The organism is Pseudomonas sp. GQ91 (genome assembly GCF_059758795.1).
The window spans coordinates 57,672-115,342 of sequence record NZ_JCAXED010000014.1 but is presented as its reverse complement, the minus strand read 5'-3'; the positions used below and the strand labels follow the sequence as shown (position 1 = coordinate 115,342).

At 56.6% G+C, this 57,671-nt stretch carries 46 protein-coding genes and 1 other RNA gene (2 of these 47 cut by a window edge); 29 read left to right on the top strand and 18 right to left on the bottom strand.

Translation table 11 applies throughout. The annotated features are described in order from the left end of the window. From AC6CIA_RS20665 to AC6CIA_RS20635, 7 genes are all read left to right on the top strand, one after another. On the top strand, window positions 1–962 hold the 3' portion of the coding sequence (locus AC6CIA_RS20665; protein WP_498314674.1) for an HlyD family secretion protein. Its footprint begins 211 nt before the window's first position; only the last 962 of its 1,173 coding nucleotides appear in the window; its start codon lies beyond the left edge, outside the window; its stop codon occupies window positions 960–962. After that, window positions 955–2,499, top strand: coding sequence for an MDR family MFS transporter (locus AC6CIA_RS20660; RefSeq protein WP_339531034.1), 1,545 nt, complete (start codon window positions 955–957; stop codon window positions 2,497–2,499). The genes AC6CIA_RS20665 and AC6CIA_RS20660 overlap by 8 nt, the downstream gene beginning before the upstream one ends. A 462-nt stretch (window positions 2,500–2,961) precedes the next feature. Then, on the top strand, window positions 2,962–3,738 hold the full coding sequence (locus tag AC6CIA_RS20655) for a DUF3050 domain-containing protein (protein WP_498314672.1): 777 nt from the start codon (window positions 2,962–2,964) through the stop codon (window positions 3,736–3,738). Next, window positions 3,735–4,082 (top strand): DUF4437 domain-containing protein, encoded by a 348-nt coding sequence (locus AC6CIA_RS20650; protein ID WP_339531031.1) that lies wholly within the window; start codon window positions 3,735–3,737, stop codon window positions 4,080–4,082. The genes AC6CIA_RS20655 and AC6CIA_RS20650 overlap by 4 nt, the downstream gene beginning before the upstream one ends. A 25-nt stretch (window positions 4,083–4,107) precedes the next feature. Further along, complete coding sequence (locus AC6CIA_RS20645) at window positions 4,108–5,037, top strand: diiron oxygenase (RefSeq protein WP_498314670.1); 930 nt, start codon at window positions 4,108–4,110, stop codon at window positions 5,035–5,037. A 12-nt stretch (window positions 5,038–5,049) separates the two neighbouring features. Further along, complete coding sequence (locus AC6CIA_RS20640; protein ID WP_498314669.1) at window positions 5,050–8,523, top strand: amino acid adenylation domain-containing protein; 3,474 nt, start codon at window positions 5,050–5,052, stop codon at window positions 8,521–8,523. A 19-nt stretch (window positions 8,524–8,542) separates the two neighbouring features. Then, on the top strand, window positions 8,543–9,010 hold the full coding sequence (locus tag AC6CIA_RS20635; protein WP_498314667.1) for an SRPBCC family protein: 468 nt from the start codon (window positions 8,543–8,545) through the stop codon (window positions 9,008–9,010). Window positions 9,011–10,008: 998 nt separating this feature from the next. Here AC6CIA_RS20635 and AC6CIA_RS20630 read toward each other — a convergent pair. Further along, window positions 10,009–11,694 (bottom strand): YfjI family protein, encoded by a 1,686-nt coding sequence (locus AC6CIA_RS20630; protein ID WP_498314666.1) that lies wholly within the window; start codon window positions 11,692–11,694, stop codon window positions 10,009–10,011. Between the two features lie 193 nt (window positions 11,695–11,887). On the opposite strand from AC6CIA_RS20630, the gene AC6CIA_RS20625 reads away from it, so the two are divergent. The 8 genes from AC6CIA_RS20625 (at window position 11,888) to AC6CIA_RS20590 (ending at window position 25,376) form a co-directional block, all read left to right on the top strand. Next, window positions 11,888–12,118: a helix-turn-helix transcriptional regulator gene (locus tag AC6CIA_RS20625; RefSeq protein ID WP_498314664.1), complete on the top strand. Its 231-nt coding sequence runs from the start codon at window positions 11,888–11,890 to the stop codon at window positions 12,116–12,118. 371 nt (window positions 12,119–12,489) lie between these two features. Beyond that, window positions 12,490–13,185 (top strand): inovirus Gp2 family protein, encoded by a 696-nt coding sequence (locus AC6CIA_RS20620; RefSeq protein ID WP_498314662.1) that lies wholly within the window; start codon window positions 12,490–12,492, stop codon window positions 13,183–13,185. A gap of 222 nt (window positions 13,186–13,407) precedes the next feature. Next, entirely contained in the window at window positions 13,408–13,617 is a 210-nt protein-coding gene (locus tag AC6CIA_RS20615; RefSeq protein WP_498314660.1) for a hypothetical protein, read from the top strand. Next, the gene (locus AC6CIA_RS20610) at window positions 13,604–16,903 is read left to right on the top strand and encodes a helicase-related protein (protein ID WP_498314658.1); all 3,300 of its coding nucleotides are present in this window, start codon (window positions 13,604–13,606) and stop codon (window positions 16,901–16,903) included. The genes AC6CIA_RS20615 and AC6CIA_RS20610 overlap by 14 nt, the downstream gene beginning before the upstream one ends. Next, window positions 16,900–17,601 carry a DUF4391 domain-containing protein gene (locus AC6CIA_RS20605; protein ID WP_498314657.1) on the top strand — a complete coding sequence of 234 codons (702 nt, stop codon included), beginning with the start codon at window positions 16,900–16,902 and terminating at the stop codon, window positions 17,599–17,601. Before AC6CIA_RS20610 ends, AC6CIA_RS20605 begins: the two co-directional genes overlap by 4 nt. Continuing rightward, on the top strand, window positions 17,598–20,291 hold the full coding sequence (locus AC6CIA_RS20600) for an ATP-binding domain-containing protein (RefSeq protein WP_498314655.1): 2,694 nt from the start codon (window positions 17,598–17,600) through the stop codon (window positions 20,289–20,291). The genes AC6CIA_RS20605 and AC6CIA_RS20600 overlap by 4 nt, the downstream gene beginning before the upstream one ends. Before the next feature lie 83 nt (window positions 20,292–20,374). After that, complete coding sequence (locus AC6CIA_RS20595) at window positions 20,375–22,318, top strand: site-specific DNA-methyltransferase (protein ID WP_498314653.1); 1,944 nt, start codon at window positions 20,375–20,377, stop codon at window positions 22,316–22,318. Window positions 22,319–22,328: 10 nt separating this feature from the next. Continuing rightward, complete coding sequence (locus AC6CIA_RS20590) at window positions 22,329–25,376, top strand: type III restriction-modification system endonuclease (RefSeq protein WP_498314651.1); 3,048 nt, start codon at window positions 22,329–22,331, stop codon at window positions 25,374–25,376. Between the two features lie 6 nt (window positions 25,377–25,382). Here the strand turns inward: AC6CIA_RS20590 and AC6CIA_RS20585 are convergent, their stop codons facing one another. The 3 genes from AC6CIA_RS20585 to AC6CIA_RS20575 all read right to left on the bottom strand — a co-directional run bounded on the left by AC6CIA_RS20585 (window position 25,383) and on the right by AC6CIA_RS20575 (window position 26,969). Beyond that, window positions 25,383–25,658 carry a hypothetical protein gene (locus AC6CIA_RS20585; RefSeq protein ID WP_498314650.1) on the bottom strand — a complete coding sequence of 92 codons (276 nt, stop codon included), beginning with the start codon at window positions 25,656–25,658 and terminating at the stop codon, window positions 25,383–25,385. 40 nt (window positions 25,659–25,698) lie between these two features. Further along, window positions 25,699–26,490, bottom strand: a complete 792-nt coding sequence (locus tag AC6CIA_RS20580; protein WP_135292222.1) for a hypothetical protein — start codon at window positions 26,488–26,490, stop codon at window positions 25,699–25,701. Window positions 26,491–26,615: 125 nt separating this feature from the next. Further along, window positions 26,616–26,969 (bottom strand): hypothetical protein, encoded by a 354-nt coding sequence (locus tag AC6CIA_RS20575; RefSeq protein WP_130211520.1) that lies wholly within the window; start codon window positions 26,967–26,969, stop codon window positions 26,616–26,618. A gap of 138 nt (window positions 26,970–27,107) precedes the next feature. Between AC6CIA_RS20575 and AC6CIA_RS20570 the strand changes: the two genes are divergently transcribed. Further along, a complete protein-coding gene (locus AC6CIA_RS20570; protein ID WP_498314647.1) occupies window positions 27,108–27,455 on the top strand; it encodes a helix-turn-helix domain-containing protein in 348 nt (115 codons plus the stop codon). 9 nt (window positions 27,456–27,464) lie between these two features. Here AC6CIA_RS20570 and AC6CIA_RS20565 read toward each other — a convergent pair whose 3' ends face one another. The 6 genes from AC6CIA_RS20565 to AC6CIA_RS20540 all read right to left on the bottom strand — a co-directional run bounded on the left by AC6CIA_RS20565 (window position 27,465) and on the right by AC6CIA_RS20540 (window position 31,579). Then, the gene (locus AC6CIA_RS20565; RefSeq protein ID WP_498314645.1) at window positions 27,465–27,788 is read right to left on the bottom strand and encodes a hypothetical protein; all 324 of its coding nucleotides are present in this window, start codon (window positions 27,786–27,788) and stop codon (window positions 27,465–27,467) included. A gap of 66 nt (window positions 27,789–27,854) precedes the next feature. Continuing rightward, entirely contained in the window at window positions 27,855–28,067 is a 213-nt protein-coding gene (locus AC6CIA_RS20560; protein WP_498314644.1) for a hypothetical protein, read from the bottom strand. Between the two features lie 57 nt (window positions 28,068–28,124). After that, complete coding sequence (locus AC6CIA_RS20555) at window positions 28,125–29,021, bottom strand: recombination directionality factor (RefSeq protein ID WP_498314642.1); 897 nt, start codon at window positions 29,019–29,021, stop codon at window positions 28,125–28,127. A gap of 88 nt (window positions 29,022–29,109) precedes the next feature. Further along, the gene (locus AC6CIA_RS20550) at window positions 29,110–30,114 is read right to left on the bottom strand and encodes a YqaJ viral recombinase family nuclease (protein ID WP_498314640.1); all 1,005 of its coding nucleotides are present in this window, start codon (window positions 30,112–30,114) and stop codon (window positions 29,110–29,112) included. A gap of 73 nt (window positions 30,115–30,187) precedes the next feature. Next, window positions 30,188–31,156, bottom strand: a complete 969-nt coding sequence (locus tag AC6CIA_RS20545) for a DUF932 domain-containing protein (RefSeq protein WP_498314639.1) — start codon at window positions 31,154–31,156, stop codon at window positions 30,188–30,190. A 93-nt stretch (window positions 31,157–31,249) separates the two neighbouring features. Further along, a complete protein-coding gene (locus AC6CIA_RS20540; RefSeq protein WP_498314637.1) occupies window positions 31,250–31,579 on the bottom strand; it encodes a hypothetical protein in 330 nt (109 codons plus the stop codon). Between the two features lie 284 nt (window positions 31,580–31,863). Between AC6CIA_RS20540 and AC6CIA_RS20535 the strand changes: the two genes are divergently transcribed. From AC6CIA_RS20535 to AC6CIA_RS20525, 3 genes are read left to right on the top strand one after another with little or no spacing between them, the layout of a single operon-like run. Continuing rightward, window positions 31,864–33,855 carry an ABC-three component system protein gene (locus tag AC6CIA_RS20535; RefSeq protein ID WP_498314635.1) on the top strand — a complete coding sequence of 664 codons (1,992 nt, stop codon included), beginning with the start codon at window positions 31,864–31,866 and terminating at the stop codon, window positions 33,853–33,855. A 2-nt stretch (window positions 33,856–33,857) separates the two neighbouring features. Beyond that, the gene (locus tag AC6CIA_RS20530) at window positions 33,858–34,445 is read left to right on the top strand and encodes an ABC-three component system middle component 1 (RefSeq protein ID WP_498314633.1); all 588 of its coding nucleotides are present in this window, start codon (window positions 33,858–33,860) and stop codon (window positions 34,443–34,445) included. After that, a complete protein-coding gene (locus AC6CIA_RS20525; protein ID WP_498314631.1) occupies window positions 34,442–37,435 on the top strand; it encodes an AAA family ATPase in 2,994 nt (997 codons plus the stop codon). The genes AC6CIA_RS20530 and AC6CIA_RS20525 overlap by 4 nt, the downstream gene beginning before the upstream one ends. Before the next feature lie 106 nt (window positions 37,436–37,541). Here the strand turns inward: AC6CIA_RS20525 and AC6CIA_RS20520 are convergent, their stop codons facing one another. The 5 genes from AC6CIA_RS20520 to AC6CIA_RS20500 all read right to left on the bottom strand — a co-directional run bounded on the left by AC6CIA_RS20520 (window position 37,542) and on the right by AC6CIA_RS20500 (window position 44,546). Then, entirely contained in the window at window positions 37,542–38,798 is a 1,257-nt protein-coding gene (locus AC6CIA_RS20520) for an integrase domain-containing protein (RefSeq protein ID WP_498314629.1), read from the bottom strand. A gap of 183 nt (window positions 38,799–38,981) precedes the next feature. Then, window positions 38,982–39,375, bottom strand: a transfer-messenger RNA (tmRNA) gene (gene ssrA / locus AC6CIA_RS20515). A gap of 101 nt (window positions 39,376–39,476) precedes the next feature. Further along, the gene (locus AC6CIA_RS20510; protein ID WP_498314627.1) at window positions 39,477–39,761 is read right to left on the bottom strand and encodes a PA2433 domain-containing protein; all 285 of its coding nucleotides are present in this window, start codon (window positions 39,759–39,761) and stop codon (window positions 39,477–39,479) included. Window positions 39,762–39,898: 137 nt separating this feature from the next. Next, window positions 39,899–42,709, bottom strand: a complete 2,811-nt coding sequence (locus AC6CIA_RS20505) for an FAD-binding and (Fe-S)-binding domain-containing protein (RefSeq protein ID WP_498314625.1) — start codon at window positions 42,707–42,709, stop codon at window positions 39,899–39,901. Between the two features lie 142 nt (window positions 42,710–42,851). Further along, window positions 42,852–44,546, bottom strand: a complete 1,695-nt coding sequence (locus tag AC6CIA_RS20500) for a lactate permease LctP family transporter (protein WP_498314623.1) — start codon at window positions 44,544–44,546, stop codon at window positions 42,852–42,854. A 261-nt stretch (window positions 44,547–44,807) separates the two neighbouring features. Here AC6CIA_RS20500 and AC6CIA_RS20495 point away from each other — a divergent pair, with 261 nt between their 5' ends. Then, window positions 44,808–45,575: an FCD domain-containing protein gene (locus tag AC6CIA_RS20495; RefSeq protein ID WP_498314621.1), complete on the top strand. Its 768-nt coding sequence runs from the start codon at window positions 44,808–44,810 to the stop codon at window positions 45,573–45,575. Window positions 45,576–45,631: 56 nt separating this feature from the next. Here the strand turns inward: AC6CIA_RS20495 and smpB are convergent, their stop codons facing one another. Then, complete coding sequence (smpB, locus tag AC6CIA_RS20490; protein ID WP_084379062.1) at window positions 45,632–46,114, bottom strand: SsrA-binding protein SmpB; 483 nt, start codon at window positions 46,112–46,114, stop codon at window positions 45,632–45,634. A 168-nt stretch (window positions 46,115–46,282) separates the two neighbouring features. Here smpB and AC6CIA_RS20485 point away from each other — a divergent pair, with 168 nt between their 5' ends. Then, entirely contained in the window at window positions 46,283–46,717 is a 435-nt protein-coding gene (locus AC6CIA_RS20485) for a type II toxin-antitoxin system RatA family toxin (RefSeq protein ID WP_498314620.1), read from the top strand. After that, the gene (locus tag AC6CIA_RS20480) at window positions 46,710–47,024 is read left to right on the top strand and encodes an RnfH family protein (protein WP_498314619.1); all 315 of its coding nucleotides are present in this window, start codon (window positions 46,710–46,712) and stop codon (window positions 47,022–47,024) included. The genes AC6CIA_RS20485 and AC6CIA_RS20480 overlap by 8 nt, the downstream gene beginning before the upstream one ends. A 60-nt stretch (window positions 47,025–47,084) precedes the next feature. On the opposite strand, the gene AC6CIA_RS20475 is transcribed toward AC6CIA_RS20480, so the two are convergent. Continuing rightward, window positions 47,085–47,612 carry an outer membrane protein assembly factor BamE gene (locus tag AC6CIA_RS20475; protein WP_498314618.1) on the bottom strand — a complete coding sequence of 176 codons (528 nt, stop codon included), beginning with the start codon at window positions 47,610–47,612 and terminating at the stop codon, window positions 47,085–47,087. Window positions 47,613–47,710: 98 nt separating this feature from the next. On the opposite strand from AC6CIA_RS20475, the gene fur reads away from it, so the two are divergent. Then, window positions 47,711–48,115 (top strand): ferric iron uptake transcriptional regulator, encoded by a 405-nt coding sequence (gene fur / locus AC6CIA_RS20470; protein WP_003176156.1) that lies wholly within the window; start codon window positions 47,711–47,713, stop codon window positions 48,113–48,115. Window positions 48,116–48,210: 95 nt separating this feature from the next. On the opposite strand, the gene recN is transcribed toward fur, so the two are convergent. Continuing rightward, window positions 48,211–49,884 carry a DNA repair protein RecN gene (gene recN, locus AC6CIA_RS20465; RefSeq protein WP_498314616.1) on the bottom strand — a complete coding sequence of 558 codons (1,674 nt, stop codon included), beginning with the start codon at window positions 49,882–49,884 and terminating at the stop codon, window positions 48,211–48,213. A gap of 254 nt (window positions 49,885–50,138) precedes the next feature. On the opposite strand from recN, the gene grpE reads away from it, so the two are divergent. The 6 genes from grpE to carB form a co-directional block, all read left to right on the top strand. Further along, window positions 50,139–50,699 carry a nucleotide exchange factor GrpE gene (gene grpE, locus AC6CIA_RS20460; protein WP_339530981.1) on the top strand — a complete coding sequence of 187 codons (561 nt, stop codon included), beginning with the start codon at window positions 50,139–50,141 and terminating at the stop codon, window positions 50,697–50,699. Between the two features lie 102 nt (window positions 50,700–50,801). Next, window positions 50,802–52,718 (top strand): molecular chaperone DnaK, encoded by a 1,917-nt coding sequence (dnaK, locus tag AC6CIA_RS20455; RefSeq protein ID WP_498314615.1) that lies wholly within the window; start codon window positions 50,802–50,804, stop codon window positions 52,716–52,718. Window positions 52,719–53,037: 319 nt separating this feature from the next. Further along, window positions 53,038–54,162, top strand: coding sequence for a molecular chaperone DnaJ (gene dnaJ, locus AC6CIA_RS20450; RefSeq protein ID WP_084379069.1), 1,125 nt, complete (start codon window positions 53,038–53,040; stop codon window positions 54,160–54,162). 10 nt (window positions 54,163–54,172) lie between these two features. Beyond that, window positions 54,173–54,979: a 4-hydroxy-tetrahydrodipicolinate reductase gene (dapB, locus tag AC6CIA_RS20445; protein ID WP_498314613.1), complete on the top strand. Its 807-nt coding sequence runs from the start codon at window positions 54,173–54,175 to the stop codon at window positions 54,977–54,979. 259 nt (window positions 54,980–55,238) lie between these two features. After that, the gene (gene carA / locus AC6CIA_RS20440) at window positions 55,239–56,375 is read left to right on the top strand and encodes a glutamine-hydrolyzing carbamoyl-phosphate synthase small subunit (RefSeq protein WP_498314611.1); all 1,137 of its coding nucleotides are present in this window, start codon (window positions 55,239–55,241) and stop codon (window positions 56,373–56,375) included. A gap of 102 nt (window positions 56,376–56,477) precedes the next feature. Further along, on the top strand, window positions 56,478–57,671 hold the 5' end (the start) of the coding sequence (gene carB, locus AC6CIA_RS20435; RefSeq protein WP_498314609.1) for a carbamoyl-phosphate synthase large subunit. 2,028 nt of this gene lie beyond the right edge of the window; only the first 1,194 of its 3,222 coding nucleotides appear in the window; the start codon lies at window positions 56,478–56,480; the stop codon falls past the right edge of the window.

The window sequence follows — 57,671 nt, the reverse complement described above, 5'->3', positions numbered from 1 at the left end:
ACTGGATTCCCATCAGCCCGAAGGTCTCCGGGTATGTGGCCCAAGTGCTGGTGGAGGATGATCAGCCCGTCAAGGCCGGGGATGTGCTGGTGCGCATCGAGGATCGCGACTACCAGGCCCGGCTGGAACAGGCGCGTGCGCAATTGGCGGAAACCCAAGCCGCGGTCGCTGCCCAGCAGGCCAACCTGCAGGTCACCGACAGCCTGATCGCCCAACAAAAGGCCGGCGTTGTCCAGGCTGAGGCACATACTCGCAGCGTGGCTGCCGAGTTGCGCCGCGCCAGCCTCGACCAGCAACGTTACAAAGGCTTGGTCCGCGCACACGCCGCCAGTGCCCAACGTCTGGAAACGGCGGCCGCCAGTTATACCCAGGCCAATGCCGCAGTGGAAATTGCCAAGGCGATGCAGCGCCAGCAGGAAACTCGGTTGACCGTCGCCGTGACCCGGCGCCAGCTGGCCGAAGCCTCGCTGCAACAGCAGATTGCCCGGCGCAGCCAGGCCGAGGCGCAACTGAACCTGGCGACCCATGCGCTGGAGGATACGCTGATCCGCTCGCCCATCGACGGTGTCGTGGGGCAACGCAAAGTGCGTACCCGCCAATACGTTGCGCCGGGCTTGCCGCTGCTGGCGGTGGTGCCCTTGCAGCAGGCCTACGTGGTGGCCAACTACAAGGAAACCCAGTTGCGCGACATGCGTGCCGGCCAGGCGGTGGATATCAGCGTCGACAGCTATTCGGGACGCCAGCTCAAAGGCCACGTGGTGAGCTTCTCTCCGGGTTCGGGGGCGGTGTTCGCGCTGCTGCCTTCGGACAACGCCACCGGCAACTTCACCAAGATCGTGCAGCGCTTTCCGGTGAAGATCATGATTGATCAGCATGATGAGGGCGGGCCCATCCTGCCGGGCATGTCCGTGATCACCACCGTTGACACCCGGCCGGTTACCCAGGGCGCCGCGCATGACTGAAGCGGCTGAAAAGACGGTTTCCTTTCGCGCCTGGGTGGCGGTGATCGGCGGGCTGTTCGGCTGTTTCATGGCCGGCATGAACGTGCATGTGACCAGCGCCGCGCTGCCTGAAATCGAAGGTTCCCTGGGGGCGACCTTCGAGGAAGGCTCGTGGATCTCCACCGCGTACCTGGTTGCGGAAATCGTGATGATCCCGCTGACCGCCTGGCTGGTCCAGGTGTTCTCCCTGCGCCGGGTGATGCTCGTGGGTTCGTTTGTGTTCCTGGTGGCATCGATTGCCTGCTCCTGGGCGCCCAACCTGGAAGTGATGATCATCATCCGGGTGATCCAGGGGGCCGCCGGCGCGGTGCTGATCCCCTTGTCATTCCAGCTGATCATCACCGAGCTGCCTCCCAGCAAAATCGCGATGGGCATGGCCTTGTTCGCCCTGTCCAACAGCGTTGCCCAGGCCGCCGGCCCGTCCATTGGCGGCTGGCTGACCGACGCTTATTCCTGGCGCTGGATTTTCTACCTGCAACTGGCCCCAGGCATTCTCTTGTTGTTGGCGGTGGCGTGGTCCATCGATGCCAAACCCATGCAGTTAAGCCTGCTCAAGCGCGGCGACTGGGGCGGCATCCTGGCCATGATCGTCGGTCTGGGCGGCTTGCAGATCGTACTGGAAGAAGGCGGGCGCAAGGACTGGTTCGGCTCCGACTTCATTGTGTGGATGTCGCTGATCGCTGGCATCGCCCTGGTGTACTTCGTGCTGTCGCAGTTGTATGGCAGCCGTTCCTTTATCAATCTGCGCCTGCTCAAGAGCTACAACTTCGGGGTGGCCAGTGCGGCGATGTTCATTTTCGGCGGGGCTACGTTCGGCCTGGTGTTCCTGGTGCCCAATTACCTTTCCCAGTTGCAGGGGTACAACGCCCGGGAAATCGGGATCAGCCTGATCGCCTACGGCATGGTGCAACTGGTGCTGGCGCCGTTCATGCCGCGTCTGATGAAGTGGCTCAACCCGAAACTGATGGTCGCCAGTGGCTTTTTCATCATGGCCCTGGGGTGCTACCTCGGCGCGCACCTGGATGTGGATAGCGCCGCCAACGTGATCATTCCTTCCACCGTGGTCCGGGGCATTGGGCAGCCGCTGATCATGGTGGCCCTGTCCGTGCTGGCGGTTTCCGGTCTGGCCAAGGATGAAGCCGGTTCCGCCTCCGCCTTGTTCTCCATGCTGCGTAACCTTGGCGGTGCCGTGGGCACTGCCGGCTTGACGCAGATTGTGGCCATGCGCGAGCGCTTTCATTCCGAGCGGGTAGGGGAATCGGTGACGCTGTTTTCCCCGTCATTGCAGGAGCGCCTGCGCGCCAGCATGCAGGGCAGCGAAGATTTCATATTCAACCAACTGTTGCCCGCCCAGCAGCAGGTCCTTGCGGGCCTGATCCATACCGTGCGCCGCGAGGCATACCTGATGGCCTACAGCGATGCATTTTATGTGTCCTGTGTCGCCTTGATCCTGTGTGGCGTGGCGGCCCTGGCATTACGGCAACAGGCAAAAAACTGAACACCACGCGACCCGCAGGCAGTGGGCGGGTCGTTGTTAACCAGCAAGAGGGAACTTGAATGGTAAAAAGGCTAATGGCCGTTTCATAGACTCATTGATTGCTAATTTAGCAACTACATGAAGTTTGTTTGCGCTCGAATCAGGGGCGTAGGCCAACTATTGCCTGACAAAGTTGATGTTATCAACTTTGCTCGGGCTTCTGTTTTTGTGTGTTTTTTAGTTGTGAAATAAATTGTATTGTTTTTCCAGAAAACACTTGCTGGTACCCGTTAACTTCCTCTAAGTTTCGTCTTGCTTCGGCGGCTGACCTCTTGTGCTGACGAAGTACTGTCATGTAACGCAATTGAAATGCACTGCATGCTGGCCGGTAATGGCGAGATAAGCCTGCTCATGCCTGGAAAAAGACAGGCAGGTCTATTTCGAGTGGCCGGGATGTAACTTAAGCCTGATAAGGAGAGCAGCATGGACGATAAAAAGTCGCTATTGAACGCAAAGAAAACGGAACTGGGCAATCATCGGATTTTTGCTGAAATCAATTCCTTGCCAGTCCTGCGCGCCTTTATGGAAACCCATGTATTTGCCGTGTGGGACTTCATGTCCCTGGCCAAGCGCTTGCAACAGGACCTGACTTGTACTCGTCTGCCTTGGCTACCACCGTTGGACCCGGCTGCCGCACACCTGATCAATGAGATCATCCTCGGCGAGGAGTCCGATCAAAACCTGCAAGGTGGTCACTACAGCCATTTCGAACTCTACCTGCATGCCATGCGGGAGGTGGGCGCCAGCACCGACAAGATCGAATACTTTGTCAAATTAATGCGCGAGGGCGTCGACCTGCAAACTGCCCTGACGCGTTGCGAAGCCGGTCTGGCAGCCTCCGCCTTCGTCACCGACACCATCGAAACCGCGATCAACGCGTCCACGCACAGTGTTGCCGCCGCGTTTCTGCATGGCCGTGAAAGCGTCATCCCGGAGATGTTCCAGCGAATCCTCGATGATTGGGAGATCACCGCTGACGACGCGCCAACGTTCCGTTATTACCTGCAGCGCCACATTGAAGTCGACTCGGAAGATCACGGCCCAGCCGCAGAAAGCCTGCTGGCGCGCCTGGTCAATGGCGATGCCCAGCGCCAGGACGAAGTCTACGTGTCGGCCATCGCGGCGGTGCAAAGTCGTTTGGCATTGTGGGACAACCTGCGCGTGGCCATGCGCGAAACGGTCAGTGAGTGCGTGGCATGAACTTCGAAGTCATCGAGGCCGAGCAGGCTCAATGGTTTGAGGTGAGCTCTGAACGGGGCATCACCCTGACCGTCTTCAAGGACACTTTGGACCCTATTACGAAAACCGGTGTTCGTACACGGTTAGTCCGTTTTCACCCAGGGGGCGGTACCCGTGAAATCTACACCCATGATTATCACGAAGAAGTCTATTTGATTGAAGGCGACCAGACAGAACTGGCCAGTAAGGAGCGCCCCGAAAAAACCTACCGCGACGGCAGTTACTTCTTCAGGGCGGCACATACCGAGCACGGACCGTTCAACTCGAAAGACGGTTGTCTGTTGTTTGAAGTGCACTACTACTGATCATCATGAACAAAGGGAAAGATTCATGAGAGCTGAAGAATACCAGTCATTCTCCGAGACGTGGGAGGAGCGTTCGACCATTCGTACGCGACCGAGGCGGCGTTTGGAAGATGACGGAAAGTTGATATTCCCGATCAGTCGTCAACCGCTGGTAATGGGCGCGACGTTTATTCGCGAGTGCGCTCACTTGCAGCATTACGTGCTCGTTCAAAGTTTGTACAAGTTCATTAATGATGTGGTGATTTTTGAAACGGAAATTGTCGACAAGACCGCCAGGAGCATTGCGAAAGATAACTTCGCCATCCGCTTCCCGTTTGCCTGTCGCTATGACGCGATGACCGTGGTCGTCGATGAGGACTATCACGCGCTGGTGGCGATGGACTACATGCAACAGACCATCGAACTGACCGGGATCGAGCCCATCGCCTTGCCGGCGGAAATCGAACTCAGCCGTTCGATTCCCAAGGCATTGGCCATGGCGCCCGAGCACCTCAAGGCGGCTGTCGAGTTGATCTGTGTGGCGATTGCGGAAAACACCCTGACCAATGATGTCGCGGCATTTGCCCGGGACGACTCGGTCAAGGCTTCGGTCAAGGGGTTGATGGCAGACCATCTGGCGGACGAGGGGCGGCACTCGGGCTTCTGGGCCAAATTGACGCGTATTTACTGGAGTACCGCGAGCGAGGAGGACAAGCGTTCGCTGGCCTCGATCATGCCGGTATTCCTGGATGAGTACCTGACCAACGAGATCCAGCAGGGGTTTGATTTCGCGCTGATCGAGCAACTGCCGGTGAGCCCTGGCGTCAAGGCGGCGTTGCGTGAAGAGGTCGAAGGCATGAGTTTTCCGATCACGCCGTCTCACCCACTGGTAGGCAACATCGTCCGATTCTTCAAACACAGCGCCCTGCTCGATGCGCCCTGCATGCAGGAAGCGCTCGCCGATTATCTGCGCTAGAGGACAACTTCAATGAGACATCTTGATATCGTTCTGTGCGGGCGCAGCCAAGCGCTCGCCTGCCTTACGCAAGAGCTGGAGCAGATGGGGCACACCGCCCACCTGTTGACCAGTGATAACGCCATTGATCCTTGCCAATTACCGGCGCCGGACTTGTTGATAGATGACGCCAGCACGGCGCAATCCGCGCATTATCCGGCGTGTCACCGCCTGTCTTTGCGGGCGCGGTCCGACGCTGTCAGCGATGTTTTTGCGCCCGTACAGCTGGAGTGCCTGTGGCGTCCTGGCGAGGGTGACTGGATGCTGCTGGACCGTCGCGAAGTCTGCGCGGCCGCCGGCAATGGTGCCGACCTGGCACGTGAGGCGATCGTGCAAGTGGTGGAGATGGCCAGCGTGCACATCGGGCGTTTCTCGCGCAGCGTCGACTACCTTGAGGTGCCGCGTGAGCCGGTGCCGGCGAGCGACAGGTTGTCGAGCCTGACCCTGCTCGATCGCCTGGCTTGGCTGCATCGGCATAATGCGAGCGTCAACGCCGGGGTACTGGAGGAGGCCAAACGGCCCTTTGTACAACGTCTGGCCGACAGCCTGCTGGCAAACGCCGAGCGCAACGCCCTGAAAGTGCAAGGGCGTGGCATGTCCTACGCGCAACTGCACGCCTATAGCGTGGCGATTCAGGAACGCTTGCAGCCTTTGCTTGGGGCCCCCGCGGGTGGGTTGACGGTCGTCGGTATCTCGCTGCCCAAAGGGACAGCGCTCTACGCGGCCATCCTGGCGGTGATCGGTTGCGGCGCCGTGTACTTGCCTCTGGACCCGAACCATCCTGTCGAACGCCGCGCGGCGATCCTCAAGCATGCCGGCGCCAGCTTGCTGATCCAGGACCCGCAGAAGGACAACCCGGTGCCTGGCCTGGCCACCCTGGACATCAGCCACCTGGATTTCTTCCACCATGGCGCCCAGGGTTACAGCCGGGTAGCCCTGGCCCCGCATCAGAGCCTGCTGCGAGTACCGCTGGCAGGTTCGGCGCCCTGTGTGGCGATCTACACCTCGGGCACCACCGGGCAACCCAAGGGCGTCTTGCTGACGGTCGACAACTTGAGCCACTTCTGCGCGTGGTATGCCCGCTATGTGGAACTGGACCTTAACAGCCGCGCCTTGCAGTTCTCGACCATCAACTTCGATGCGTCCTTGCTGGATATCTTCCCCACGCTGATCCAGGGCGGCGAGTTGATCGTGCCCACCGAAGACCAGCGCCGCGACCCGGTGGCGCTTGCCGAGTTGATCCAGCAAGAGCAGGTCACCCACGCGTTTTTGCCGCCGGCCCTGCTCAGCATCATCCAGCTCGAATCGCTGTACGGCATGCAGCACCTGGTGACGGGCGGGGATGTGTGCGAGCCCCATGTGATCGAGCAACTGGTGGGGCACTGTGCGCTGCACAACATTTACGGCCCCACCGAAACCACGGTGCTCGCCACATGCCGCACCTTCCAGCGCGGGGACAACAACCGCAACCTGGGGGTGCCGATTGCCAACACGTCTATTTACTTGCTGGATGAGCACGGCCAACCGGTAGGCGAAGCTGACAGCGGTGAGATCCACATCGCCGGGCCCGGCGTGGGCGCAGGCTACCTGGACGCCCAGCAAATGACCGCCGAGCGTTACCGCCTGCATGAGTTGCCCGGCGGCCAACGGGTGCGCCTGTACCGTACCGGCGACCTGGCGCGTTGGACGCAGGAAGGCATCCAGATTATCGGGCGCCTGGATAACCAGGTGAAGATTCGCGGGTTTCGGGTCGAGCCGGAAGAAATCGAGCACCTGCTGCAATCCAGCCAGTTGTTCCGTCAATTGGCGGTGGTCATTGATCACCAGCGCCGCATCCTCGCGTTTTTCTCCCAGCCCCAAAACGCTGAGGGGCAAGCGGCCAGCGAACGGCTGCAGGCTTACGCGCTCCAGCATTTGCCCGACTACATGCGCCCCAGCGCCTACTGCCTGCTGGACCGGTTACCGGCCACGGCCAACGGCAAAATCGACCGCAAGGCGTTGAAAGACCTGCCGGTCAACTACAAGACCCAAGGACCGCGCCTGGCACCCCGCAACGCCACCCAGGAGCAGTTGCTGGCGCTGTGGTCCAGGCTGCTGGACATGCCTGGGGCGGACATCTCCGTGGATGACAGCTTCTTTAACCTGGGTGGGCATTCGATCCTGTTGTCGCAAATGCTCATGGGCATTCGCGAGACGTTTGGCAAAGGGGTCTCGATCAACCGGTTTATCGAACTGCCCACCCTGATCAACCTCGCCAACCTGATCGACCAGGACGTCGAGGCCACCGCCACGGTCAGCCCCCAGGCACTGCAAGACGCGTTGATCCGGCCTGAACTGGACGTGTTGCCGATCAGCCGGCTGGGCAACATACACAAGGTCATCGTGACCGGCTCCAACGGTTTTCTGGGCGTGCATATCGTCGAGGCACTGCTGGAACTGGGCAGCACTGAAGTGGCGTGCCTGGTTCGCGAATCGGCGGGGCTGAGCGCCCAGCAACGCTTCGAACAGGCGCTGATCCAGAACCGTCTCGAGCATCTGGACGTGAGCCGGGTAAAGGTGTTGGCGGCGGATATCAGCCAGCCCCGCCTGGGGTTATCCGAGCACGACTATGAGTGGCTGGACCGTGAATACGGCGTGTTGATCTATAACGCGGCCAACGTCAACCACGTGCTCGACTATGAGTCGCTGGTCAAGGATAACGTCACGCCGGTACTGGAATGCCTGCAACTGTGTGAAGGGCGCAGCAAGAAGATTTTCAACTTCATTTCCACCCTGTCTGCCTCGAGCACCGTGGATGAGCACGGACGGGTATTGGAGGAGCCGCCGGCCTTCACGCCGCCGATCTACATTCGCAATGGTTACAACCTTTCCAAGTGGGTGGCTGAGCGCATCTTGTGGAATGCCAGTGAGTCGGGCGTCTGGGTCAACCTCTATCGCCCGGGAAACATCGCGTTCAATACGCGTACCGGCGTGTGCCAGCCGCATCAGAACCGTTTGATGCTGATGCTCAAAGGCTCATTGCAGCTTAAGGAAGTACCGGAGCTGGCGCTCAATTTCGACCTGATGCCGGTGGACTTCCTGGCACGCTTCATTGCGTTTCACGCCAGTCGCCATAACCGCTCCAAGGCGGTGTTCAACCTGCACAACCCGCTGCCGTTGACATGGGCCCACTATCTGGAGGCATTTCGCGCCGCCGGTCACGATTTCCAGATGGTCCCGGTGACGCAATGGCAGCAACGCCTTTCGGCGATCGACAGTGATAACGCGCTGTTTGGCGTGGTCGGCTTTTACCTCAATGGGTTTGAAGAGGACATTGGCGATATCTCGATGATCGAGTACCGCAACGCGCTCTCAGGCATCCAGAGCATGGGCGAAGACTACCCGGCCAAGAACAGTGCGCTGCTGCAAAAAGGCTGCGACTACCTCAAGCAAATCGACTTCATCTGACCAAAAAAGGAGTTTTCTCATGCAACATTTTGAACCCGACACCCTGGTGCGCAACCCAGTGGGCAACCCCGTCGTCGCCAGCGTCACCGTAAATGGAGATGCCCGCAGCGTGTGGAATATCGTCGGCGATTTCGCCGGCTTCGCAAAATTCATCCCTGCGCTGTCCCATATCGAAATGACAGGCGAGGGCGTCCGTTCTGTGCGCAAGAAACTGTTCAAGGACGGCAACGTGGTGATCGAACAACTCAATACCCATGACGACCCAGCCATGACCATGACGTGGTCACTGATCTACACCTCACTGAACATCGGCAACCTCTGGGCAGTGATGCAGGTCGTGGAAAAAGGAGAGAAACAGAGCCAGGCCACCTGGACCATCATTGGCGAACCCTACACCGGCGGCAAGGAAGATATACCGGAATTCGAAGCCTTCCTGCAGGGCTTTGCCGACAGCGCGATGAAAAATGTACAGGAGTTGTTCGTTTGACTTGAAGGCCTGGGGTGACGTAACCAGGGCGGCCTTTCTTGGGGCGCTTTGGTTGCGGTTGGGGTTAACTAGATGCATACCGTACCGCCTGTACCCGTTGGCTTCATTGCGTTGGGGTGGTGATCGGGTATGGGGCATTACAGGAGGGGTTTCGGTATTCCAAAAAATTATCAGTGGATGGTTTGGAGACGGGCTTTGATGGATTCTGCTGGACGCTATCGGATTTTGATGGCGTTGAAAGCCGCGTTTTTTTTGTGCCGGGGTAATCTGAACAGACAATTTAAGTTGTTGATTTCAAATAAAATACCCGGTTTGTTTTTTTATCTGGAATGCCATCTGGAATGCCAATGACATTTGCTTGGTACCTTGGGGCATCTTGATAGGGTGCGATTGCTATACCGCGTCTCTGCTACTTATCAGGCGGCAGCCGAAGTGAAGCGCTGAGGCCGAGCAGGTAAGTCGCCCTCCGAGATTTTGTCATTTTAATTTCTCGGTGACTTGCTGCTGTATTCCTTCCGGTCAGACCGCTGGGGCTGACTGGCCTAGCTAGATAGACCTTGGACTCATAATGCTTCTCTATGACGGTATCAATGACCTTCTGGATCGACCACATTTAGCGTAGCTGCATTTGCATCTTCGTCGTGGGTTAGCGTCGGCATTTCTTCTCACGTAAATATCTTCTTCAGGGCGAGCGGCTTCCGCTGAGGTCGGTGCTTACTCTTACCGCCCTTCGAGTCGGACCCGGTAGTCATTTTTCATAGGGGCGGTCCCTATTTGATGCAAGTGTCTATCTGAAGGTCAGATCCGTTTTCGCCAAGTCTGTCATAATTTACATGTTATAACGTAACCTTTTATTCTGATTTTTTTGATCCCGTGCATAACCGTGACAATCGCGCGCGATTTCTCATTGTTGTGCCGGCTTGCGCATGGAGCTCCCAGTCTGTGTTCTGGTTCTCTGCGCTCAGCGAGGGGGATGTTTTGCAGCTACAGCTTACCCGTTAATCGCGGACTTTGATGAAGTAGCTCGGCTGAGCCCCAAACCCATTCCTTACCTCGGGCTTCCAATACTCATGTTCGCTGAACAGAGGAAGCTCCTTGATCGTGAGCGTTTCGCCGTTCTTCAGTTCGGGCTCTCCTCTTTTGAGCAGGATCGATTCTTGGAACCGGTAGCGGCCTCCTTCCTTGGCGATATGCCCCAGCTTGGTCAGCAGTTCGATGGCTGCCTCCAAACGCTCGGTATTGGCCCGTCCCCTGAGACTACTGGGGCCGTACTGTTTCACCTGGGTTAGTGTGAAAGTGGTTCGTTGCCCGGTCATCAGATCGTCAGGTGGCGCCGATGAGAGGCGCGTGTTGGGTGAGGAGTCGTTTCTGTTCCTGTTTGTAGGTCTGTCTGCGAGAGGGTTTTCTTTGTGGGCGGTTTTCAATAGGTAGTGTGCCAGTTGGTTCGCATCCGTCACGAGCTGCGGCTCGTTGGCCAAGTGCTCGATGAAGTGCTTTGAGCAGTTCTGAGCGAACTTCCAGCAGAACTCCAGGGTAAGGTAGTCGATCTCGGTATCGCTGTCTGAGGTGCGCTCGAACGTATGCAGGATCGCCGCCAGACGACTCGTGTTTTCCAGCAACTTGGAAGCGTGATCCTTAGCGTAGTGGTATAGGCCGTTTTCCTGCATTTGTTGTTCGAGTTGCCGACTGTACTGGTACCAGAGATTTGCGGCCGGCTCCGAGAAACGTAGTACTTGGCGATCAGGCGAAACGGAGGGGGCCAAGCACTCGCGGATGCGGGCATTGAAGGCCTGTAGGCGAGGCAGCTCAGATAGTTTTTGATCGGTACGTTGGCCCGCCATTGAGCGGGGCTTGGCGACCAGGAAGCGGGCGAGAAAGCCCGTGCCGCGAGCCTCCTCCCCGCGCCTGCCCATGAAGCGGGCGATCACGCTCGGTTGTGCCATTAGTGACAAGGTGAGACGGGCATTTTGGAGAATGAAGCCTTCTCTGGAAATGCGATCGACGATAACGCTGCTGCCATCCCAGAGAGTATTGAGTTTGTCGAGCTCACCCAAGGCCTTGCCGCTGAAAATACTGTTCGCTTCGCTAGTCAGCAGGCAACCGCTGGGCGTGTTTTCGTAAAGCATCTGCACAAGGGCCTGCGGGGTGGTGTCTTCATAGAGGAACTTGCCCGAGCGGGCGGGTTGCGGTTCAGCTCTGACATGCTCAGCGACAGTAGTCAGGGCTGTGCGCGTGGCGGCGTCGTCGTCTTGGGCTGCGTATTTGCTGTACATACGCTCCAGGTGTCTCTTGCGCGTGCTCCATAGTTGCTGTTCGACCCGATGCTCCACTAAGGCGACCTCGTTGGCCCGATGCGCTGCATCATTCAGGTCGTTGATCGCCTCGAAAAAATTGTTCTGTGTGGTGGTCTTGCGTTCACCGGAGTCCGCGATGGTCAGCAGCATCAGCGAGGTTGGCACTTGGTGGCCGGTTGGCATTCGGATATCGATACGTTTCTGGCAAGCGGTGGCCATGGCCCCAAAGGCGCACATCATTGCCATTTCTCGGGAAACCTGCAGCTCTCGGGCTGCCTCAGTTACAGCGGCCTCTACCAAGCTGTGCTCGCGGAAACAGGGCCAGCCGTTCTGGTAGGTAATTGGTTCACTGCCAATGGATTCAGATTTGTCATTATATGTATTGATCATTTTTACCCGCTATTTCTGCTAGCAAATAGCGAAAATAGCAGACTATTTAAATTACTTCTTCATTTGATTTTAGCGGGCATGAGGTGCGGCATGTATTTCTCCCAACTCTATTGGGACACGGATTGAATCGCGGCTCTGCGCGGTTTTTTTATACGTCCCCTGCACATCCTCTGAGCCACAGAGGAGCCTGCTCATGCGAATCATCCGTCTGAAAGAAGTCATCGACTCGACAGGTCTTGCCCGGTCGACCATCTACAAATACATCGCGGAAGGCACCTTCCCGAAACCGGTATCTCTGGGCGACCGCTGCGTCGGCTGGGTCGAGAGCGAGGTGCACGATTGGATCTTGGCAAGGATTGAGGAGCGTGATCTGACCGAGAGCTCTGCAGTGCGGTCCTCCGGTCACCTGAGCATGGCCAGTTAGAAACCAGCATAAGCGCCATGACCAGTTATGGCTGGTCATGGCGCTTATGCTGGGTAGGCTGGATTCCCACGTCGGACGCCCCAGAAGGCCGAGCAACACGATGGTTTATTTCCGGAGTAGATAACCTGAAGAACTTCACGGAGTGGCCGTGAAAAAACACCCCGCGATCACGGTGCAGTCGAGAGCATCATTTGCGGCACGAGTATTATGCTTTTACTAGCTTCTCCTACCCATAGGGTTCGCAGGGTTGCTGAGGTATGAGCTGCAAGCACTAACCAGGATATCCAGTCGGAGAGCGTCAGGTAGCCAGTCGAGCGTAAAAAATTACACATGACGAAGATCGGTATGAAACTCAGCCAGGAGTCATGCCCATGCTTCGTCATTCCGTTAACACGAGCCACCACCTGCGTCGTCATCCAAGCAACACCAACCTGCATCTGCAGTACGGGTCTACCTACTGTGGCCTGCCCTTGATGGTGGAAAAGGGGCCGTATGTAGAGGAGTACCTATCCAGTCTCCTGCGCGTGATCCAGCGGTCTTTGACTCAATATCCTAGGGTCATGGCATTCCGGGTGGACCTCCACCTGCCGAGGGGGATAGATCTGTCCGCTAACACCAATAAGATCATCAGCAGGTTTATCGAGTCCTTCTGCGCCAAGATTGACTACCACCGCAGCCAGCTACGTGAGAACAAGCAAGATGCTCGTGGTTGCAAGGTCCGCTACGCCTGGGCGAAGGAGGTCGGACAGAGAGGACGGCCGCACTACCACTTGTTATTTCTGCTCAATCATGATGCCTATCACAGGCCAGGCCGGTTGCAATCTACGAATCGAAATCTCGTGACGCGCCTGCAGGAAGCTTGGGCTAGTGCTTTGCAGCTATCCGTCGATCAGATACGGGGGCTGGTGCATATCACTGACAATGCCACGTATCGAATCTACCGGGACGTCCCCGACGGCAAGATGGATGAGCTGCCTGAGTTGTTTCGGCGGGCCAGCTACATGTGCAAGGAGGCTACGAAGTCTTACGGGAATCGCCAGCGAGGCTTCGAAACAAGCCGGGGATAAGCGCAACTTGGGACGCCCTGATTGACCATGAGATGCCTCAGTTGGTGGCGTGCCCGATTTGAATTTGTTGAGTACCTGCCAAGCTGCGGCTGCTATGTCGATCGCGCTGACCTGGTCTTGAGTTAGTGATGGGAATAGCGGTTTGCTCTGTTCTGGATTTTTGAGTCGCTATTGATGGCAAGGCGCAGTACATTTGCAGCACAAATACTGCTGGACTGAGTCATGAAGCGCCCCAAGGACGAAACCCTGTCCATTCGTACCTCGAGTGACATCAAGCAACTGCTGCGAATTGCAGCGGAAAGAGAGCGGCGCTCCATTGCCTCGATGGTTGAGATATTAGTCCTGAAATATGCTCAGGAACAGGGCCTGCAGGCAGAAGAGCCGTCAGAGGAAGAGACGAAAAAAGGTAAGGGAATCGATGGAGCTCATTGACAATATTACAAGGCTGCTGGGTGATGACCTCAAAGCGACGTTAAAGCCCGGTTCCCGCCTGAATATCGCAGCGTCTTGTTTTTCGATGTACGCATTCGAAGCGCTGAAAGCAGAGCTGGAAAAGATCGACGAGCTGAACTTCATCTTCACCTCGCCGACGTTCGTTGCCAACGAGGTTGCCGACAAGATCCGTAAAGAGCGAAAGGAATTTCACATCCCGAAGCTGGATCGTGAGCGCAGCCTGTACGGTAGCGAGTTCGAGATTCAGTTGCGCAACAAGCTCACGCAGCGAGCGATTGCTAAAGAATGCGCAGAATGGATGCGGCGCAAGGCGACCTTCAAGTCCAACCGCAGCAAGGCCCCGATGCAGCAGTTCGCCTGCGTGCAATCTGCTGAAGCGGACATCTCTTACATGCCATTACATGGCTTTACGGCCGTCGATCTCGGTTACCAGCAAGGCAATGCTGTTTCCAACCTCGTCAACAAAATGGATGAGCCAACCTTCACGGCAACTTACCTAAGCCTGTTCAATCAGATCTGGAGCGACCCGGAAAAACTGGAAGACGTCACCATGCAGATCTGCGATCACATTGCGGCTGTCTACCAGGAGAACTCGCCCGAGAGCGTCTATTTCCTGATGCTTTACAACATCTTCAACGAGTTCCTGGACGACATCGATGAGGACGTTTTACCCAACGACCGTACCGGCTACCAGGACACGCTCATCTGGAAGAAACTCTTCAACTACCAGAAGGATGCGGCCACTGGGATCATCAACAAGCTAGAAACCTATAGCGGCTGTATCCTGGCGGACAGCGTTGGCTTGGGGAAAACCTTCACAGCGCTAGCCGTCGTCAAGTATTACGAACTGCGCAACAAGTCGGTGCTGGTCCTCTGCCCCAAAAAGCTGGCGGACAACTGGCTCAACTACAACCGTAACCTCAAGACCAACATCTTTGCGCGTGACCGATTCAGCTACGACGTGCTGTGTCATACCGATCTCACTCGCACCAGTGGCGAGTCGTTTGGCACTCCGCTCAACCGCATCAACTGGGGTAACTACGACCTCGTCGTCATCGATGAATCGCACAACTTCCGTAACAACGATGCCTTCAAGGATAAGGAGACCCGATACCAAAAGCTGATGAACAAAGTCATCAAGGAGGGGGTGAAAACCAAGGTGCTGATGCTTTCAGCTACCCCAGTGAACAACCGTTTTAATGACCTGCGTAACCAGCTCGCTCTAGCCTACGAAGGTGACTCCGAAAACCTAAGCAAGAAACTGCGTACTGGCAAAACTGTCGAGGAAATTTTCCGTGGTGCGCAGGCCAGTTTTAACGCTTGGTCAAAACTTCCGCCCGAGGAACGCACGGCGCGTGCCATCTTGGACTCGCTCGACTTCGATTTCTTCGAGTTGCTCGACAGCGTCACGATCGCACGCTCGCGCAAACACATTCAGACCTTCTACGACACCACGGATATCGGGCAATTCCCTGAGCGACGCAAGCCTTTGTCGTTTCGTAGCCCACTGGTTGTAGATGCTGAGCAACGAACGGATGTAATGAACTTCAACGAGATTTTCGAGCAGCTGTCTTTGCTCAAGCTCGCCGTATATGCCCCTATCAGTTACATCTTGCCTAGCCGATTGGCGAAGTATGAAGAGATGTACGACACACAGGTTGAAGGCGGTCGAGGCAAGCTGCGTCAGGTAGACCGGGAAAAAAGCCTGGTTGCACTGATGACAACGAATTTGCTGAAGCGCCTTGAAAGCTCTGTTTATGCATTCCGCAGCACACTTAATTCTTTGAAAGAAAACCACCAGCGCGTTCTCGGGCTGATTAAGGAGTTCGAGAGTCGGGGCGGAGTTACAGAAGTCACCAGCCTTACGGACGCCATGGACTCAATTGACGCTGAAGAAGACGGCATCCCTTCGTTTCATGACTTGGAAATCGGCAACACTATTCGGATAAAGCTGGCAGATATGGATCTGCCTTCTTGGGAGCATGAACTCCAGGTTGACTTGGAAATCATCGCCGCTTTACTGGCCTCGATGAGCAAAATCACGCCAGCCGAAGACGCCAAGTTGCAGCACCTGAAATCGCTAGTGCTCGACAAGATTGCCAATCCCATTAATCCAGGCAATAAAAAAGTACTGATTTTCACGGCTTTTGCTGATACGGCCAATTACCTCTATGACAATCTGGCTACTGAGCTGTTCGCCAATCAGAACTTGCATACAGCGAAGGTCACTGGTAGTAGCGCGCCTCAGTCGACGCTAAAAAACACAGCTCAAAAGAAAAGCTACGACTTCCAAGAGCTGCTTACCCTCTTCTCGCCACGATCCAAAGAAAAGGCCATCGTGCTGCCCAACGAACAGGCAGAGATTGACTTGCTGATCGGCACCGACTGCATCTCCGAGGGCCAGAACCTGCAGGACTGCGATTACCTCGTCAACTACGACATCCACTGGAACCCCGTGCGCATCATCCAGCGCTTCGGCCGAGTGGATCGGATTGGATCGCCCAACAGCAGCATCCAACTGGTCAATTACTGGCCCGACATCTCGCTCGACGAGTACATCAACCTCAAGGAGCGTGTCGAGAGCCGGATGATGATTGCCGACGTCACTGCCACGGGTGACGACAATGTGCTCAGCGCCCAAGCCAACGACGTGTCCTACCGCAAGGAGCAGTTGCGCCGCTTACAAGACGAAGTCATCGAACTGGAAGACCTAAAAACGGGCGTTTCGATCACAGATCTCGGGCTCAATGACTTCCGCATGGACTTGCTCAACTACGTCAAATCCAATGGAGAGTTGAGCAACGTACCGAGCGGCATGCACGCCGCTGTGTCAGCCAAACCTGAGCTTGGTCTGCGTCCAGGCGTGATCTTTACACTGCGGAACCGCAACTCGAGCGTCAGCGTTAGCCAACATAATCGTCTGCACCCGTATTACCTCGTCTACATCAGTCGTGAGGGTGAGGTCATTCATGATCACACCGAGGTCAAACGCCTGCTCGATCTGGTGCGCAGTTGCTGCAAGGGCCAAGCGCAGCCCATTCCGGAGGCTTGCAGTCTGTTTAACAAGGAAACTGCTGACGGGCGGCAGATGCAGGTGTATTCCGATCTGCTTGGCAAGACCATTCGTTCGATGATCGAGGTGAAGGAAGAGAAGGATCTGGACAGCTTGTTCAGCGGCGGCAAAACCACTGCGCTGGTCAACACTATTGCCGGACTGGATGACTTCGAACTCATCACCTTCTTGATAATTCAGGAGGCCGGATGAGTCATGTCTCTTCATGGGAGTCGAACGCCGCGTTCATCAGCTACCCGAAGCAGGCCGCTTTTGGCCGTAACCTGCCAAAGAACAAGATCTACGAACACAGTGGAGCCAACACACGGCTGAAAGACTTGTTCGTTGAGCAAGTGGAACAGGTCGTTTGGCAATACAAACTGGCTCCCGAAACAATCAACCTACCCGCTAGACCCAATGTGCCGGAGCTTCAGATCTTCGCCATCCAGCTCAAGACGTCGGAGCTGAGTTTGGATGTGTTGCGCTGCATAGATGGTGCGGTGCAGTTCCCCATCATCTTCGAGCTGAGCTTTGACAGCCGAACGCAAGTAGTCGCCGCGTTCAAGCGCCCGAACGAATCAGACGCGAGCCGTTGGGTGTTGAGCGACTACTATGCGACGGCGTGGTTACCGAGCGATGTGGAGCGCGCCGTCATGCCATTGGCGCTCGACTTGGGTGGCTTGTACGAACAGTTGCTTCACCGCCTGATTCCAACACCTGCGCGCCGGCAAGAAGGCCTTTGTGACTTGGTCGCTCGTGTCGAACAGGTTGCGGCGAAGCAGCGTGAGGTCGAGAAGGTCGCAAGCAAGCTTGCCAAAGAAAAGCAATTCAACCGCAAGGTAGAGATCAACGCGCTCTTGCGACATCTAAGAAACGAACTTGAACAGTTGACCGGTAGGGATAGCGTATGACGCAGAGCCTGAATGACGAATCGAAGAGACACATCGAGCAGGTCGCGGGCGAGGCGTTAGCGCAACTCGAAAGCATTGCCGAAGCCTCCAAGAGCAAGCTTCTTGATGGACGAACACTAGGGTCCGATACCCTGGCAAGCATCAATACGATGACGTCCAGTTCGGCTATCCAAAGACTGGATCAGATCAGCCAGGCGAACCGTGAAAGCTATCGGGTATTGGTGGCAGAGCCCGCCATTGCTCGCGTTGTGGTGGTTGATGAAGAGGGCGAAGAGAAAACCTACTACATCTGCCGCACTACGCCGGTATCGGGCATTCCTAACTTGGCCAGCTACCGGGCTCCTGTTGGACGATTGGCCTCATTGGCGATTGGTGCAGAGTTCACGCTTCCCAATGGAACCGTTGTTGAGGTTCTTGAGCGAGCTCAACTACGGCCAAGTGCACTCGCTGATGGGTGGGACTCTCGTGACACCGTGGTTGAAGCCGAGCATTTCGGGCCTCTCACCATCGAGTCGCTGCGAGCTCTGCTGACTGAGGTTGCCGGGGAAGAGATCACAGAAGATATCCTGGGTCAATTGCTGGCTGAGGAGACCGTCAAGGCCAACATCATCGACGGCGTTCGCCGCAGCGTTATCACCAAGATGGGGTTGCGGGATCAGCCCGTACTCGATCAATACCAGGACGAGATATTCCGTCTTCCTCTCGATAAGCGCCTGCTGATCTTGGGTCCACCCGGTACCGGCAAAACGACGACCCTGATCCGGCGCCTCGGTCAAAAGCTCGACACCGCTTTTCTGGAAGAAGGCGAGCAACGCCTGGTTGAGACAGTTGCTGCAGTGCAAGGCGTTGCGCATTCCAACAGCTGGCTGATGTTCACGCCTACCGAACTGCTCAAGCAGTACCTCAAAGAGGCTTTTGCCCGAGAAGGCGTTCCTGCCTCAGATCTGCGCATTAGAACTTGGCAGGACTATCGGCGCGAGTTGGCCAGAAACGCTTTTGGCGTTCTTAGGACTGCTTCTGGCGGCGGCACCTTCGTTCTGAAAGAGAGCTTGCCTAGCCTTAGCGAAGCTGCGCTCGACCGGCCTATCCAATGGTTTGACGATTTCGATGCATGGCAACGCAGCGTCTACGTCCAGGAGCTGCATGAAGCAGCGGCTCTACTCCATGATGCCAAGGCCCCTGACGTCCAAAGCTTGGGCGCACGCTTGCAAGACATCTTAGCGCGTGCCGGTGATGGCACTCTGGCCACTACATTCGGATCATTGGCCGCAGAGCTCCCCAAGGTGCAGGCGCTTGTCACCAGCCTGAAGGACGCCTCCGACGGCAAGATCAAAGCTGCGCTCAACCTGCAGCTCAACCGCAACCGGGAATTTTTGGATGAGTTAGCTCGTGTCATCGACAGTTTGCAGCAGGCGCAGGCAACTGAGGCCGACGAGCAAGACGATTTCGATGCCGACGAAGAAGAAGACACCACAACATCGCGCACGGGCCGCGCGGCTGCTCTCAATGCCTACATGCAAGCCGTGCGTGCCCAGGCTCGGTCAGCAGCCTCTAAGCGTATGCTGAGCAAGACTTCTCGCAACGGCAAAATCATTGAGTGGCTGGCCGATCGTGTGCTGGCAGAGACCGACCGTGCAGATGTGGGAGCGAGCCTTCTGGTGCAGACTAATGCCCGGCGCTTCGTGAACCCGGTCAAACGCTACCTCGACGGCATTCCCAAACACTACCGTGCGTTCCGGCGTGAACGCCAACATACCAGGAACTGGTATCGCAGCGAGGGCTTCGAGGCCCGCGACATCCATCCGCTCGAACTCGATATTGTACTGCTGGCCATCTTGCGCGCCGCAGGCGACCTGATCAGCCGGCCCAGCGTCCTGCGCGATATTGACAGCCCCGCTTGGTCATCGCTTCAGCCCATTCTGGGGCATTACCGCAACCAAGTATTGGTGGACGAGGCGACTGATTTTTCGCCGATTCAGCTGGCCTGCATGGCAGCACTGACTCACCCTCAACTGCGCTCGTTCTTTGCGTGCGGCGACTTCAACCAGCGCCTGACTACTTGGGGCGCGCGTTCCGCTGACGACTTAAAGTGGGTTTTTGCCGACTTCGACATCAAGGAGATCACAGTCTCTTACCGTCAGAGCAAGCAGCTGAACGACTTGGCCCGTGCCATGATCCGCGCCGTCGCTGGTACCGAGCAAAACGTCAGCTTACCCGCGAATATGAATAGCTCTGGCGTGACGCCTGCCTTGTTGGAGCATGCCGGCGAGACAGCGGTCGTTGTCAGCTGGCTCGCAGATCGCATTCGTGAGATTGAGCGCTTTGTAGGCCAATTGCCTTCCACGGCTATCTTTGTGAATACCGAAAACGACGTGGCCCCGGTGGCGGATGCACTGAATGCCGCCCTGTCCGAGCACAACATTCAGGTCATTGCTTGCCGCGAGGGTCAGGCCGTCGGGCAAGAAAGCAATGTACGTGTGTTCGATATCCAGCACATCAAGGGCCTGGAATTTGAGGCTGTTTTCTTTATTGGCATCGACCAGCTTGCCGAGTTACATCCTGCGCTCTTCGACAAATACTTGTACGTGGGCACCACTCGTGCGGCCACTTATCTGGGCGTGACCTGTGAGGGCACCTTGCCATCGGCTATCGAGAGTCTGCGGGTGCACTTTTGCCAGGACTGGCAATAGACGACTGAATTTATCAAAGCGAACTTGAACAATTGAGGCGCTGAGCTTCTTTTACGGAAGCACGGCTGCTAGAGGAAAAGAACATGGAAAAACTGAAAATGCACTCACCCAATCTCACGCAGGACAACGTGGCCCGTATTCGCGAGTTGTTCCCAAATTGTGTTACCGAAACCAAGGGTGAGGACGGCAATGTGAAGTTGGCGGTGGACTTTGACCAACTCCGACAGGAGCTTGCTGAGTCGATTGTCGAAGGGCCTCAGGAACGTTACCACTTGAACTGGCCAGGAAAGCGTGAGGCGCTGTTGGCCGCAAATGCGCCGATTGCCAAAACGCTGCGGCCTTGCCGCGAGGAAAGCGTGGAGTTCGATGCCACCAAGAACATCTTCATTGAAGGTGACAACCTTGATGCATTAAGGCTGTTGCAGGAGAACTACCTCGGCAAGGTAAAGATGATCTACATCGACCCGCCGTACAATACGGGTAATGATTTTATCTACGAAGATGACTTTGCTGAAGAGGCTTACGATTACCTGCGCCGCTCTAATCAAAAGGATGAAGAAGGCAATAGACTGGTAGCCAACACGGCAGCCAATGGCCGATTCCATTCCGATTGGTTAACCATGATGTACTCCCGAATTCGTCTTGCGAACCGGTTGCTTACTGACGATGGTGTCCTTTTTGTGAGTATTGACGACAACGAATCTCACAACCTGATTTCGATTTGCTCAGAGATATTTGGATCTGAAAATTTTGTTGCGCAATTCGCTGTGCAGTTGAATCCAAGAGGAAGGCATCTTGATCGCTTCGTTGCCAAAACGCATGAGGCAATTCTCGTATTTGTCAAAGATGGTCTGAACGCCGCATCGATTCAAGGCCTCGAAAAAGAAGGGCGAATGGTTGAGGAATACAACAAGAAAGATGACAAAGGCCCTTATCGACTACTTGGGTTGCGAAATCGAAACCAAGCGTTCAACCCAACAACGCGTCCAAAACTCTATTATCCGCTGTATGTCGATAACACAACAGGCGCAGTTTCCCTCGTTAGGGATGACGCCCATCAAGCTGAGGTCTGGCCTGACGCGCCTAACGGAGTAAAAACATGCTGGACATGGGGTAAAGAAAAGGTCGGGAAAGAGGGTGCTCTTCTTTGCGCAGAGCGGACTGGTGACGAATGGCGCATTTACAGAAAAGATTACTTGCACAGCGATGACGGTGAGGTCGCAAAGACCCTGGTGAAGTCGCTCTGGACGGACAAGGAAATAACAAACGACTACGGCAGAAAAGCGATTAAGGATCTTTTCGGCGCATCAGTGATGGATTTTCCGAAGTCCCCCGAACTCATGGCGAAGCTTGTTCGCATTGGAAGTCATTCAAACTCAATAGTCATGGACTTCTTCTCTGGCTCGGCATCTACCGCTGAAGCGGTTATGGCGGTCAATGCCGACGATGGAGGAAATAGAAGATTCATCATGATTCAGCTACCGGAGCAAGTAAGCGCTGATTCTTCTGCTTCAAACGCAGGTTTGCTTTCGATAGCGGATATAGGAAAAGAGCGCATACGCCGTGCTGGGAAGAAGATCCTTGAAAGTGAAGTAAATGACGCATGGGACCAGGACATCGGGTTCAGAACTCTCAAGATCGACACGTCCAACATGGCCGACGTCTATTACGCGCCCGATTTACTGGACAAAGCCAATTTCGACCTGTTCGTTGACAACATTAAGCCCGACCGCACGCCAGAAGATCTGCTGTTTCAAGTTATGCTGGACTGGGGCGTCGATCTGGCCCTGCCCATTACTAATCAGTCCATTCAAGGTAAAGACGTGTTTTTTGTCGATGGCAATGTACTTGCCGCCTGCTTCGACGCCAGCGGCAGCATCGACGAAGCCTTTGTGAAGGAACTGGCCAAGCAGCAGCCCCTTCGTGTGGTGTTCCGCGATGCAGGCTATAGGGACAGCTCGGTCAAGATCAACGTCGAGCAGATTTTTAAGCTCTTGTCACCCGCCACCGAAGTCAAATGCATTTGAGGGGCGAGCGATGAAACTCAAATTCAAGACACAGGCCTATCAGACGGCAGCGGTGCAAGCCGTGGTTGACTGCTTTAAGGGGCAACCACCTGTATCAGCGGAGGCTATCAGCTATCGCATCGACCCGGGCAAGGCCAAGAAAGGAATTGAGGACCTGTTTGCAGAGGGCGGATTCAAGAACGCCGATCTGAAGCTGACTGACCGTGCTGTGCTGGAAAACATCACCCGGGTGCAGCATCAGCAAAACCTGCAGCAGTCCACCGAGTTGGTGAAGACCAAGGTCAGCAAGGTCAATCTCGACGTTGAGATGGAAACCGGCACCGGCAAGACCTACTGCTACATCAAGACCATATTCGAGCTTAATAAACAGTTTGGCTGGAGCAAGTTCATCATCGTGGTGCCCAGCATTGCGATCCGTGAAGGCGTGGCCAAGTCGCTGGAGATCACCGCAGAGCATTTCCTGGAGACGTATCACAAGAAGGCGCGCTTCTTCATCTATAACTCCAAGCAGTTGCACCATCTGGAGAGCTTTTCGTCGGATGCGGGCATCAACGTGATGGTGATCAACGTGCAGGCGTTTGCTGCCCGTGGCGCTGACAACCGGCGCATCTATGACGAGCTCGATGATTTTCAGTCGCGCCGCCCGATTGATGTAATCAGCGCCAATCGACCGATTCTGATTCTGGACGAGCCGCAAAAAATGGAGGGTGCGGCAACCCTGAAGTCCTTGGAGGAATTCAAGGCGCTGATGGTGTTGCGTTACTCGGCCACTCACAAAACCACGCACAACAAGATCCATCGGCTGGACGCGTTGGACGCTTACAACCAGAAGTTGGTGAAGAAAATCGCAGTACGCGGCATATCAGTGAAGGGGCTGGCGGGCTCCAATGCCTATCTGTACCTGCAGTCCATCGAGATTTCGAGCAAGGCACCTGTGGCCCGGGTTGAGTTCGAGCAGAAGCTGAAAAGCGGCGAGATCAAGCGTGTAGTGCGCAAGCTCTCCAAGGGCGACAACCTCTTTTCTAATGGCTTTTCAAACGAGCTGGATCAGTACCGTGGCTATGTGGTCGCGGACATCAACGCCAACACGGATACCCTGACTTTCACGAACGGCGTTGAGCTCTTTGTTGGCGAGGCCACCGGGGATGTCAACGAAGAAGCGCTGCGCCGCATCCAGATTCGGGAAGCCATCAAGGCACACTTCGATAAAGAGCTGGCCCTATTCCAACAAGGCATCAAGGTGTTGACCTTGTTCTTCATCGATGAAGTGGCCAAGTACCGCGATTACTCGACAGCGGACGAGAAAGGCGACTACGCACGTATCTTTGAAGAGGAGTACCGCCAGTACCTGAACGAGGTGCTGGACCTGGATGAAACGCCGTATATCAAGTATCTGAAGGGTATCGATGCAGGCAGGACGCACAGCGGCTACTTCTCCATCGACAGGAAGACCAAACGGTTGGCCGATCCAAGTGTGGAGAAACGCGGAGAAAACGCAGGGCTGTCCAATGATGTGGACGCCTACGACCTGATACTAAAGGACAAGGAGCGCTTGCTGTCATTCGAAGAGCCCGTGCGTTTTATCTTCTCGCACTCCGCTTTGCGTGAAGGCTGGGACAATCCTAACGTGTTCGTTATATGTGCGCTCAAGCACAGCGACAACACCATCTCGCGGCGGCAGGAAGTAGGTCGCGGTTTGCGCTTGTCCGTTAACCAGAGCGGTGACCGGATGGATAACCCCGCCATCGTCCATGACATAAACGTGCTAACCGTGGTGGCAAGCGAGAGCTATAAGGACTTCGTATCTGCGCTGCAGAAAGACATCAGCGAGTCTTTGTCAGCGCGTCCTAAGGTCGCTGACGAAGCCTATTTCACTGGTAAGGTACTCAAGACCCCAACTGGCGATATTGAAGTCACGCCGCAATTGGCCAAGCAGATCTACAAATACCTGCTCAAGAACGACTACAGCGACGATGCTGACCGCATTACAGGCGCGTACCACGACGCCAAGAAGGAAGGCACCCTGGCTCCGCTGCCCCCGGAGCTGCAGCCTCATGCCGAGCAGGTGTACCAGCTAATCGACAGCGTCTTCAGCTACAGTCAGATGTTTGAAATCAGCGACGACCGTCGGCCAAAGAAGAATCCGCTCAACAGTAACTTCGACAAACAAGAATTCAAGGAACTGTGGAATCGGATCAATCGCAAGGCCGCCTACAGTGTTGACTTTGATTCGGCGGAACTGGTCAAGAAAGCAGTCGAGGAGCTGGACAAGAGCCTACGAGTGACGCCCTTGCAGTACACGATCCAGAAAGGTGAGCAGATCGATCAGGTAACTGCCGATGCGCTGAAGAGCGGTGATGGTTTCAAAGTTTCTGAAACGACTGTTGAGTACGACAAGCAGTCAATTCATTCAACGGTGAAGTATGACCTCATTGGTAAGGTTGCCGAGGGTACGAAACTAACGCGACGCACGACGGCGGACATCCTTAAAGGCATCAGTGTCGCGATATTTGCGCAGTTTCGTACCAATCCTGAAAGCTTCATCGCCGAAGCAATTCGACTGATCAATGAGCAGAAGGCAACGATGATCATTGAGCACTTGGCCTACGACCCCGTTGAGGATAAGTTTGATCTGGACATCTTCACTTCTGGTCAGACCAAGCAGGACTTCAGTAAGGCCGGTGACAAGCTCAACCGTCACATCTACGACTACGTAATCACCGACTCTGGCATCGAACGCGAGTTTGTGAAAGAGCTGGACACGTGTACCGACGTGGTCGTGTACGCCAAATTACCGCGCGGCTTCCTGATCCCAACGCCCGTTGGCGATTACAACCCCGACTGGGCGATTTCGTTCAAGGAAGGAGCGATCAAGCATGTGTACTTTGTGGCTGAAACCAAGGGTTCAATGTCATCAATGGATTTGCGCCCGATTGAGGCTACAAAAATCGAATGTGCACGGAAGTTCTTCGACGAGATCAATAGGAAGTATGCCCCCGAGAACGTCAAGTACGATGTGGTGAACAGCTTCGGGAAGCTGATGGAGCTGGTGAAGTAAGCAGAATCAACGCCCAGACAGATCAAACTCAAAAATGATCTGTTGCTTATCTGGGTATTCCTGACAAAAGAAAAAGTCCTGTATTGAGCCGCTAAACGGTTGCTCAGACAGGACTTTTCTTTTATCCAATGCGTTTCCGACAATATCCTGCACTTGGCTAAAGCCCCAGCAGGCCAGCAGCACGACAATCAGCAGCAGAGGGAAAGGCGCCATCATGATCATCAGTAGCAGTGCCGTCACGCAGCCGGCGAGTATGCTGGCGAACACGAGTAGTGCGGCCAACACCCTCAACAATCAGCAAGGCTAGTAGTCCTCAGGATTGTTATTGCAGCAGATAGCCCATCGGCTGGTCATCTTTGTCGAAGCAGAGGATGGTTTCACAGTGACCTCCTAGCTGATCGGCATTCGATTCGCTGATGTCGGGCAACCATTTACCCAGTTCTGCGATTGGAACCCTCTTCTCGTTGATGTAGCAGTCATCGTCCATGCGCGGGTTGCACCACGCACTTTTTACATCTGGCCATTTGGACTGGGGAGGGGTGGCTGGTGGCTGTACAGCCGCTACTTGATTACCTCCTTTCTGTGCTTGCCAAGCTGCGTAGCCGCCTTCATAGCGCCCGTCAAACGTGGGGACGAGCTGATTATCAGGGACGCCAATATCCAGGTAGAACTGGTACAGGATAGAACCGGCTTTGGCGTACGACACCTGGTTAGAGGTATCGACTCGGTAGGCCACTGGCTTGCCGTCGGTGCTGATGCCGATGCGATACCAGATCGACAGCGCGAAGAAAGCATCCTGATTCCACTCCCCTACCAAGGTAGAGTTTGTCCGGCACTTACCGCGCAGGCACGTGCCACTTACTTGGTTGACATACCGCCGTTCCTGCTGGCGCTGGGCATCAAAGATGAGCACTTCCCGGGAGGTCTCCAGCCAGGTGCACTTGATCATGGGTTGGCCGTTGAAGGATTTCTTGGCGATGCACGGAATAGCTTCGGGAAGACCGCTGGTGGAGGTCTCGTCTGGGAAGGCAATGTTGCCCCATGCGTAATGATCCACGACGGCGTTTGCGTTGGCGCAGAAAGCGAGCAGAAGGATGCTGAGTATCCGTTTCATGGGTTCTCCAGTTTGTTGCTTTTGTTGAGGGCGAAATAAGAGCAGGCCGTTTAACGGCCGATGATGAAGGCGAACCCCGGCGTGTCGTGGGGCAATCAATGTCGCTTTCGGTAACTATCGGAGAGCTATTTCTTGTACGTGACCCTGAGCTTTTTATTGACGTAGTCTTTGAGGATTTCGTAGTCGGGGTTGTAAGTGACTAGCGCATGGCCCACACCTGCTACGGCCGTCAATGTTGCTATGGTCAATGTTGCAGGTGTTGTTAGGACGCTGAATACAGCACCAAGTGCGCCGCCCTGTACCACAGTACTTTTCACATCACTTGTGACTCGACACTTCAGTCCCAGACTTTCAATCTTGGTTTCGACAAGTTTAATACCTGCCATGAAATTGCCCCTGAGGCCATGGATCTCGAAGGACGCTTTGCTCTTCACGAGACCTTCAATTTGCGCTTCATTCAGACCTGTTACGACGATCATGTTTTTTTGAGCTCCCTGCAAGAGATAGTGCTTTAGAGAAAAAGTCGCATGTCAACCTTTTGGGTTGAGTCTCGGGTTGATAAGTCCTTCATGTCAATAGGTTGATGATCAACCATCCAAGTTGAATTGGAGGGTGGCATGTCAAAAACCGAATCGAAGCAGCTGGCGGAGCTTGTTGGTCAAGCAATTGCTCGCCAGCGTTCTCGTTGCAAGCTGAGTCAGGAGCAGGTTGCGGAAAAGCTTGGGATTGGAAGCGAGGCCGTATCCCGTATCGAGCGTGGGATCGTCATGCCTAACATCGAGCGTTTGGTCGAACTGGCGGAAATTTTTGGCTGTGAAACCGCTGACTTGCTGACGGCGGGCAGTTCACGGCCAGAAGACCAGGCGCGCAGGCTCTACGATTTGCTGTCCACGCTGGATACGGATGACCGCGCACTCGTCATGGGTGTAGTGGAGCGTCTTGTTGACCGGCTCGGTATTGACTGAGTTGCTATTTTACGGCGGCTGAGGCGCTTGCTCAGAAGCTTCCCTCACCGACTCATCGAATAAAGCGCCGCAGCGCAGGCACAGACAGTCAAAGCCTGCGAAGTGATATTTGGCGACATCCTCAGCCAATCGCAGCGCCGCTGGGTAAGTCGTTGCGATGGCGGCCAGCCCACTCAGTAGCGAGTTGTATCCGAGGCGATCCTGCGTGCCCTGATTCGTGTCCTGAACTCCTCGTAGCGCGCCATCGGCCAGGCCGGCCAGCAGGGCAATGCCTCTTGCGGCCTCCTGGGTCAGGACGGCGCTTGAGTCGCAGATCAAACATTGTCTGATCATCGTTCATTCTCCTGATGGGTTAAGTGCGGCCATTCCCAGTCTGGCCGCTCATAAAGGTTGCTGAGGTCACCGCTGCGATGCGGGATTTCTCATGGGATTGTCCGGGCCGGATGCGCGCAGCAGCTTGCACAGGCGGTTCAGAATCCAGCACGCAAGGACTACGGCGACCAGGAACGGCGGGAAACGCAGCATTAGCAGAATGCTCAGCACCAGTACGCCTGCTGCAGCCAGCGCCCCGATGAAAATAAATAGGCAGAATAGAAATCGAAGCAGGGTCATGACGGCTCTCCGAAAGAGCCTGCCTGGCCGATGTATTCAGTCCAGGCAGGAGTGGTATCAGTTGGCGAGCGAGGCGAGCGCTTCCAGCTTGCCCACGAGTGAGTTGGGTGCCGGTTGCGGTTCGTCACTCTGGGCAGCGCTGGTGGCGGCATCCGTGCTCGAATAAAACTCCTCGATCACGGCGCCACCGTCTTCCTCGCTGTCCTCGAACGCCCCGTTGCCGAGCCCATGCTTCGCTGCACTGTCCAATGAGGCCTGATCGAAGCCCGCAGATTGCCGGGCTTCATCGAGCTGCCGAGCGGCGAGCAATGCCTCCTCCATGCTCATGCCGCTGCGCACGGTGATATCGACGTAGAAGATCGGCGTGCCGTGGCTTTGCCGGGTGGACTTGCCGCGCAAACGCAGTTCCAGCGGCAGGCAGGCCAGGCGGTTGCCCGAGATGGCTTGGAGGTAATGCAGCCGAGCGGCCAGAGTGCGGATGCTATTGAAGCCGGTGGTACGGAACACGAAGCTGCCCAGCGGATCGTCATCACCGATGAGTACGTTCAGCCGACCATAAGGCTTGCAGGCCCCGCCTTTGGCCAATGGACACGCATCCGGCGAGGGGCAGGGAAGTGACTGCATGCCGTCTTGAGTGGCACGCTTGCAAGTCTCGCCATTGCCCACGCACAACGGCCTGCCAGACTGGCGGTCGAACAGGGTGTAGTCGGCGCGGAAATTCAGCTCAGGCTCGTTGAACAAAAGGCGCACAGGAATACTGCGCAGCTTGTCTTCCTTGCTCTGGCGCAGTTCGTCATTGAGTGGGTGTAGTAGCCAGCCATCCCTACTTTGCACCTGGGATGTAATGGTGAACTGATCATCTTTTTCCGGCAGGCGCTTACCATTTCTCTCGACGATTTTGCCGATGGAGATGCGTCCAAGCACTGGGGGTGTCAGGGCTAAGCCTTTCAACATGATGGTTCTCCGGGAAGTAAAAAAAGGCCAGCCACGCAGCGCGAACTGAATGGAGTGGCCAAGCGTAGGGACTTGGGGAATAGCGGAGTCAGTTGATCAGGAAGCGACGACCGCCTTCCTTGGTTTTGGTGTAGCGAACTTGTAGGTAGGGTTTCTCTTGCAATAGGCGTTGGACATCGAGTACCGCACTGTCCTTCGATTTCTTCCAGCTGATGTAACCGCTGGAAAACTCCGCTCGGGTGGCCTCGCCCATGGCCTGCAGCAGTATTTGCTTGAGCTGGGCCTCGCGCGTTTCCTTCTCGCCGATGGACTGGCGAACGGCCTTGAGTTCCAGGTAGGCCGCTGCTAAACCGGCGCGACTGCTGAAGTCGACGGTCTGGCCGTTGTCTTCTGGGTACAAGCAGCGCAAAGCTGCTTCAGCCGATGCGCTACCGTCGGCCGGTGGCGGGGTATCGGTTTCCACGTAGGTCCAGAACTTGCGCTCCAGTTCGATCAGGCGAGCGATCATTTGCTCGTCACGCTCGATGCGATGGATCTCCAGGTGCTGACCGCCCAGCAGTACCGCCACATCCGCGGCCTGCTTGCCAGTGACGGCGAGCTGGTGCATCACTTGAAGCTGCACATACTCGGGGACGCCGTCCTTCCAAAGGCGTGCCCCATTTATGCCGGCGGTTTTACATTCGAGGATCTGCACGTCATCTGCGCCAATTACCTCGCGGTCGATGTTGGCGAGCATCCAGGGCAAATCGGGACTCGGATGCTGCAGCACGGCGTTGATCCGTCGCACCTTGTTCTTTGTGCGCTTGCTGTAGTGCCAAGCGACGATGGGTTCCAGCACATTGCCCCAATAGGCTGGGCTTTCTTCATCATGAGGATCTATCTTCGGTAACGTGGCATCGCGACCGGTCTTTTCAAGCCATAGTTCCAACTGCGACTTGTACGGGTTGAGCCCAACCGCAGCGCTTGCATCGGAGCTACCGATCCCTTGTTTACGCACTGCGAGCCAGTCCTCACGCGGCAGCTCTTTAGTGCTGACCAGGCGAAGGGCAGGGCGGAGCTTAGGGGTACTACTATTCAATGAGGTTGCTTTCATCGTGTTCACCTTGCAGGCATAAATACGCCCGACCAGCACAAGGCTGACCGGGCGTGGCGATTGACGAGAAGGGTTAAGCTGCGAGACGCAGGGCTGTATCCAGGGCGCGTTGCTTGATCTGCGCACCCTGACCAAACCACGCCGAGTCCATGCGGTACTCATTGCTACGTGCGCGGCGCTCATGATCGACGTACTCCGTCACAGCATTGAGCAAGCCCCAGGCGGTGCCGCGTGCCGATTCGAGCTGGCTGCCCCGACCACGGCCTTCATACAGCTCTTGCACCTTGCGCAGGGCGCGTTCGTTGGGTAGTTGCTCCGGTAGTTGATTGCTCGGATTGACCTCACACAACACCGACATGAAATATCCAAGAGCCTCATGCCACTGGACCTTGCGTTCAGCGAGATGGCGCATGCGGTACATGAACTCGTCCCAACCGGAGACGGCTATGCCGAGTTGCTTCTTCACTGCCTTCGGATCGAAGCGGGTATTGTGCGGCACCTTGATTGCACGAGATGAGCCGTCTAGGGCTATCGTCAGGGTGTTGTTGCATACCACGCGCACGGTGGTGGGTGTTGCCGTGGTGGCCAGGGTGCCGTCGCAGGATGTGGCCAGCAGAAGGTAGCCGTTGACCTGATCGTTTCCTTTCAGGGCAGCGCCTTGTCCGGTGCGCGCCAATGCCCAGAACTTACGCCCGCCTTTGAGTACCCCCGCAGTCTCCAGCTCGTAACCGGAGATCTCGGTAAGGTCACGATAAAACTCCAACACTTCCCGGGGCTGCACGGTGTGGTAGCGCTGGGAAACCACTGACAGCGGTGCTTTGGTGTCCGAACGATAGAGCACCTTCTGCTCGGGGAAAGAGTGGATGCTGCCGAGATGGCCGACAGTTTCGGCTTTGAAATGAACGGGGCTTTCTTGGATCGCCCATTCCATTCCGGCCTCGCGTTGCCAGATTTCGATGGGTTGTTTCTGCGTGAGCTGATTACCTAGACCATGCCAGGGAGTTGCGCCTGCGTAAGCCATAGTTTCGATGAGATGAGCCATGATTGTGATTCCTTTGGGCATAAGCCGGCATACAGCGCCACGCAGAGCGCAGCACCGTCCGGACGTAATAAATAGAGGGGAAGTTGACTTGCGTTATGTCGGGAGGTTGAATCGATGGCCGCATAGCAAGCAGAGGTTATGGGCCAGGATGTGGCGATCGAGCGACTCACCCAACTGGGCGCCGAGGGCACAGCCACCGACACCGCCGGCCAGCCCACCGAGGATGGCACCCGATACCGAACCGAGTGTGATACCGACAGGGCCGGCGATAGCGCCAATAAGCGCGCCCGCTTGGACTCCAGCCAAAGCAGTACTGACGCCGCGCGCGGCACCACCCAAGGTGCCGATGGCCGCGCCGACTTTCATGGCGTGATGGAATGAAGCGACTTTAGGGGAGTTACAGCGGGAGCACTGCAATGACATGGGGCGAACCTTCTTGGTGGGGTAGTCATTGCAGTTATGTGTGGTTGAGATTTTTTCGAGTCGAATTACCGCTTTTCAGGCTCGCCACCAATGGCGTAAGGTGCCAGAGCCTGCCAGACGCGGGTATTTAGGGGCCTGCGTATGTCCCAAGGCTAATAGCTACTGCTCGTGTAGCGTGGCTCAAACGCCTTCGCGCTGAGATAGCTCTGTCGCAGTTCCTTCGGCGATGTCGGTCTATTAGTATATGGCCAATCGCCAGTTGTGCTTTGTGCATCGGTTTTGGATTGAAGGGATTCAAAATGATTAGAAGGTTCCGACTTGAGCAGAAAAGTCGCTACGAAAAGCTGGTAATTGCTCAACGTTTGTCGGACATGTTGGATAAATTCCTGGATGGGCGCCCGGCCCCGTTACGCATTGGCGCCGAACAGGGCGGTATTGCCGAATGGGACGACGTGGTTATTCACCATGATGACGATCACTGGGAGCACCTGCAGATCAAGCGGCAAACTAGCTGCTTCAGTGACAAGCATATCGATAAAGCTGACTATCTAGCATCCTACAAGCCCCGCAACACCGCGAAAGCCACTGAAACCACGACTGGCACTCCAGCCGAGGAACAGCGCAAGACTCCATCTGACGATGAGTTCGACTCCGAGCTGGAAAAGGTCTTGAAAAGCCTGGCGATTTGGAAGTCTTCTACCCCAGGTGTGAAACCCTCAAAGCGCACCTTTTCGCTGACGCTGCCCGGGCCTGAAGTTGCGATCAAGGGTAAGAGTAAAGACATCATCAAAATCAACCATCTGCGCGAGGTCTGGGATCTTTGTCGCAAGGATGGCGTTGATGTTGCGGCGCTCTCCCAGCGCGATGATAAGCCCACTAAGAATGTCTACACATGGCTAACGACATGGTGCGGGTTTAAGGACTGGCCTCATGTCGTTGAAAAGATGAGGATGCTAGAGATCCACTGTATTGGCGATGAAAGTACGCTGGAGACGAGAGCGCTTGAGTCGCTCGACAGGCACTTCACGGATCCAGTCATGACGTTTAGCGTGCTGCTCGACTATATCTCGGACAGTACAACTGACACTAATGTGGTGAGTTGCTATACCACGGCGAAGCACCTTCAAAAGCTGCTTCGACCAGGCGGTCAAACCTGGACGCAATATTTGGTGAATCCTACACCAAGTCAGGGATGGACAGTCGCCGGCACTCACGATCTGGGCAGTACGCCAACCGTCCCTCCTTGCAATCCTGCCTTGCAAATCGTTAGCCATCACTGGGCGGATACCACTCCAAACAGGAAGCTTAGACTCCATGCTGACTACGTTCGCCCCGTTGCCAGAACAGCCTCCCTGCCTTCCGCCATCCTTCGGCTGGCGTTGCATCTGAAAAAGGGCAGTGATTCCTTGCTTCTTGGTGAGCCCGCGTGGCGCCAAGGTGCACACAATGAATTGGGTAGTACGTTCGGGGTCACGGAAAATGATCTCGACGACCTCCCATGGTTTGATAATACCGGGGCACTTTCTTGTGCAATGGGGCGTGAGCTGTTATCGCCCGTCGGTACCAAAAACGAGTCGGATGCGCTTCACAGCGCGATGAATGATCTCGTATGGCAACAGCTCCAGTATTGCGTCGGGAAAAAGCTGACCGAGATCGCCGACTATGATTTATCGACTGCCATGGCAGAAAAGTGGCAGATCTGGCGAGACGATTTAGATACAGATCCAGATGCCCGCATGCTTTTTTTTGAGCAGATGATGTACCCCCAGACCGAAGGCATAAATGCCAAGCACGCTCTGCGCATTGGGCCCCGCACTGTGGAACTAATGGAAGCCGCAATCATCATGCTGTTATTGACGTGCGTGGGCCTCGGTGGCGCCGATTCTCATTGGCGTTCGATCCCGCCGATTGGTGATGTGCTTAGCATCGCCCTACGCCATTGGTCTGGCGAAGCTTCCGACAATGACGGACCCCGGCTTCTGGGGGAAGACAGTTTACGACAGGTGTTAGGCCAATCTCCGCCCCCTGTAGTTATCCTGTCAGGCGTTGACGCATCTGCGACTGATCTGCTAGAGGCAGGAATGGCAGAGGATCTGGAAGCAGGCCATAGCATGGCAGCCGAGCGACAACCTCGCCTCCTTATCACCCGATTCCAAGTATATAAGCAGCTACGAACAGGATCGCTGGTCAAGCTACAAGCACATTTTCAAAAGCACTGGAACGCCTGGCGTCTGGTGCGCGAAGCAGCAATCGAAGCTTGTGGGAAAGGACATTGATCATGATGAAGCTCCAACAATTGACTGCGGCAATAAGTCAGCGCGCTGAAGGTCGGTATGAAGTACACCTTGCTGATGCGGTCGATCTGCCTGAGGTTGAGCACAGCTCAGAGATATTGCGGCTCAAACGCTCCCGTATAGACAAGGCCGGCTGGCGAACCGTTTTGTTGATCGAGCTTCCATCAAGCGCAGTACAAGCGGCTCACCAGTGGGCGGCGGACGTGCGTGACGTACTACCTGAGCCGGAAACGTCCGATCTGTACATGTTTCTCGTAATCAGCGACGTCACAAATGATGAGGCCACTCGCATTGAGACGGATGAACGATTCTGCCGAAAGATCGTGGCACGGCAGTCTGAAGCCGTGATGGATTTTCTTGACCGCACCTTCCTGGCTGCGCTCGATCCTCCAGGGGACGTTGAAACGCTTAGCGATCCTCTAATATCGGCGTTGAATTCTCTTTCCGCTGCTCACCCATGGACTGGCCCACATATCACCGCGTTGAAAGCGGAGCTTCTTTCTAATACAAGCGGCGCGGATGTCGTGCGAGTCCTAAGCGATTCGTTGGGCAGTAGCGAGGATCAGCAATGAGCAAGTTAGATTCGATCACCCTGTCGAACCTGCGCAAATTCGGGCCAGATGTCACCATTGAGCTGAGCCCTGGGGCGACGATCTTGCTCGCGCCAAATGGCACGGGCAAAACCACGGTCTTCGAAGCCATCGAATTTGGCCTCACTGGCAAGATCGCCCGCCTTCGCGATGACCTTATGCATGTCATTCGTGATGACCAGGCATTTGCCAAAGTCAGTTTGAGTTTTGCCGGCCTTACTGCGACATCCCAAGTGACAGCGGCTGGGAAGGTTAGCCAGGATGGAGATCTGACAGCCCTTTTCCCCGGCATTCCTGCGAACGACATCCCGTTTTTGCTGCGGCTGACGCATCTGCTTGATCAGCGAGAGAATGAGTGGATCGTCAAAGCTGAAGAAAGAGACGCCGGCTCACAGCTCGCAAGACTTCCGATTGGCCGTGACGGCTCCCGTGCCCGCATGACGCTTCCTGCGGTTCGACGGTCATTGACTGACCAAAAGGCTCGTGAAGAAGAGACGCTGATTGATTTCGAAAAAGAACTAAATGAGTGGAACCGCCTGATCCAAGAGCGTAATGCCGCTGCTGCCGGGGCCGTCGGAGCTCTGCGCCCACGAGATCACCTTGCCAGGGCGATCTCTCAAGCCGCGGCACAGACGCAGAGTATCGATCAAATTCCAATGGGTTTACTCTCAGAGCCAGTGAGTCAGGACACATTGGCCCTAGCCCATTCCTCCCTCGTCGAGATTTTACGCGCCAAGATCGAACGCGTGCAGGCGCTGATCACAGATCTGGCTGAGGCAGACGGCTTGGTCGAAAACTTCGGTTCCTTGCGTTCTCGGCTTGAGGCTCTGAATGCCCAGCTGGCTTCTACGACAGAAACTCTCGATACGCACTCGAAAGTCCGATCTGAAAGCGCGGCTCTGCTTCAGGAGCATCAGGCCAATATCCTGCTCGCGCAGCGGGAGCGTATCAGCGTTGGGCAAGAGCTGGAGCGCCTGGTTAATGAAGCCAGCGCAAGACAACAGATAGAACATCGCAACAAAGCGTTGGCTGAGGCAGCTACTGCCGTTGGCCTGGCAGAAGAGCAATGCCGGCAACTGCGAGAGCAGCATGAACGCAATCAGCAGGTTCGGAACCAGCATGCTCAGCTCGACAATCATCTTCAATCGCTCGATCAATCCGAGAAACGGCTGCGCGAAGGCCAGCGATTAGTCGTCGAATGGGAGGCTACCGAAGAGCGGTTGAGGGAAAACCGCAAAGAGTCAGATCTTCTTGAAGAGGCTCTGGAGCATTCGGGCGCTGTTTTGGCTGAAAAGCGCGCTGCACAGGAGGCTTCTAAAGCCTCTGAAACCGCTGCCAGAACTAACTATCAAGCGTTGAGCTCTTCAGCCGACGCGATTCGCCAGGCGGTGGCCTCGATTGCTGAGCATCTGCCGCCAGACCAAGATAGCTGTCCGCTTTGTTTGCAGCCTCATGGCGTTGCAACGCTGCACGAACGTGTTGCCAAGGCGCTGCAGGCGATAAACCCCAATCTGACATACGCCGAGCAGCAATTGAGAGCTGCTTCAGAGGCGTTGATTGCAAGTGAGGCCGAAGTGACTTCCGCGCTCGGAGCGGTGCAGCATTGCAAGGCAAAGCTCGCTGAGTTGGACGGCAATCGTCAGGACTTAGAGCGGCAGATTGTAGAGTTCCGGATTGATCCTATCCTGGCAAGCGATTCCGTGCCATTGGCTAAAGAGTCGCTGAGGTTGCAACTGGACGGAATCGCCGCGACCCGGCGGAGTCTAACAGATCGGCGCTCTGCGCTTGAATCTTTAAATACTCCAGAGGTATTCGAGCAGGTCCAGCATGCTTACGAAGGGGCGGTAAATTCGCTCGATCTGGCACGGGTGCAGCATAGCGAAGCCTTGACCCGACTCGATCAAGCAGTCGCAACGTTATCTGATCTCACGTCCGGCGCTCCACTTGCCCGGACTCTCGAAGAGCTGACGATACAAAGAAACCAGCTTGACCAGCGAATCAGCGATCTCAATAGCAAAGTGGATACTGCTCAGTCAGAGTTGGACGCTCAACAAAGTCGGCTGTTGGAATTCAGCAGCACTATTCGAAGCACTGAAGATGCGATCAGACAAACTCAGACTCAGCTCGCCTCGCTTCGTGCTGGCTGGCAAGGGCTTGCACTCACGGGCGATCCGCTCGCTGAGGCTGCTCAGGCTCGAGCTAGTGCGCTGGCTACAATCTTGTCTGATTTTGAGAGCCATCTTGGGGCGCTAGAAATTATCGGCGTGGAGATATCCGCTTGGGCAAAGCTGAATGAATCGCAATTGGCACAACGGCTTATCGATGCCCATCGACTCGATCGTTCAGAAGAGAGCTTTTTTGCCCATCTCAATGACAGAATCATTGTCTCTCGGCGAAAGCTGTCCCATTTGACCAAGTTATCAGATGCCATGGATTTGCTAGATAGCTTCCTCAAAAGAGAGATTGGAAACGTCCAGAAGCATGTCAGTAAAGTCGTCCCGCGCTGGCAGGCGCTGCTCAAACGAGTCGTTCGAGATTCGAGGTTCCACGAAGCGAACCTCAAGTTTTTCAACGCCTATAACAAGGATCGGGCCGAGGTCTCAGTGCCTCTGGGCAATAAATCAGCGCCGGTGCCGGACGTTGCCAGTGAGGCCCAACTGACGGATCTTCAGCTGACCTTCCTACTTTCAATGGCCATGAGTCACCAATGGTCGCCTTGGAAAGCGCTGCTGCTCGACGACCCGACCCAGCACCACGACCTAGTGCATGCGTCCGCTGTTTTCGACTTGCTGCGCGACTATATCGTCGATCACGGATTCCAGGTCGTTATCGCTACCCACGACGCTCTGCAGGCGCGTTACTTCTTGCGCAAGCTTCAAAACGACGGGATAGACGCGAAGATCTGGACACTCGTGCCGACTGAGAACGGGGTTACCGCAGAGGAGGGGCATTGGAAGCAGCGCATACGATGATGTTGTGGCCTGAGCCATAGATGCTCTGAGGTCATAGCCGACTGATCAAGAGCCAAGCTTACCGCATGGAGTTGGTTCAGTTTTCTGGCCGTTAGTTGCTAGTTGATTAGCGTATCGAAACGACTTTTCTATCCCTATTTTCCCGGATAGCCGACACCGATAAGTTGCCGGTAGCTGCTTCCTGTATGTGCGCGCTCCACCATGCCATCATCGGGCGTCTGCGTTCGATGTAATCCGCTCGGTTATAAGCGCTTCGTACTTCGTCTTTGTCCACGTGGGCGAGCGCTACCTCAATCAACTCAGGATCCCAGCCGTGTTCGTTGAGAATAGTGCTAGCCATGGAGCGCATGCCATGGCTTACCAATCGACCTTCGAACCCCATGCGCTTTAGCGCCATGTTGGCCGTCTGGCTGTTGCAATGTGTTCGAGGGTCCCGGTCTGCAGGAAATACATACTCTCGGTGTCTGCTGTATGGTTTTATTGCCTCCAACAGAGCCAGTGCTTGATCTGTGAGCGGCACGATATGTACGCGGCGTTTCTTCATGCGCTCAGCAGGAATCGTCCAGATCTTCTTCTCGAAGTCGATGTCCTCCCAGCGAGTGGTGGCTGCCTCCGCTGGGCGGGTCATGGTGTTGAGCTGCCATTCGATCAGACAGCGCGTAGTTCTTTTTATGCTGGCATTGGCGATTGCCACCATGAGCTCTTTCAGCTCATCTGGAGCAAGTGCCGCCATGTTTTTCTTTTTCGGCTTCTTGAAGACGGATCGAATCCCGCTGAGTGGGTTTGCGTGTATCAACCCTGAGTTGACCCCGTAAGTCATGATCTCGTTGAGTCGCTGTGACAGCCGTTTAACGGTTTCAAGGCTACCTTTGGTTTCGAGTGGTCGAAGAAGGTTGATGACTTGTGGTGCGCTGATGGCAGAAATCTGTGTGGTGGCCAAGTCTGGAAAAACGTGCAGCGTCAACGAGCGCCAGATGTCCTCGGCATAAGCTGGTGTCACCGCATCCTTCTTCAGTTCAAACCAGGACGTCGCGACATTCTGGAATGTGTGCTCGGTTTCAGCTTGCTTTGCTTGCAGCACTGCATCTCGTTGTTCTTTGGGATCGATGCCTTGGGCAAGTACCTCCCTCGCTGCGATGGAGCCCTTTCGTGCCTGCGCTAGCGACACTTCTGGGAAGGTACCGAGGCCCATGTTGATTCGCTTCTTCGTCACGGGGTGTCGATAGTTGAAGTTCCATAGCTTTGAGCCATTACTTCTCACTCGCATTTGAAGCCCGCCGCCGTCAAACAAGACGTAGTCCTTTTCAGAAGGCTTGGCAGATTTGATTTTGAGCTCAGAGAGGCGAGTAGCTTGTGCGCACATTGGCATTCCAGAATGGTGTTGGCATTCCAAAAATTAGCACTGTTGGGCTTGGAATGCCATTTGGAATGCCACAAAGCGTGGCTGCTCTTGGACGTCTGTGGACGTTGATGGCGCTGAAAGCCCTGTATTTACTGGATTTTAGGCACAAAAAAAGACGTCCGTGGACGTCTTTAGATGTTGAAGTGGTGGAGCCGGGGGGATTTGAACCCCCGTCCGCCAGTACTCCGCTGTCGGTACTACATGCTTAGCCGTGTCTATTGAGTTAACCCTCAGCCGCCCGACGGGCAGGGTGCATTGGGCGAGTTGTGTAAGTTTTAGCCGCTTCGTCCACAACGTACTGCACGGCGATTCTGTTCTATATGACAATCACTTTGGGTTTACAGACATCCCCTCGTGATTGCTGGACCCGAAGGTACCAGAAGGGAAGGGCTAAGGCTGCTTACGCAGCGAGAGCGTATTCCCCGTAGGTTTCGTCATTGGCAACTATAGAAAGTTGCAACAGTGGATTTACGAGTTCTGTTACCAACTCGGCATGCACCTAAAGGTTCGCAACCGGCGTCGAATCCTAAACGGCCCCGTGCTTGTTGCTCGGTGTCATCATGAGCGACAAGCCTGCGCAGTGTACGTCAAACCGTCACAGAAGGCCAACCCGAAGGTTGGTCTTGAGCGGTTGGCGGGTTACTGGGTGCCGCCTTTATCGGCATTCTGCAGGTCTTGCAGGGCTTTGGAAGTGATCTCGATACACTTCTTCTCGTCACCGGCCGCCTGGGCGGATTTGGCTTGGGCGACGGCAGTATCGATTTCACCGCTTTTGCCACTGGTGTCGGTGGCGAGCAGCGCTTTGCCGTTGTTGATTTTGTCCAGGTTGATCTGGCACAGATCCTTGTCGCTGCCTGCGGCAAATACGGGGGAGGCCAGCATCGCAGCAGTCACGAATACACCAGCAAGTACGGAACGCTTCATGGGTATCTCCTTGTGCAAAGAGGTCTCGTTGCTGCGCGGGAAAAGGCGCCAGCCAGCGAGGTCATTGATCAGTCCCGATTGTCGGGGCTTATGCAAGTGACTGCGCCGGTGCGCAGGGGTTCGGTTTTTTTATGCGGTCATCGGGCTCGCGCCTGGGTCACGCGGTCCACCAGATAGACCAACCCGTGATAATCAATACCGCCGTGCTGGCTCAGGCCGATTTCACAGGTGCGGCTGGTGGAGATACCTTCGCTGCAGTACTGCACGGCGTCCTTGAGTGAGCGCAGTGCGTGGGCATTCAGTTCTGGCGTGGTGAATCCTTTGTCACCGGCAAAACCACAGCAGTGGATGCCTTCGGGGATCACCACGTTGTGGCTGCAACGCCGAACCAGGTCGATCAACGCCTGGCTTTCGCCCAGGTGCTGGGTGCTGCAGGTGACATGCACGGCGATTGGCGCTTGCTGAGGGGTGAAATCGAGACGATCCATCAGGTGGGTGCGGATGAAGCGGACCGGATCGTAGAGGTCCAGACGGGTTTGCCCCAGATCCTGCACCAGGCGCAAGGTGCAGGGGCTGGTGTCGCAATAGATCGGATCGAGGCCGCCACGACTGGCGTGGAGCAGGGCACCGAGCAGTTCCTGGCGCTTGTGTTCCGCTTGCTCGGCGTAACCTTTGGATGCAAAGGGCTGGCCGCAACACAAGCTGTCCTGATTGTCGGGGATGACTACCTGATAGCCAGCCTTTTCCAATAGGCCGCGAGTTTTTTCGTACAGTGACATCTGCTCTTTATCAGCGGCCGCCGGGCCCATTACGCGTGACACGCAGGCTGCCAGGTACACCACCCGCGGGCGTTCATCGCTGATGGCCGGGCTGAAGCGGATGGCTTTTTCCGGCTGTGGCATGGCATTGCTCCACTGCGGGACTTGCCCCTTCGACAACTTGCTCAGCGTGGTCGAGAGTTTCGCCAGGCGAGGCGCGCCCAGGAGCATTCGCGCACCGTTGGCCACGTGCAGCGTAAAACGAGCGCCTTGCAAGGCTGTGGCGAAATGCGTGGCCAGCCATTCAGCGGTTTTCGTACGGTCGGCGTCGCGTCCGCGCAGTTTTTTCACCAGTTCGCCGGTATGGATGCCTACAGGGCAGCGTTGGGCACAAAGCCCGGTCGCGGCGCAGGTATCAATGCCCTGATAGTGATAAGCCGCTTCAAGCTCGGTGGTATCGAGACCCGCGCGTTTGCGCGCCTGGATATCGCGCCAGATCACAATGCGCTGGCGCGGGCTCAAGGTCAGTCCTTTCGACGGACACACCGGTTCACAAAAGCCGCACTCGATGCATTTGTCGACGATGTCGTCGGCGGCGGGCAAGGGCTTGAGGTGCTTGAGGTGTATGTGCGGATCTTCGCTGAGCACCACATCCGGATTGAGAATGCCGTTCGGGTCGAGCAGGCGCTTGAGTTGCCACATCAATTGATAGGCGTCGCTGCCCCATTCCAGCTCGACGAAAGGCGCCATGTTGCGGCCGGTGCCATGTTCAGCCTTCAGGGAACCGCCGAACTCCACGGCAACCAGTTGTGCGACGTCATCCATGAACGCCTGGTAGCGTGCGACTTCTTCCGCGCTGTTGAAGCCTTGTGTGAAGACAAAGTGCAGATTGCCTTCCAGCGCGTGTCCGAAAAGGATGGCTTCGTCGTAATGATGTTTGTCGAACAACTCGATCAGGCGGTTCACGCCGATGGCCAGTTGTGCCACCGGAAAGGTCACGTCTTCGATGATGACGGTCGTGCCGGTTTTGCGTACCGCGCCGACGGCCGGGAAGGTGTCTTTGCGGATCGCCCACAGGCGCGCATTTTCCACCGGGTCTTCGGTGAAATCGACCTGCTGCTCCACGGAAAAGTGCGCCAGTGCGGCCGTGATCAGCGCCAGTTGCTCGTAGAGCAGTGAAGACGACGCCGCACGGGATTCGATCAACAGTGCGCAGGCGTTTTCCGACAGTTGTTGTACGAAAGCGGGCATGCCGGGTTTGTCCTGCACCGAGCGCATGCTGCGCCGGTCCAGCAGCTCGACTGCCGACACCGGTTGGGTCTTGAGTACGGTGACCGCGTTGCAACAGGTTTCCACATCAGGGAACACGATCAGTGCCGACGCCTTGTTCGGGTGATCGATCACGGTGTCGTAGGTCACCGCGCTGATAAAGCCCAGGGTGCCTTCGGAGCCGACCAGCAGATGACTGAGGATATCCAGCGGCTCATCGAAATCCACCAAGGCATTGAGTGACAGGCCGGTGGTATTTTTCAGGCGATATTTATGCCGGATTTTTGCCGCCAGTTCAGCATTGGCGCGAGTTTCGCGGCCCAGCGTCGCCAGGCGTTCAAGCAAGGCGCCGTGCTGCTGGCGAAACGCCGAGACGCTGGCGGGATCTTCAGTGTCGAGGCGGCTGCCGTCGGCCAGTACCAGGCGAATCCCGGCCAGGGTGTGGTAGGTGTTCTGCGCGGTGCCGCAACACATGCCGCTGGCATTGTTGGCCACGATACCGCCGATCTTGCAGGCATTGATCGACGCCGGATCCGGACCGATCTTGCGTCCGAACGGCGCGAGCCAGGCGTTGGCCTGGGCGCCGATCACGCCGGGTTGCAGGCGGATTTGCGTGCCCTGTCCGCGTATCTCGCGCGCGTTCCAGTTATCGCCCAATACGATCAGCACCGAATCACTGATGGCTTGTCCGGAAAGACTGGTGCCGGCTGCACGAAAGGTCACCGACACCCGCTCGCGTTGAGCGAATTGCAGCAGCTCGACCACTTCATCTTCCGATTCGACACGGATCACAAGCTGTGGGATCAATCGGTAAAAACTGGCGTCGGTGCCGAAGGCGAGCGTGGAAAGTGGGTCGTCGAAACGCCGATCTTTCGGGATCAGTCGTGCGACAGCATCAAGGAAAGCGACGGGCAGACTCATTGGTCCTCCAGGATCAGCGGCGTCAGATCTTGGGGATCGTGGACGCCACCATAGGCTAACACCTGAGCACGGACCTACCGATCAGGCGGTGAATAGCAGACGCCGGCAAGTTGAGGCGGCGTCGGTTCGTACCTGTCTGTGATTAATGCACCAGCATGCCGGTGAACCAGTACGCCTGGGCCAGGGTGATCAGGCCGACAATCGTGGCGAAAAACAGACTGTGCTTGAGGGTAAAGCGGAACAGGTCGGATTCCTTGCCCACCAGGCCGGTCGCGGCGCAGGCCACGGCGATCGATTGCGGGGAAATCATCTTGCCGGTCACGCCGCCGCTGGTATTGGCCGCCACCAGCAGCGTGTCGTTGACCCCAATCTGGTGAGCGGTGGTGGCTTGCAGGGAGCTGAACAACGCGTTGGATGATGTATCGGAGCCTGTAAGGAATACGCCCAACCAGCCGAGGAAAGGCGAGAAGAACGGGAACGCCGCACCGGTTCCGGCCAGCACCAGGGCCATGGTCGATGACATGCCGGAGTAGTTGGTGACAAACGCGAACGCCAGCACCATGCCGATGGACAGGATCGGCCAGCGCAGTTCGTAAAGGGTTTCTTTAAAAGTGGTCAGACCAGTTTTAAAATCGATTTTCAGCACCAGCATGGAGATCAGGGCTGAGAAGAAAATCGCGGTGCCGGTGGCGGAAATCGGATCCAGCTTGAACACGGCGGGAATCGCGGTCGGATTGCTGACGATGGGCGCGACCTTGACCACCATCTGGTCCAGGTGCTGGATCGCAAAGTTGAACACCCAGCCGTACATCGAGCCGCCGGCGGCGAACAGTGCCTTGAACGGTTTCAGGGTCCAGATAGTGACCAGCACGGTCAGGATCAGGAACGGCGACCAGGCCTTGATGATTTCCCCCAGGCTGTAAGGCGAAGCCACGCTGGTGCGGGGTTGGCCGAAGCCGCCGACGCTGCTGGTGATCGCAGCGCTGGAGGTCGCGCCGGCAATCTGGGCGCCCGCGGTGCGCTTTGGCTGCCAGATTTTCAGGAACAGGGTGAGGGCGATCAGGCTGGCCAGGGCCGAGGTGATGTCCGGCAGTTCCGGGCCAATGAAGTTCGAGGTGAGGTACTGCGTGATGGCAAAGCTCAAGCCCGCCACCAGCGCGGCTGGCCAGGTTTCCTTGACGCCACGCAGGCCGTCCATCATGAACACCAGCCAGAACGGCACGAACAGCGACAGCAGCGGCAGTTGGCGACCGGTCATGGCGCCGATCTTGAAGGCGTCGATACCGGTGACCTGGCCCGCAACGATAATCGGGATCCCCAGGGCGCCGAAGGCGACGGGAGCGGTGTTGGCAATCAGGCACAAGCCGGCGGCGTACAGGGGATTGAAGCCGAGCCCTACCAGCAGGGCGGCGGTAATCGCCACGGGAGCGCCGAAGCCGGCGGCACCTTCCAGGAACGCGCCGAAGCAGAAGCCGATCAGCAGCACTTGCAGGCGCTGGTCATCGGTAATCGACAGCACGGAGCTGCGGATGACTTCGAACTGGCCACTCTTGACCGTCAGTTTGTAGAGGAATACCGCGGCGACGATGATCCAGGCAATCGGCCACAAGCCGTAGGCAAAGCCGTAGCCGGCGGCGGCCAGCGCCATGTCCGCAGGCATCTGGAACGCGAAGATCGCCACCAGGATCGACAGCGTCAGGGTAATAGCGCCGGCGACGTGGCCTTTGAGGCGGAACACGGCCAGGGCCAGAAAGAAAAATACGATGGGAATGACAGCGGCCAGCGCGGACAGGCCGAGGCTGCCGAGTGGGCTGTAGATCTGTTGCCAGGTTTGCATATGGGGTGGCCCCTAATTGTTGTTGGTCAGGCACTGTTTGGCTGATTTGGATAATTGGTAATACCAATTTACAGCAGCTGTGGGCTAGGTTAAAAGTGTTCGGGCCGGTGTGTCAATTTGCCGCTCGAGAAACTTTGGTCTTATGTGGGCGGTGAGAGGATCTGATCGGTTGAATTCGTGGGGTTCTGATAGGTGCCGACGGCGCGGCAATAGGCCAGAATAGCGGTCCCGCCGATTTGTCGGGATCGTGGAGAGTTTGTTATGGGGTTTGATCAGGTGCGTCAGCGCCGTTTGTCCGACGATATTGTCGAGCAGCTTGAGGGAATGATCCTTGAGGGCACGTTGAAGTCGGGTGAGCGCTTGCCGGCCGAGCGCGCGCTGGCTGAGCGGTTCGGCGTGTCGCGCCCGTCGTTGCGCGAGGCGATTCAGAAGCTCGCGGCCAAAGGGCTGTTGGTCAGTCGCCAGGGCGGTGGTAATTATGTCGTGGAGAGCTTGGGCTCAACCTTCAGCGATCCGTTATTGCACTTGCTCGAAAGTAATCCGGAAGCCCAGCGTGATCTGCTGGAGTTTCGTCAGACCCTTGAAGCTTCTTGTGCGTATTACGCAGCGCTACGCGCCACCGAAGTGGACCGCGAGCGGCTGACGGCAGCCTTTGATGCATTGCAGGATTGCTACGCGCGTGATGATGAGGTGAGTCGCGCCGAGGAAGGGGCGGCTGACGCCAGGTTTCACTTGGCTATCGCCGAAGCCAGCCATAACGCGGTACTGCTGCACACCATTCGCGGTTTATTCGACCTGCTCAGACGCAACGTCGTGACCAATATCGGTGGGATGTACCAGCAGCGTACGGAAACCCGGGACATGCTGATCAGTCAGCATCGGGATCTGTACCTGGCGATCATTGAGGGGCGAGCGGAACAGGCGAGAGAGATTTCAACGCGGCACCTGCTGTATGTGCAGGAAGTGTTGGAAGAGGTTCGCCAGGAGGTGCAGCGGATGGCGCGGGCGGAACGGCGTCGAGATATGTAACGTCAACGCTGGCCAGGCGCAGCCTTTCTGGTCAGCGTTGATTGCATCAAGGCGCGTCAATCTTCCTTGCCCTTGTTGCGCACGGCACGTTGCAGCTCCCGGTTGGAGTCGCGTTCGCGCTCGGTGTCACGTTTGTCATATTCCTTCTTGCCCTTGCCCAGGGCGATCTCGCACTTGACCAAGTGTTTGCTCCAGTACCACGACAGGCAGACGCAGGCGTAGCCTTTCTGCTGCACTGCGGCTGCGAGCTTTTCCAGCTCGCGGGCGTTGAGCAACAGCTTGCGGGTACGCACCGGATCGGCAATCACGTGGGTACTGGCCGTAGTCAAAGGCGTGATATGACTGCCGAGCAGCCAGGCCTCGCCATCCTTGAGCAGTACGTAACTGTCGACCAGCTGCAGCTTGCTGGCACGCAGACTCTTTACTTCCCATCCGGCCAGGACCAGGCCAGCCTCGAACCGATGTTCGATGAAGTAATCGTGTCGCGCCTTTTTGTTTTGCGCGATGGTCCCTGTTGGGTGTTTCTTTTGTTTAGCCATAGGGGCGGCATTATAGGGAGTTGCGAGCGCGTCGGCTACGGTCAACCTGCGTGCTTGAGCGTGTTGGATGAATCCCGGACAATGCGGGCAGTTTTCTGGTTTCTTTGTTTCGCGAATCAGCCTGTTTTTTCGCGATGTTTGCCGTTCAGCTGTGGAAATAACGCTCACATGACGACGCATATTCAACGTTCGGCCCTGTTGCCCTACCCGGCGCAGGCGCTCTATGACCTGGTCAACGACGTGGCGCGTTACCCGGAATTTCTGCCTTGGTGCTCGACGGCCGACGTGCTGGAGAGCACTGATGAGCATATGGTTGCCAGTGTCGGGGTCGCCAAGGGTGGCCTCAGTCAGCACTTCGTCACGCGCAATATCCTGGTGCCTGGGCAGTCCATCGAAATGAATCTGCAGGAAGGACCGTTTACCCAGTTGCACGGTGTTTGGGTATTCAAGGCGTTGACCGAGAAGGCCTGCAAGATCAGCCTGGATCTGTCATTTGAATACGCGGGGCCGATTGTGCGGGCGACCTTGGGGCCATTGTTCAATCAGGCCGCAAATACATTGGTGGATGCATTTTGCCAGCGAGCCAAGCAGTTACATGGCTGAATCACTGATCGAAATTGAAGTGGCCTATGCCGCCGTGGAGCGTCAGACGCTGCTGGCCTTGTCTGTCGCGCCGGATACGAGCTTGAGGGCGGCAGTGTTGGCGTCAGGTATTTCGGCGCAGTTTTCCGAGTTGGATCTGGCCAATTGCCCGTTGGGTATTTTTGGCAAGGTTGTCGTGGATGCTGATGTTCGCGTCGTACGCAGCGGCGACCGTATCGAGATTTATCGGCCATTGCTGGTCGATCCGAAAGAAGTGCGCCGATTACGTGCGGCCAAGGCAGCTCAGGCCAAACAGCAAGGCGCCTGAGGTGTGAAACGACAGACAACAAAAAGCCCGGCATACCGGGCTTTTTGTTGTGTTGCGAAATTACTGCGGGCTGGGATCCAGTGGCTCTGGCGTCGGAACCGGAACGGTTTCCACGCCATCGATGTCTTTCTGGATCTGGTCCAGCAAGGAACCAGGCTTGGCCGGCACCTCGGATTTTTCTTCCTCGACATTTTGCGCGGGGGCCGTGACATTGGTCCCGCTGTCCTTGCCCAGCAAGGCTTCATCGCGGCTTACGCCGGGCATGAAGTCACCGGACAGGCTGACGAGTTGGTCATTGTCATTGAAGATGACGCTGACGCGCTCCTGTTGGCGTTCCCCGCCTCCAGGCTGCAGGCTATAGAGATAATCCCAGCGATCGGCATGGAATGTGTCGGTCAGCAGGGGATTGCCCATGATAAACCGTACTTGCCGTCGGGTCATTCCCGGGCGTAACTGGTCTATCATGTCCTGCGTGACGACATTGCCCTGCTGGATGTCGATTTTGTAAACCCCGGGGAATGAACAACCGGCGAGTGCGAGCAGTCCCACAAAGGTGAAACTGGTTAGCAAGAGCTTGGTGTTTTGCATCGGTGGGCGACTTCCACTATCTTGGCTGGGACAACGTAAACGCCGATCATACCCGTATTAAGAGAAGCTGCGAAGCAGCATCCGCGAGAAAGCTAACCATGGTTGAAAATAGCGAACTACGCAAAGCCGGTCTTAAAGTGACTCTGCCACGAGTCAAGATTCTACAAATGCTCGATTCTGCTGAGCAGCGCCACATGAGTGCCGAGGATGTCTACAAGGCGCTGATGGAGTCTAACGAGGACGTCGGCCTGGCCACGGTTTACCGTGTGCTGACCCAGTTTGAAGCCGCAGGGCTGGTGGTTCGTCATAATTTCGACGGCGGTCATGCAGTGTTCGAGCTGGCTGATGGTGGTCATCACGACCACATGGTTGATCTGGATACCAATGAGGTTATTGAGTTCACCAGTCCGGCAATCGAGAAGCTCCAGCATGAAATCGCTGAAGAACACGGATTCGATTTGATCGACCACAATCTGGTCCTGTACATCCGTAAGAAAAAGTAACAAACGCCGCAGATCCGTTCTGCGAAACGATCGAAGGCGACCCTAGGGTCGCCTTCGTGCTTTCCATCGAACAGAAAATCTCGCTGGGTTGAGTTTCAGGCTTTGGCGGCGATGACCATTTTCTTGGCGTGGGCCAGAGACTCCTTGGTGAGATCGATACCGCCCAGCATGCGGGCTACTTCTTCCACCCGCTCTGTCTTGTTCAGCTTGGACACCGCAGTGTGGGTCGCATCGTTGCCACGCACTTTGTGCACGAACAAATGTTGGTGCCCCTGGGCGGCCACCTGTGGCAGGTGGGTCACCGTCAATACTTGCCCGCGATCACCCAGGCGACGCAGCAGTTGGCCGACAATTTCCGCAGTCGGCCCACCGATCCCGACGTCCACTTCGTCGAAGACCAGCGTCGGTACGCGTGAGGTTTGGGCGGTAATGACCTGGATCGCCAGGCTGATCCTGGACAGTTCGCCACCAGAGGCCACTTTTGCCAGGGCCTTGAGCGGTTGACCGGGGTTGGCGCTGACCAGCAACTCGACCTGCTCCAGGCCGTTGGGCAGCAATTCATCGCTGGTGTTGGCGTGCAGCTCAATGGTGAAGCGTCCGCCGGGCATGCCCAGTCGCTGAATTTCCTGTTCCACGGCCTCGGCGAGTCCTTTGGCCGCCTGATGCCGCAGATCGCTCAATTCCCGGGCTTTTTCCTGATAGTGACGGGCAAAGGAGGACAGCTCATCCCCGAGGCGTTCGATGGACTCGTCATTGGCATTCAGGGTTTCGATCTCGTCCAGCAGCTTTTGCTGCAGGGCGGCGACTTCGGTCGGCTGGATTCGATGTTTACGCGCCAGTGTATAAATAGTGTCGAGGCGTTCTTCGATTTCCTGAAGGCGTGCCGGGTCGGCGTCGAAATGGTCAAGGAAGCGGTTCAGCTCGCCTACGGCTTCTTCTACCTGGATCTGTGCGCTGGTCAACAAGGTGGTGGCCTCGCTCAGTGATCCAGAGCCGCTGTTTACGCTCGACAGGCGATTGAGGCTGGCGGTCAGCGCATTCAATACATTCCCTGAATCACTTTCGCTGCATTGCTCAACCACCTGCCGGCAAATGCCCAGCAGGGTTTCGGCATTTGTCAGGTTCTTGTGTTCCTGCTCCAGTTGTTCCAGTTCTGTTTCGCCCAGGCCCAGGCTTTCCAGCTCTTCCAGCTGATAGCTGAGCAGTTGGTGGCGGGCGCGTTGTTCGTCGCCGGAGTTGGAAAGGCGTTCCAGCTCCAGGCGCGTCTGGCGCCAGCGCTGTGCTGCCAGGTGTACCTGGCGCGCCAGCTCGGTGGCGCCGGCGTATTCATCCAGGAGGCGGCGGTGGGTGTCGGTTTTCAGCAGGGATTGGTGTTCGTGCTGGCTGTGGATATCGATCAATAGTTCGCCCAGCGCTTTCAGGTCGCCAAGCGGGCAGGGCGTGCCATTGATGTAGCCGCGCGAACGTCCTTCGGCGGTGATGACGCGACGCAGGATGCATGGGCCGTCGTTATCCAGGTCGCGTTCGGCGAGCCAGGTGCTGGCTTCGGGAATGTCGGCCAGGTCAAAGGTCGCCAGGATATCGGCCTTGTCCGCGCCGGGGCGCACGACGCCGCTGTCGGCGCGGTCACCGAGGGTCAGGCCCAGTGCGTCGAGCATGATCGACTTGCCGGCGCCGGTTTCGCCTGTGATTACGCTCATCCCGCGATCCAGTTCGAGATCCAGGTGTTCAACGATGGCGTAGTTATGTACGGACAGGTGCACGAGCATGACGGCCGCTCCCAGGCTTTAGGTCTGGTTATTTATACAGTGTTTTGTTCGCAGCTGACAATCCTGGCGCTTAGCTCGATTTGTTTGAAAGAATGGTTTTTTTAGTGCGATGCGCAATGAGCTGGCAGGAATTGATTTATGGCACGGGAAAGACTTTTGGTAGCACCTGAGCCCTTGAACCTGGAAATTGTGGCCCCATATACCGGAACAGAAGCGCGAGTTGAGTTCGCGCATGATTTTGAAAGGAGATAACTATGGCTGACGAACAGACGCAGGATACGCAAACTCCAGACGCCACTCAGGCTGCCGGTGAAGACCTGGCGGCTCGTGTACAAGTGCTCGAAGAGCAATTGGCTGCTGCGCAGGATCAGTCTTTGCGTGTGGCTGCCGATCTGCAGAACGTCCGCCGCCGTGCCGAGCAGGATGTAGAAAAAGCCCACAAGTTCGCCCTGGAAAAATTTGCCGGTGATCTGTTGCCGATCATTGACAGCCTGGAGCGTGGTCTTGAGTTGTCCGACCCGGATGACGAAAACATCCGCGCCATGCGCGAAGGGATCGAACTGACCCTGAAAATGTTCCAGGACACCCTGAAGCGTTATCAGCTTGAAGCCATCGATCCGCAAGGCGGCGAGCCGTTCAACGCCGAGCACCATCAAGCCATGGCCATGCAGGAAAGCCATGATCTTGAGCCGAACAGTGTGTTGAAAGTGTTCCAGAAGGGGTATCTGCTCAATGGTCGCTTGTTGCGTCCGGCGATGGTGGTGGTGAGCAAGGCGCCTGCACCTGTTGCACCTTCTATCGACGAGCAGGCTTGAAATCCGCCGCAAGGCCCCCATCTATAAGTCAAGCGATTAAGTGCTACCGCAGTTAGCCACCACTGCTGCGGCAACCAAATTCAAGTTTCGGGAGAGTAAATCATGGGCAAAATTATCGGTATCGACCTGGGGACCACCAACTCCTGCGTCTCCGTCATGGAAAACGGTAAAGCTAAAGTTATCGAAAACGCCGAAGGCGCGCGTACCACGCCGTCGATCATTGCTTACGCCAACGACGGTGAAATCCTCGTCGGTCAGTCGGCCAAGCGTCAGGCTGTGACCAATCCGCATAACACCCTGTACGCGGTGAAGCGTCTGATCGGTCGTAAGTTCGACGAAGAAGTCGTACAGAAAGACATCAAGATGGTGCCTTACAAAATCGCCAAGGCTGACAACGGTGACGCCTGGGTTGAAGTGAACGGCAACAAAATGTCGGCGCCGCAGATTTCGGCCGAAGTCTTGAAAAAGATGAAGAAAACCGCCGAAGACTATCTCGGCGAGGCGGTGACCGAGGCGGTCATTACTGTTCCGGCCTACTTCAACGACAGCCAGCGTCAAGCCACTAAAGACGCCGGCCGCATCGCGGGCCTGGACGTCAAGCGCATCATCAACGAGCCGACCGCAGCCGCTCTGGCTTACGGCATGGACAAAGCCAAGGGCGACCACACTGTCATCGTTTATGACTTGGGTGGCGGTACCTTCGACGTTTCCGTGATCGAGATTGCGGAAGTTGACGGCGAGCACCAGTTCGAAGTGTTGGCCACCAACGGTGACACCTTCCTGGGTGGTGAAGACTTCGACATTCGTCTGATCGACTACCTCGTTGACGAATTCAAGAAAGAAAGCGGGATGAACCTCAAGGGTGATCCGCTGGCCATGCAGCGTCTTAAAGAAGCCGCTGAGAAGGCCAAGATCGAGCTGTCGTCGAGCATGTCGACTGACGTCAATCTGCCGTACATCACTGCCGATGCCACCGGGCCTAAGCACTTGAACGTGAAGATTTCCCGCGCCAAGCTGGAATCTCTGGTTGAAGACCTGGTTCAGCGCACCATCGAACCTTGCCGCATTGCGCTGAAAGATGCCGGTATCGACGTGGGTTCCATCAACGACGTGATTTTGGTGGGCGGCCAGACCCGTATGCCGCTGGTGCAGCAGAAAGTGACCGAGTTCTTCGGTAAAGAAGCACGTAAAGACGTCAACCCGGACGAAGCGGTTGCCATGGGTGCTGCCATCCAGGGTGCGGTATTGGCCGGTGACGTGAAAGACGTGCTGTTGCTGGACGTCAGCCCGCTGACCCTGGGTATTGAAACCATGGGCGGCGTGATGACTGCGCTGATCGAGAAAAACACCACGATTCCTACCAAGAAATCCCAGGTGTTCTCGACTGCCGACGACAACCAGGGCGCCGTGACCATTCACGTGCTGCAAGGTGAACGTAAGCAAGCCGGTCAGAACAAGTCCCTGGGCAAGTTCGACCTGGCCGAGATTCCACCAGCGCCACGTGGCGTGCCACAAATTGAAGTGACCTTCGACATCGACGCCAACGGTATCCTGCACGTAGGCGCCAAGGACAAGGCTACCGGCAAGACTCAGTCGATCGTGATCAAGGCCAACTCGGGTCTGTCCGAAGAAGAAATCCAGCAGATGATTCGTGATGCTGAAGCCAACTCCGAGGAAGATCGCAAGTTCGAAGAGCTGGCGGCTGCCCGCAACCAGGGCGACGCGCTGGTTCACTCGACGCGCAAGATGATCGCCGATGCTGGTGACAAAGTGACCGAGGAAGAGAAGTCGGCTATCGAAGCGGCCGTGGTTGCCCTGGAAGTCGCTGTTAAAGGTGATGACAAGGCTGCCATCGAAGCCAAGGTCGAGGAGCTGTCGAAAGTCTCCGCGCCAGTCGCTCAGAAGATGTATGCCGAACAAGGCCAGCCGGCTGACGGTGCTCCGCAACAGGCGGAGCCTGAAGCCAAGCACGATGACGTTGTCGATGCCGAGTTCGAAGAAGTCAAAGACCAGAAGTAAGTTGGTCGTCCGGTTGACCGCTATCAAGCGGTGACTGGTAGGATGTCGCCGCGCGGGAGCTTGCTCCCGCGTTGGCGTGTCTGGGGTAAGCGAATTTTTACAGCATGCGACAGCAGTCGGATGCTGGCGGTGTGATCGGGAATGCTCCTGCTTTGCGATCGACAGGCACCGCTTTTTTCAGCCAGGTTCCCGGCTGAAATAATCCAAGACCAGGATCGTTGAAATTGACGTGAGTTGGGTCCGGGCCTGTATTGGGGCTCAACGAGTTTGGCGAGGCTCAGGAGGGGTTTGCCGAACGTCCTTAAGGGTATAAAGACTTATGGCAAAGCGTGACTATTACGAAGTGTTGGGTGTTGAGCGAGGCGCCAGCGAGGCGGACCTGAAAAAGGCCTATCGTCGCCTGGCAATGAAGCATCACCCGGACCGTAATCCGGATAACAAAGAATCCGAAGAATTGTTCAAAGAGGCCAACGAGGCCTACGAATGCCTGTGTGATCCGAACAAGCGGGCGGCCTACGATCAGTATGGTCATGCCGGTGTGGACCCGAGTATGGGTGGCGGCGGAGCCGGGTTTGGCGGGCAGAACTTCTCGGATATTTTCGGTGATGTGTTCAGTGACTTTTTTGGTGGCGGTCGCGGTGGCCAGCGGGGCGGCGCCCAGCGTGGCAGTGACCTGCGCTACACCCTGGAACTGAACCTCGAAGAAGCTGTGCGTGGCACCAGCGTCAATATCCGCGTTCCGACGCTGGTCAACTGCAAGCCGTGTGACGGTTCGGGGGCGAAGAAAGGGTCCTCGCCGATCACCTGTCCGACCTGTGGTGGTATCGGTCAGGTACGCATGCAGCAAGGTTTTTTCTCGGTGCAGCAGACCTGTCCGCGCTGCCATGGCCAGGGCAAGATCATTTCTGATCCGTGCGACTCCTGCCATGGCGAAGGGCGTGTCGAAGAGTACAAGACCCTGTCGGTAAAAGTGCCGGCCGGGGTTGATACGGGCGACCGCATCCGTCTGTCCGGCGAGGGCGAGGCGGGGGCTCAAGGGGGTCCAACCGGCGACCTGTATGTGGTGATCAATGTGCGTGAGCACTCGATCTTCCAGCGCGACGGCAAGCATCTGTTCTGTGAAGTGCCAATCAGCTTTGTCGATGCGGCCCTGGGTGGAGAGTTGGAGATTCCGACGCTGGATGGTCGGGTCAAGCTCAAGATCCCCGAGGGCACGCAGACCGGCAAGCAGTTCCGTATCCGTGGCAAAGGCGTGGCGCCAGTGCGCGGTGGTGGGGCAGGCGACTTGATGTGCCGCGTGGCGGTAGAAACGCCGGTGAATCTGGGCCGTCGTCAGCGTGAACTGCTGGAAGAGTTGCGCAGTTCGTTGGCGGGTGATGACACGCATTCGCCAAAAACCACTGGCTGGTTCGAAGGCGTGAAGCGCTTCTTCGGCGACCTGTAAGGACGTGAGTATGCGACGTATAGCGGTGATGGGCGCTGCCGGACGTATGGGCAAGACCTTGGTCGAGGCGGTGCAGCAGCGCTCGCCGGCCTCCGGGCTGACGGCGGCGATTGTTCGCCCTGGCAGCACCCTGATCGGTGCGGATGCGGGTGAGTTGGCGTCCCTGGGGCGAATCGGTGTGTCGTTGTCCGGCAGTCTGGAAAAAGTCGCCGACGAGTTCGATGTGTTGATCGACTTCACGCTGCCGGAGGTGATGCTGAAGAACCTAGCGTTCTGCCGCAAGGCGGGCAAGGCGATGGTCATCGGTACCACGGGCTTGAGTGTTGAGCAGAAGCAGTTGTTGGTGAATGCGGGCAAGGATATTCCGATCGTGTTCGCGGCCAATTTCAGTGTCGGCGTCAATCTGTCGCTGAAGCTGCTTGATATGGCGGCACGTGTGCTGGGGGATGAGGCTGATATCGAAATCATCGAGACCCATCACCGGCACAAGATCGACGCTCCGTCGGGTACGGCGCTGCGTATGGGTGAGGCTGTCGCCGAGGCGTTGGGTCGTGATCTGTCGAGGGTGGCGGTGTACGGTCGTGAGGGGCACACCGGTGCGCGTGCGCGTGACACCATTGGGTTTGCGACCGTGCGCGGCGGCGATGTGGTCGGCGATCACACCGTGCTGTTTGCCACCGAAGGCGAGCGCCTGGAGATTACGCACAAGGCCTCCAGTCGCATGACCTTTGCCAAGGGCGCGGTACGTGCCGCGCTCTGGTTGGAAGGGCGTGAGCCGGGCCTGTACGACATGCGTGACGTGCTCGATCTGCACTAAGCAGTAGCTAAAGCGGGGCCTTGGAATTATCATGAGGCCCCGTTTTTACCCGCTAGGCGACGTCCTGTCGCATTCTCCTGCCTTTAAGGCTCATTAGCGGTGGACCAAAAAAGCCTTTTTCTGTAAGCTACAGCTTTAGTGTGTCCACTAAAAGCGCGCAGAATAATTCAGTGAAGAAGCGGGGTGACGTGTCCATACGTCACTCCGCTTTTTTGCAACCTGCGATCGCCCTTTCAGGCTTTATTTACGGGAGGTCTTCTTGACTAAGCCAGCCATACTCGCCCTTGCTGATGGCAGCATTTTTCGCGGCGAAGCCATTGGAGCCGACGGTCAAACCGTTGGAGAGGTGGTGTTCAACACCGCCATGACCGGCTATCAGGAAATCCTTACCGATCCTTCCTACGCCCAGCAGATCGTTACCCTGACCTACCCGCACATCGGCAACACCGGTACTACACCGGAAGATGTCGAGTCGGACCGTGTCTGGTCGGCAGGCCTGGTGATCCGCGACCTGCCACTGGTTGCGAGCAACTGGCGTAACACGATGTCCCTGTCCGATTACCTGAAAGCCAATAACGTGGTGGCTATCGCAGGTATCGATACGCGTCGCCTGACACGCATCCTGCGTGAAAAAGGCTCGCAGAATGGCTGCATCATGGTCGGTGAGAATATCTCCGAAGACGCGGCAATCGCCGCGGCCCAAGGTTTCCCTGGCCTGAAAGGCATGGACCTGGCGAAAGTCGTCAGCACCCAGGAAAAGTACGAGTGGCGCTCCACTGTCTGGGACTTGAAGACCGACAGCCACGCGACGCTCGACGCCGCCGACTTGCCCTACCATGTCGTGGCCTACGACTACGGCGTCAAGTACAACATCCTGCGCATGCTGGTCGAGCGCGGTTGCCGCGTGACCGTGGTGCCCGCACAGACTCCAGCCAGTGATGTACTGGCCCTGCAACCGGACGGCGTATTCCTGTCCAACGGCCCGGGTGACCCCGAGCCTTGCGACTATGCCATCCAGGCCATCAAGGAAGTACTGGAAACCGAGATCCCGGTATTCGGTATCTGCCTGGGTCACCAATTGCTGGCGCTGGCCTCCGGTGCCAAGACCCTGAAAATGGGCCATGGCCACCACGGTGCCAACCACCCTGTGCAGGACCTGGACACGGGCGTTGTGATGATCACCAGCCAGAACCACGGTTTTGCCGTGGATGAGGCGACTTTGCCGGCCAACGTGCGGGCGATTCACAAGTCGCTGTTCGACGGCTCCCTGCAAGGCATCGAGCGCACCGACAAGAGCGCGTTCAGCTTCCAGGGCCACCCTGAAGCAAGCCCGGGCCCGAACGACGTAGCGCCGCTGTTCGACCGTTTCATCACTGAAATGGCCAAGCGACGCTGACTGAGTGTGCCGAGCGGCCCCGGAGACCGGTGGCCCCTCGGGCGCTTCAAAGATTGTTCAAGACGGCTTGCCGACTGACCTGCGGATTCGAGTGACAAACCCATGCCAAAACGTACAGACATAAAAAGCATCCTGATTCTCGGCGCTGGCCCGATCGTGATCGGCCAGGCCTGCGAATTCGACTACTCCGGCGCCCAGGCTTGTAAAGCCCTGCGCGAAGAGGGTTATCGCGTCATTCTGGTGAACTCCAACCCGGCCACCATCATGACCGACCCGGCCATGGCCGACGCCACTTACATCGAGCCGATCAAGTGGCAGACCGTTGCCAAGATCATCGAGAAAGAGCGTCCGGACGCTTTGTTGCCGACCATGGGTGGCCAGACTGCGCTGAACTGCGCCCTGGACCTGGAGCGTGAAGGCGTTCTGGAGAAGTTCGGCGTAGAGATGATCGGTGCCAATGCCGACACCATCGACAAGGCCGAAGACCGTTCGCGCTTCGACAAAGCCATGAAATCCATCGGCCTGGCGTGCCCGCGTTCGGGGATCGCCCACAGCATGGAAGAAGCCAACGCGGTCCTCGAGACCCTGGGCTTTCCGTGCATCATTCGCCCGTCCTTCACCATGGGCGGCACCGGTGGTGGCATCGCTTACAACCGTGAAGAGTTCGAAGAAATCTGCGCCCGTGGCCTGGATCTGTCGCCGACCAAGGAACTGCTGATCGACGAATCGCTGATCGGTTGGAAAGAATACGAAATGGAGGTTGTCCGCGATAAGAAGGACAACTGCATCATCGTCTGCTCCATCGAAAACTTCGACCCGATGGGCGTGCACACCGGTGACTCGATCACCGTGGCTCCTGCGCAGACCCTGACCGACAAGGAATACCAGATCCTGCGTAACGCCTCCTTGGCGGTACTGCGCGAGATCGGCGTGGAAACCGGCGGTTCCAACGTTCAGTTCGGTATCTGCCCGAACACCGGTCGCATGGTTGTGATCGAAATGAACCCGCGAGTATCTCGTTCGTCGGCCCTGGCCTCGAAAGCCACCGGCTTCCCGATCGCCAAGGTCGCGGCCAAGCTGGCAGTCGGTTACACCCTGGATGAGCTGTCGAACGACATCACCGGTGGCAAGACCCCGGCGTCCTTCGAGCCTTCCATCGACTACGTGGTTACCAAGCTGCCACGTTTTGCCTTCGAGAAGTTCGCCAAGGCCGACGCCCGCCTGACCACGCAAATGAAGTCGGTTGGCGAAGTCATGGCGATTGGCCGGACCTTCCAGGAGTCCCTGCAGAAAGCC

Bases quoted from the DNA above. Each gene is read 5' to 3' on its own strand.
- AC6CIA_RS20660 (WP_339531034.1), top strand. From the start codon at position 955: ATGACTGAAGCGGCTGAAAAGACGGTTTCCTTTCGCGCCTGGGTGGCG.
- dnaJ (WP_084379069.1), top strand. From the start codon at position 53,038: ATGGCAAAGCGTGACTATTACGAAGTGTTGGGTGTTGAGCGAGGCGCC.
- AC6CIA_RS20525 (WP_498314631.1), top strand. From the start codon at position 34,442: ATGAGCAAGTTAGATTCGATCACCCTGTCGAACCTGCGCAAATTCGGG.
- AC6CIA_RS20580 (WP_135292222.1), bottom strand. From the start codon at position 26,490: ATGAAACGGATACTCAGCATCCTTCTGCTCGCTTTCTGCGCCAACGCA.
- AC6CIA_RS20475 (WP_498314618.1), bottom strand. From the start codon at position 47,612: ATGCAAAACACCAAGCTCTTGCTAACCAGTTTCACCTTTGTGGGACTG.
- AC6CIA_RS20550 (WP_498314640.1), bottom strand. From the start codon at position 30,114: ATGAAAGCAACCTCATTGAATAGTAGTACCCCTAAGCTCCGCCCTGCC.
- AC6CIA_RS20560 (WP_498314644.1), bottom strand. From the start codon at position 28,067: ATGACCCTGCTTCGATTTCTATTCTGCCTATTTATTTTCATCGGGGCG.
- AC6CIA_RS20565 (WP_498314645.1), bottom strand. From the start codon at position 27,788: ATGATCAGACAATGTTTGATCTGCGACTCAAGCGCCGTCCTGACCCAG.
- AC6CIA_RS20640 (WP_498314669.1), top strand. From the start codon at position 5,050: ATGAGACATCTTGATATCGTTCTGTGCGGGCGCAGCCAAGCGCTCGCC.
- AC6CIA_RS20570 (WP_498314647.1), top strand. From the start codon at position 27,108: ATGTCAAAAACCGAATCGAAGCAGCTGGCGGAGCTTGTTGGTCAAGCA.
- AC6CIA_RS20540 (WP_498314637.1), bottom strand. From the start codon at position 31,579: ATGTCATTGCAGTGCTCCCGCTGTAACTCCCCTAAAGTCGCTTCATTC.
- AC6CIA_RS20635 (WP_498314667.1), top strand. From the start codon at position 8,543: ATGCAACATTTTGAACCCGACACCCTGGTGCGCAACCCAGTGGGCAAC.
- AC6CIA_RS20650 (WP_339531031.1), top strand. From the start codon at position 3,735: ATGAACTTCGAAGTCATCGAGGCCGAGCAGGCTCAATGGTTTGAGGTG.
- AC6CIA_RS20555 (WP_498314642.1), bottom strand. From the start codon at position 29,021: ATGTTGAAAGGCTTAGCCCTGACACCCCCAGTGCTTGGACGCATCTCC.
- AC6CIA_RS20625 (WP_498314664.1), top strand. From the start codon at position 11,888: ATGCGAATCATCCGTCTGAAAGAAGTCATCGACTCGACAGGTCTTGCC.
- AC6CIA_RS20495 (WP_498314621.1), top strand. From the start codon at position 44,808: ATGGGGTTTGATCAGGTGCGTCAGCGCCGTTTGTCCGACGATATTGTC.
- AC6CIA_RS20575 (WP_130211520.1), bottom strand. From the start codon at position 26,969: ATGATCGTCGTAACAGGTCTGAATGAAGCGCAAATTGAAGGTCTCGTG.
- AC6CIA_RS20605 (WP_498314657.1), top strand. From the start codon at position 16,900: ATGAGTCATGTCTCTTCATGGGAGTCGAACGCCGCGTTCATCAGCTAC.
- AC6CIA_RS20590 (WP_498314651.1), top strand. From the start codon at position 22,329: ATGAAACTCAAATTCAAGACACAGGCCTATCAGACGGCAGCGGTGCAA.
- AC6CIA_RS20510 (WP_498314627.1), bottom strand. From the start codon at position 39,761: ATGAAGCGTTCCGTACTTGCTGGTGTATTCGTGACTGCTGCGATGCTG.
- AC6CIA_RS20645 (WP_498314670.1), top strand. From the start codon at position 4,108: ATGAGAGCTGAAGAATACCAGTCATTCTCCGAGACGTGGGAGGAGCGT.
- AC6CIA_RS20530 (WP_498314633.1), top strand. From the start codon at position 33,858: ATGATGAAGCTCCAACAATTGACTGCGGCAATAAGTCAGCGCGCTGAA.
- smpB (WP_084379062.1), bottom strand. From the start codon at position 46,114: ATGGCTAAACAAAAGAAACACCCAACAGGGACCATCGCGCAAAACAAA.
- AC6CIA_RS20630 (WP_498314666.1), bottom strand. From the start codon at position 11,694: ATGATCAATACATATAATGACAAATCTGAATCCATTGGCAGTGAACCA.
- AC6CIA_RS20610 (WP_498314658.1), top strand. From the start codon at position 13,604: ATGGAGCTCATTGACAATATTACAAGGCTGCTGGGTGATGACCTCAAA.
- AC6CIA_RS20505 (WP_498314625.1), bottom strand. From the start codon at position 42,709: ATGAGTCTGCCCGTCGCTTTCCTTGATGCTGTCGCACGACTGATCCCG.
- AC6CIA_RS20655 (WP_498314672.1), top strand. From the start codon at position 2,962: ATGGACGATAAAAAGTCGCTATTGAACGCAAAGAAAACGGAACTGGGC.
- AC6CIA_RS20545 (WP_498314639.1), bottom strand. From the start codon at position 31,156: ATGGCTCATCTCATCGAAACTATGGCTTACGCAGGCGCAACTCCCTGG.
- AC6CIA_RS20620 (WP_498314662.1), top strand. From the start codon at position 12,490: ATGCTTCGTCATTCCGTTAACACGAGCCACCACCTGCGTCGTCATCCA.
- AC6CIA_RS20615 (WP_498314660.1), top strand. From the start codon at position 13,408: ATGAAGCGCCCCAAGGACGAAACCCTGTCCATTCGTACCTCGAGTGAC.
- dapB (WP_498314613.1), top strand. From the start codon at position 54,173: ATGCGACGTATAGCGGTGATGGGCGCTGCCGGACGTATGGGCAAGACC.
- dnaK (WP_498314615.1), top strand. From the start codon at position 50,802: ATGGGCAAAATTATCGGTATCGACCTGGGGACCACCAACTCCTGCGTC.
- AC6CIA_RS20500 (WP_498314623.1), bottom strand. From the start codon at position 44,546: ATGCAAACCTGGCAACAGATCTACAGCCCACTCGGCAGCCTCGGCCTG.
- AC6CIA_RS20600 (WP_498314655.1), top strand. From the start codon at position 17,598: ATGACGCAGAGCCTGAATGACGAATCGAAGAGACACATCGAGCAGGTC.
- AC6CIA_RS20595 (WP_498314653.1), top strand. From the start codon at position 20,375: ATGGAAAAACTGAAAATGCACTCACCCAATCTCACGCAGGACAACGTG.
- fur (WP_003176156.1), top strand. From the start codon at position 47,711: ATGGTTGAAAATAGCGAACTACGCAAAGCCGGTCTTAAAGTGACTCTG.
- AC6CIA_RS20520 (WP_498314629.1), bottom strand. From the start codon at position 38,798: ATGTGCGCACAAGCTACTCGCCTCTCTGAGCTCAAAATCAAATCTGCC.
- grpE (WP_339530981.1), top strand. From the start codon at position 50,139: ATGGCTGACGAACAGACGCAGGATACGCAAACTCCAGACGCCACTCAG.
- recN (WP_498314616.1), bottom strand. From the start codon at position 49,884: ATGCTCGTGCACCTGTCCGTACATAACTACGCCATCGTTGAACACCTG.
- AC6CIA_RS20485 (WP_498314620.1), top strand. From the start codon at position 46,283: ATGACGACGCATATTCAACGTTCGGCCCTGTTGCCCTACCCGGCGCAG.
- AC6CIA_RS20480 (WP_498314619.1), top strand. From the start codon at position 46,710: ATGGCTGAATCACTGATCGAAATTGAAGTGGCCTATGCCGCCGTGGAG.